This window comes from Pseudomonas brassicacearum (assembly GCF_003732175.1).
Classification (GTDB): domain Bacteria; phylum Pseudomonadota; class Gammaproteobacteria; order Pseudomonadales; family Pseudomonadaceae; genus Aquipseudomonas; species Aquipseudomonas brassicacearum_G.
Genome location: NZ_MOBI01000001.1, coordinates 112,737 through 170,407, shown reverse-complemented (window position 1 = coordinate 170,407; position 57,671 = coordinate 112,737). Strand labels below are relative to the sequence as shown.

Annotated in this window: 46 protein-coding genes, 4 tRNA genes and 1 pseudogene (1 of these 51 only partly in view); 27 read left to right on the top strand and 24 right to left on the bottom strand. The window is 57.3% G+C overall.

All coding sequences use genetic code 11. From position 1 onward, the window contains the following. Window positions 1-326 precede the first annotated feature (326 nt). From BK658_RS00830 to BK658_RS00820, 4 genes are all read right to left on the bottom strand, one after another. A complete protein-coding gene (locus BK658_RS00830) occupies window positions 327-827 on the bottom strand; it encodes a hypothetical protein (protein ID WP_123580291.1) in 501 nt (166 codons plus the stop codon). 172 nt (window positions 828-999) lie between these two features. Further along, window positions 1,000-2,385: a hypothetical protein gene (locus BK658_RS00825; RefSeq protein WP_123580290.1), complete on the bottom strand. Its 1,386-nt coding sequence runs from the start codon at window positions 2,383-2,385 to the stop codon at window positions 1,000-1,002. Between the two features lie 300 nt (window positions 2,386-2,685). Continuing rightward, window positions 2,686-2,892: a hypothetical protein gene (locus BK658_RS29775; protein ID WP_148049694.1), complete on the bottom strand. Its 207-nt coding sequence runs from the start codon at window positions 2,890-2,892 to the stop codon at window positions 2,686-2,688. 1,358 nt (window positions 2,893-4,250) lie between these two features. Beyond that, window positions 4,251-5,843 carry a recombinase family protein gene (locus BK658_RS00820; RefSeq protein WP_185019758.1) on the bottom strand — a complete coding sequence of 531 codons (1,593 nt, stop codon included), beginning with the start codon at window positions 5,841-5,843 and terminating at the stop codon, window positions 4,251-4,253. A 45-nt stretch (window positions 5,844-5,888) separates the two neighbouring features. Here BK658_RS00820 and BK658_RS00815 point away from each other — a divergent pair. Then, window positions 5,889-6,536: pseudogene (locus BK658_RS00815) on the top strand (pirin family protein); the annotation flags it as partial. A gap of 146 nt (window positions 6,537-6,682) precedes the next feature. Here the strand turns inward: BK658_RS00815 and BK658_RS00810 are convergent. Together BK658_RS00810 and BK658_RS00805 are read right to left on the bottom strand one after the other, a co-directional pair. Further along, complete coding sequence (locus BK658_RS00810) at window positions 6,683-7,855, bottom strand: patatin-like phospholipase family protein (protein WP_123580286.1); 1,173 nt, start codon at window positions 7,853-7,855, stop codon at window positions 6,683-6,685. A 48-nt stretch (window positions 7,856-7,903) separates the two neighbouring features. Then, entirely contained in the window at window positions 7,904-8,836 is a 933-nt protein-coding gene (locus tag BK658_RS00805) for a lipid A biosynthesis lauroyl acyltransferase (protein WP_123580284.1), read from the bottom strand. Window positions 8,837-8,957: 121 nt separating this feature from the next. On the opposite strand from BK658_RS00805, the gene minC reads away from it, so the two are divergent. The 8 genes from minC (at window position 8,958) to BK658_RS00770 (ending at window position 16,820) form a co-directional block, all read left to right on the top strand. Then, complete coding sequence (gene minC, locus BK658_RS00800; RefSeq protein ID WP_054598158.1) at window positions 8,958-9,695, top strand: septum site-determining protein MinC; 738 nt, start codon at window positions 8,958-8,960, stop codon at window positions 9,693-9,695. A gap of 200 nt (window positions 9,696-9,895) precedes the next feature. After that, window positions 9,896-10,708, top strand: a complete 813-nt coding sequence (minD, locus tag BK658_RS00795; protein WP_054593514.1) for a septum site-determining protein MinD — start codon at window positions 9,896-9,898, stop codon at window positions 10,706-10,708. Further along, on the top strand, window positions 10,708-10,962 hold the full coding sequence (gene minE, locus BK658_RS00790) for a cell division topological specificity factor MinE (protein ID WP_019693048.1): 255 nt from the start codon (window positions 10,708-10,710) through the stop codon (window positions 10,960-10,962). The genes minD and minE overlap by 1 nt, the downstream gene beginning before the upstream one ends. A gap of 91 nt (window positions 10,963-11,053) precedes the next feature. After that, on the top strand, window positions 11,054-11,689 hold the full coding sequence (locus BK658_RS00785) for an RluA family pseudouridine synthase (protein ID WP_018925180.1): 636 nt from the start codon (window positions 11,054-11,056) through the stop codon (window positions 11,687-11,689). 47 nt (window positions 11,690-11,736) lie between these two features. After that, on the top strand, window positions 11,737-12,846 hold the full coding sequence (locus BK658_RS00780) for a hypothetical protein (protein WP_123580281.1): 1,110 nt from the start codon (window positions 11,737-11,739) through the stop codon (window positions 12,844-12,846). Window positions 12,847-12,943: 97 nt separating this feature from the next. Further along, window positions 12,944-14,233, top strand: a complete 1,290-nt coding sequence (locus BK658_RS00775) for a M18 family aminopeptidase (RefSeq protein ID WP_123580279.1) — start codon at window positions 12,944-12,946, stop codon at window positions 14,231-14,233. Window positions 14,234-14,408: 175 nt separating this feature from the next. Beyond that, window positions 14,409-14,585 carry a hypothetical protein gene (locus BK658_RS29895; RefSeq protein WP_173860023.1) on the top strand — a complete coding sequence of 59 codons (177 nt, stop codon included), beginning with the start codon at window positions 14,409-14,411 and terminating at the stop codon, window positions 14,583-14,585. A gap of 78 nt (window positions 14,586-14,663) precedes the next feature. Further along, a complete protein-coding gene (locus tag BK658_RS00770; protein WP_123580277.1) occupies window positions 14,664-16,820 on the top strand; it encodes a mechanosensitive ion channel family protein in 2,157 nt (718 codons plus the stop codon). Between the two features lie 468 nt (window positions 16,821-17,288). Here BK658_RS00770 and phnR read toward each other — a convergent pair whose 3' ends face one another. After that, the gene (gene phnR / locus BK658_RS00765; protein ID WP_054593517.1) at window positions 17,289-18,002 is read right to left on the bottom strand and encodes a phosphonate utilization transcriptional regulator PhnR; all 714 of its coding nucleotides are present in this window, start codon (window positions 18,000-18,002) and stop codon (window positions 17,289-17,291) included. Between the two features lie 362 nt (window positions 18,003-18,364). On the opposite strand from phnR, the gene BK658_RS00760 reads away from it, so the two are divergent. The 6 genes from BK658_RS00760 to BK658_RS00735 all read left to right on the top strand — a co-directional run bounded on the left by BK658_RS00760 (window position 18,365) and on the right by BK658_RS00735 (window position 23,690). Next, window positions 18,365-19,441: an ABC transporter substrate-binding protein gene (locus tag BK658_RS00760; protein ID WP_054593518.1), complete on the top strand. Its 1,077-nt coding sequence runs from the start codon at window positions 18,365-18,367 to the stop codon at window positions 19,439-19,441. A 115-nt stretch (window positions 19,442-19,556) separates the two neighbouring features. Further along, a complete protein-coding gene (locus BK658_RS00755) occupies window positions 19,557-20,363 on the top strand; it encodes an alkaline phosphatase family protein (protein WP_123580276.1) in 807 nt (268 codons plus the stop codon). Continuing rightward, window positions 20,360-21,205, top strand: a complete 846-nt coding sequence (locus BK658_RS00750; protein ID WP_123580274.1) for an ABC transporter permease — start codon at window positions 20,360-20,362, stop codon at window positions 21,203-21,205. The genes BK658_RS00755 and BK658_RS00750 overlap by 4 nt, the downstream gene beginning before the upstream one ends. Continuing rightward, window positions 21,192-21,992, top strand: coding sequence for an ABC transporter permease (locus BK658_RS00745; RefSeq protein WP_123580272.1), 801 nt, complete (start codon window positions 21,192-21,194; stop codon window positions 21,990-21,992). The genes BK658_RS00750 and BK658_RS00745 overlap by 14 nt, the downstream gene beginning before the upstream one ends. Next, window positions 21,989-22,993, top strand: coding sequence for an ABC transporter ATP-binding protein (locus tag BK658_RS00740; RefSeq protein WP_123580270.1), 1,005 nt, complete (start codon window positions 21,989-21,991; stop codon window positions 22,991-22,993). The genes BK658_RS00745 and BK658_RS00740 overlap by 4 nt, the downstream gene beginning before the upstream one ends. A gap of 43 nt (window positions 22,994-23,036) precedes the next feature. Then, entirely contained in the window at window positions 23,037-23,690 is a 654-nt protein-coding gene (locus tag BK658_RS00735) for an HAD family hydrolase (protein ID WP_123580268.1), read from the top strand. A 115-nt stretch (window positions 23,691-23,805) separates the two neighbouring features. Here BK658_RS00735 and BK658_RS00730 read toward each other — a convergent pair whose 3' ends face one another. Then, a complete protein-coding gene (locus tag BK658_RS00730) occupies window positions 23,806-24,768 on the bottom strand; it encodes a zinc-binding dehydrogenase (RefSeq protein WP_123580266.1) in 963 nt (320 codons plus the stop codon). Between the two features lie 220 nt (window positions 24,769-24,988). Between BK658_RS00730 and BK658_RS00725 the strand changes: the two genes are divergently transcribed. Both BK658_RS00725 and BK658_RS00720 read left to right on the top strand, forming a co-directional pair. Further along, the gene (locus BK658_RS00725) at window positions 24,989-27,076 is read left to right on the top strand and encodes a carboxy terminal-processing peptidase (protein ID WP_185019757.1); all 2,088 of its coding nucleotides are present in this window, start codon (window positions 24,989-24,991) and stop codon (window positions 27,074-27,076) included. A gap of 127 nt (window positions 27,077-27,203) precedes the next feature. Further along, a complete protein-coding gene (locus BK658_RS00720; protein ID WP_123580262.1) occupies window positions 27,204-28,979 on the top strand; it encodes a bifunctional diguanylate cyclase/phosphodiesterase in 1,776 nt (591 codons plus the stop codon). A gap of 23 nt (window positions 28,980-29,002) precedes the next feature. Here the strand turns inward: BK658_RS00720 and BK658_RS00715 are convergent, their stop codons facing one another. The 7 genes from BK658_RS00715 to BK658_RS00685 form a co-directional block, all read right to left on the bottom strand. Then, a complete protein-coding gene (locus BK658_RS00715) occupies window positions 29,003-29,410 on the bottom strand; it encodes a hypothetical protein (protein ID WP_123580260.1) in 408 nt (135 codons plus the stop codon). Between the two features lie 3 nt (window positions 29,411-29,413). Next, a complete protein-coding gene (locus BK658_RS00710) occupies window positions 29,414-34,279 on the bottom strand; it encodes an RHS repeat-associated core domain-containing protein (RefSeq protein ID WP_123580258.1) in 4,866 nt (1,621 codons plus the stop codon). Between the two features lie 229 nt (window positions 34,280-34,508). After that, window positions 34,509-34,910, bottom strand: coding sequence for an SEL1-like repeat protein (locus BK658_RS00705; RefSeq protein WP_123580256.1), 402 nt, complete (start codon window positions 34,908-34,910; stop codon window positions 34,509-34,511). After that, entirely contained in the window at window positions 34,911-35,282 is a 372-nt protein-coding gene (locus BK658_RS00700; RefSeq protein ID WP_019693066.1) for a hypothetical protein, read from the bottom strand. Then, window positions 35,279-35,620, bottom strand: a complete 342-nt coding sequence (locus BK658_RS00695; RefSeq protein WP_071553958.1) for a helix-turn-helix domain-containing protein — start codon at window positions 35,618-35,620, stop codon at window positions 35,279-35,281. Before BK658_RS00695 ends, BK658_RS00700 begins: the two co-directional genes overlap by 4 nt. Before the next feature lie 115 nt (window positions 35,621-35,735). Beyond that, window positions 35,736-36,191 (bottom strand): YkvA family protein, encoded by a 456-nt coding sequence (locus BK658_RS00690; protein WP_123580254.1) that lies wholly within the window; start codon window positions 36,189-36,191, stop codon window positions 35,736-35,738. 293 nt (window positions 36,192-36,484) lie between these two features. Continuing rightward, window positions 36,485-37,198, bottom strand: coding sequence for a BamJ family beta-barrel-assembly machinery protein (locus BK658_RS00685; protein ID WP_019693069.1), 714 nt, complete (start codon window positions 37,196-37,198; stop codon window positions 36,485-36,487). Between the two features lie 270 nt (window positions 37,199-37,468). Between BK658_RS00685 and BK658_RS00680 the strand changes: the two genes are divergently transcribed. After that, window positions 37,469-39,277, top strand: coding sequence for a di-heme-cytochrome C peroxidase (locus BK658_RS00680; RefSeq protein WP_123580377.1), 1,809 nt, complete (start codon window positions 37,469-37,471; stop codon window positions 39,275-39,277). A gap of 28 nt (window positions 39,278-39,305) precedes the next feature. Then, window positions 39,306-40,442, top strand: coding sequence for a catalase family protein (locus tag BK658_RS00675; protein WP_123580252.1), 1,137 nt, complete (start codon window positions 39,306-39,308; stop codon window positions 40,440-40,442). A gap of 137 nt (window positions 40,443-40,579) precedes the next feature. Here the strand turns inward: BK658_RS00675 and BK658_RS00670 are convergent. From BK658_RS00670 to BK658_RS00655, 4 genes are all read right to left on the bottom strand, one after another. Then, window positions 40,580-40,656: transfer RNA gene (locus BK658_RS00670), tRNA-Asp, on the bottom strand. 19 nt (window positions 40,657-40,675) lie between these two features. After that, window positions 40,676-40,751, bottom strand: a tRNA-Val gene (locus BK658_RS00665). 186 nt (window positions 40,752-40,937) lie between these two features. Next, a tRNA-Asp gene (locus tag BK658_RS00660) sits at window positions 40,938-41,014 on the bottom strand. Window positions 41,015-41,033: 19 nt separating this feature from the next. After that, a tRNA-Val gene (locus tag BK658_RS00655) sits at window positions 41,034-41,109 on the bottom strand. A 160-nt stretch (window positions 41,110-41,269) separates the two neighbouring features. On the opposite strand from BK658_RS00655, the gene rdgC reads away from it, so the two are divergent. The 3 genes from rdgC to sugE all read left to right on the top strand — a co-directional run bounded on the left by rdgC (window position 41,270) and on the right by sugE (window position 43,734). After that, window positions 41,270-42,190 carry a recombination-associated protein RdgC gene (gene rdgC / locus BK658_RS00650; RefSeq protein WP_123580250.1) on the top strand — a complete coding sequence of 307 codons (921 nt, stop codon included), beginning with the start codon at window positions 41,270-41,272 and terminating at the stop codon, window positions 42,188-42,190. Between the two features lie 145 nt (window positions 42,191-42,335). Further along, window positions 42,336-43,301, top strand: a complete 966-nt coding sequence (locus tag BK658_RS00645; RefSeq protein WP_123580248.1) for a bile acid:sodium symporter family protein — start codon at window positions 42,336-42,338, stop codon at window positions 43,299-43,301. 118 nt (window positions 43,302-43,419) lie between these two features. Next, window positions 43,420-43,734 carry a quaternary ammonium compound efflux SMR transporter SugE gene (sugE, locus tag BK658_RS00640; protein ID WP_123580246.1) on the top strand — a complete coding sequence of 105 codons (315 nt, stop codon included), beginning with the start codon at window positions 43,420-43,422 and terminating at the stop codon, window positions 43,732-43,734. 107 nt (window positions 43,735-43,841) lie between these two features. Here sugE and BK658_RS00635 read toward each other — a convergent pair whose 3' ends face one another. The 3 genes from BK658_RS00635 to BK658_RS00625 all read right to left on the bottom strand — a co-directional run bounded on the left by BK658_RS00635 (window position 43,842) and on the right by BK658_RS00625 (window position 48,303). After that, window positions 43,842-45,716, bottom strand: coding sequence for an MFS transporter (locus BK658_RS00635; RefSeq protein WP_123580244.1), 1,875 nt, complete (start codon window positions 45,714-45,716; stop codon window positions 43,842-43,844). 84 nt (window positions 45,717-45,800) lie between these two features. Next, the gene (locus tag BK658_RS00630) at window positions 45,801-46,952 is read right to left on the bottom strand and encodes a TDT family transporter (RefSeq protein WP_123580242.1); all 1,152 of its coding nucleotides are present in this window, start codon (window positions 46,950-46,952) and stop codon (window positions 45,801-45,803) included. A gap of 154 nt (window positions 46,953-47,106) precedes the next feature. Beyond that, window positions 47,107-48,303, bottom strand: a complete 1,197-nt coding sequence (locus tag BK658_RS00625; protein WP_123580375.1) for an MFS transporter — start codon at window positions 48,301-48,303, stop codon at window positions 47,107-47,109. 91 nt (window positions 48,304-48,394) lie between these two features. On the opposite strand from BK658_RS00625, the gene BK658_RS00620 reads away from it, so the two are divergent. Both BK658_RS00620 and BK658_RS00615 read left to right on the top strand, forming a co-directional pair. Beyond that, window positions 48,395-48,934 carry a TetR/AcrR family transcriptional regulator gene (locus BK658_RS00620; RefSeq protein WP_123580240.1) on the top strand — a complete coding sequence of 180 codons (540 nt, stop codon included), beginning with the start codon at window positions 48,395-48,397 and terminating at the stop codon, window positions 48,932-48,934. 206 nt (window positions 48,935-49,140) lie between these two features. Continuing rightward, the gene (locus tag BK658_RS00615; protein WP_123580238.1) at window positions 49,141-52,611 is read left to right on the top strand and encodes a hybrid sensor histidine kinase/response regulator; all 3,471 of its coding nucleotides are present in this window, start codon (window positions 49,141-49,143) and stop codon (window positions 52,609-52,611) included. Between the two features lie 66 nt (window positions 52,612-52,677). On the opposite strand, the gene BK658_RS00610 is transcribed toward BK658_RS00615, so the two are convergent. Both BK658_RS00610 and BK658_RS00605 read right to left on the bottom strand, forming a co-directional pair. Further along, on the bottom strand, window positions 52,678-54,042 hold the full coding sequence (locus tag BK658_RS00610; protein ID WP_162491276.1) for a DNA recombination protein RmuC: 1,365 nt from the start codon (window positions 54,040-54,042) through the stop codon (window positions 52,678-52,680). A gap of 175 nt (window positions 54,043-54,217) precedes the next feature. Continuing rightward, entirely contained in the window at window positions 54,218-54,541 is a 324-nt protein-coding gene (locus tag BK658_RS00605) for a sel1 repeat family protein (protein WP_123580236.1), read from the bottom strand. A gap of 1,017 nt (window positions 54,542-55,558) precedes the next feature. On the opposite strand from BK658_RS00605, the gene BK658_RS00595 reads away from it, so the two are divergent. From BK658_RS00595 to BK658_RS00585, 3 genes are all read left to right on the top strand, one after another. Further along, the gene (locus BK658_RS00595) at window positions 55,559-55,783 is read left to right on the top strand and encodes a hypothetical protein (RefSeq protein WP_007898912.1); all 225 of its coding nucleotides are present in this window, start codon (window positions 55,559-55,561) and stop codon (window positions 55,781-55,783) included. Between the two features lie 278 nt (window positions 55,784-56,061). After that, window positions 56,062-56,544: a hypothetical protein gene (locus BK658_RS00590; protein WP_019693082.1), complete on the top strand. Its 483-nt coding sequence runs from the start codon at window positions 56,062-56,064 to the stop codon at window positions 56,542-56,544. 145 nt (window positions 56,545-56,689) lie between these two features. Beyond that, on the top strand, window positions 56,690-57,671 hold the 5' portion of the coding sequence (locus BK658_RS00585) for an OmpP1/FadL family transporter (protein ID WP_123580234.1). It continues 290 nt past the right edge of the window; only the first 982 of its 1,272 coding nucleotides appear in the window; it begins with the start codon at window positions 56,690-56,692; its stop codon lies beyond the right edge, outside the window.

Below are 57,671 nucleotides of genomic sequence, written 5' to 3'. Positions count from 1 at the left end.
ATATTCAAATTTGTAATTCTGTCTTGAATCGCAGCTGAATCTGTTTGCAAGGGACGAAGCTGATTAAGGAGAAAACAAATGACCACAAGAGCGATTGCATTAAACGTCAATAAGGTTGTGTTCAGACGACACTTTTTTGTATCGGCCAGCATAAAAATCCTTGTTAAAAATGTTTGAGGTTGGTTTGTTGTATCTTAGTTGTATATACAAGGGCGAGGCGCAGCAGTGCTTAGTCTGAAGCTGCTAACAGGCCCGTACAATCAGGCCTGTAACAGATTTGTGCATGAGCTATCTATTTAGATCAGTAAAATTGACTTCCTGCTAAATTATTTGTCTTTAAAGAATTCGCAAGCTTCTTGTTCTGCCTTAGCTCGTAGCTTAGCCATACGTTCGTCTTCTTTCTTTTGCTCCTTGTTAAGTTCTGCTTGTAGCAGTTGCTCAGTGAGTGCCTCGATTTGTTTCTGTTTCTCCTCCGCAAGCTCACTAAGATAGTTTTCTTCTGCTTCTTTCATGATTGCGTGAAGATCCTCGTCTTGCTCTGATACGGTCTTATATACGTGCGCAGAATGATAGCCTACACCACTGACAATGTTACTGTATTGGTGGCGTGCCTGACCGTTGAGTGCTAGCTGCACCAATCCATCTACAAACAGCTCTAACGTAGTGGCATGGAATGTGAAACAACTTTCCAGTACAAAGGAAGAGCCGTATTCTGATCGCCGAACATAGCCATTGATGTAATTGTATTTTGCTTTTTCTTTCCGAAGATCCAACTCTTCTTGTGAGAAATAGGCTGGGATGGTTACTTTGGTTTTAGTGATAGTCATAACTTTTATTACCTCTTTTGGTTTTGTTTGGGCGTAGGATGCCCGTTATCTGCTCTTGAATAGAGCGAATACATGTTGAATGGTATGGATTGCTCTACAGCCCTTTATATATACGGCCTAGAGCTAGGTGTGTGCATCAACTGTAAGTACTATGTCTAGCTCTGTTGGTTTTTTAGAAATCTACGAATATTGGTTCGATAAACCTCCTGAGACTAGGGTTGTTTGGGTTAGGTACGTAGTCTTCTTCAACTTCATAATGGATGGTGCTGTAGTCGTGAAGGCCTTCACACTGTTCGTAGCCAAAGCTTTCAAAGATTGCCTCTTCCCGTGCTGCCTCCGCCGCTGACTGGAGATCTTCGGCCACCATAATCTTATCTGCCAAGCCGAGAGAAAGGATTGCAGCTTTGATGACTGGAACCTGCGCGACAAATCGAGAGTGCTGCTCGGCAAAGTATTTACGAATCGAGTCATTAGCCTTGCTGTAGTCAGGTGTGAGCGTTGTCACGACCAGATACTTGCGCAGGGTGTTAAGAACCATTTTTCGATCAAGAGCCTCGCCCTGGAGAGCAGCAAATGCTTGAAAGCTGATGAAATCCCGTAGGACTGAGACATCCATGCCTTCCCGCAGCTTGAGAGGTTCCCATGTGACACCATAAGGCTTCTCAAGGATGTCATGTAGCCCTTGCTGCTCTGGAAGCCTACTAAGCCATGCAGCTGCAACCTGAAGCACTGGCACCATGAAGGCGACATCTGACCTATGCTCACATTCAGGAAGCTGTACCGACAGACGCTGACACTCTTCGAGAGCTACTACTACAGAACGCTTCGCTGCGAAATCCATTTTATAAACTTCTTTATCTTCGACTTTTGCTCGAATATTCCTAAGCTCCTGCATGGAAAGTCGTTCGAGCTGTTGCAGCGGCATAATGTTTTCAGGGTCATTCTGATAAACCCAACGAGCAAGACTAAAACGCTGACTCTTTCGAATAGGATGCTTCTTTGCGTATTCGACCAAAACAGACCCCAAGTACTTAGCAGCTTTATCCAAAATGTTACGGTCCGTACTATTTTCATCTGCGAGCCACTTACGTTTTAGCTGGTAGATTGGAATGCTCAAACCCTTACCTTCGTGCCCCTTGTTTCCATGAGCCTGATTAGGAAGGCTATTGCCGATGAAGAGATTCAGGTGGTTGAGTAGGCCAATACTGTTTTTGTCTTTAACTGGAGATATGTGGCACAGGTGATATTTAGATTGTTTGGTTTCGGGGTTCCAGCCATAGCACTTGAATCGTGCTCGGTATATTGCAAATAAAGCTTCGAGGTCTACTTCTTGCAGGATTTCTACTGTACCGGCCCTCCGGCATTCTCTTGCTATCCAGAGCCACTCATCTGCTTGAGGTAAGGATAATATCCGTTTCTCAGCCAACTTCTGACGGCGATCAATTTGTTTGCTTTTCTTGGCTTTGCCTCTACATTCCGAACAGTACTTAGCTTTGATTTGACTAGTAGTGAAATCAGTTGTGCATAGGGCACAAACCTTTATTCGCTGAATTGCCATTATTATTGTTATCCTCGATAGATTGGGATGGAGTGTTGGTTAGTGAATTTAGCAAACTGGTAATCATAGTTTGAATGCAGTGAGTGGGGTTTTCGTATTTCATCATTTCCATTACCTGCATGAGTTGGTATGTAGACCTAGCATTGAGTGTGATTCTCAAGGTACTTATCCTTCTAAATTGTCTGAAGCCCTAGTGAGCTAAGGCTTTAAGGTATATGCGTGCTTCTACTCTGAATACTACTGAATCTGTGCAAATTCTTTCTTTCGTGTAGCACTTATCGTTGATGTAAATTTCGTTTCTCAAATATAAACCTCTAGCATTTCCTGAAGTGACGCATCAAAGGTTTTGAGAGCATCAGGAGTTTTCAAGGTTTTTAGAGCTGCGTTAATTTGCTCTCTTACCTTTCTACGCAATACATAAATTCGCACCACACAGGTATTTCCACACGCCTTGTGGCGAGGATCAGTTGGGGTGAATTCTTTGTTGCAGACAATGCAGTTTTCCATTAACGGTGATTCCTTCTTTATACGGTAGTTTGATTTTGCTCGGTTTTGGTTGGCGAATTGATTTGTTGCTTGTTCTTACAAAGTTCTTTGTACTCGGTAATTGATAGTTTTAGCGCTTGGCGATCAATATGCCATTGCCTATAGCAAGTTCGTGCTCCACACAGAAACTTCTTCGCAGATAGAGCGTAGTAAGATATTCCGCAGCACAAGCATTGCCTTGTTGTTTGTATAGCCATAATTTTTCCTTCTATTGTTGTAAATACTTTTCAGCAGATAATAAAAAAGGCTGAGTAGTAAGGACTAAACAGCCTTTGATGCCAAGCGAGGTAAGACTTGGACTTTTTAAACACCAATACAGCAGCATATAGCCGAAGACGCTGGTTATGATGTTCTTTTAACGAGGAGATATGCGAGAGGGCGGAGTGCTACTAAATTAGAGGCTAACTCAATTTATAGGTAAATAATATCACAGTAAACTTTCAAATTGCAACTTTATCTGAAATTAATTAAGACTAATTGGTTATTGCTTATATGTTTATTATAACTAATGTCGGATGCAGTTTGATTGATAAGAATTCTAGATAGTACTGCACGTAGTTAAAGTTGATTTTATGCTTTAAAGTCGATCACTACAGATTGAAACGAGTTTGAGACTATACTTATCTGTAATGCTTATAAAATCAAAATGGGTTGCAGGAGAACTTCGGTAAAAAGCTACCCTTACCCATGGCCATACAAAGCAAGCGCTCTGCCTAAGACCGGGTACGAGCCTTTAACCTGAAGTTCTGCCTGATTCCATACCCGTAGAAGCATTAGATGCCATCAAAATTGGGAGCGAGGTAGATCGAATCCAAACATCAGATTCAGTACGGTCTACCACGGGTAGGGGTAGCCGCCTTCGGAACTGGGACACTGATAACGCCCAATCTAGTCAGATAGCATTCACACAGCTTTAACAGAGCTGCTGGGGGGGTGCTGACTTTAAGCTCACCCTTCGACCTGTCCCATCTCACAGTAGGTCGCTGTTTAAGATTGTTGCTGCCAGTTCCGCAGGAAGAGATGTGCAAGCACAAATCCACCGCATCAGCCGACCACTTAGCCTGATTAAGGACAATCCGATCTTATAAATTTTACAAGAGCGTAATATTCTACAGTACAAATCCAATAGCCTCAACTAATACGTTGCACTTTGTTCAAAATAGTAGTAGCGGCTTTAAAGCGCTTGTGAGGGGTTGAAGTCGCCAAAGGCTACATAGTAGCCCTTTTTAGAGATCGTCGTTTAGAGAGGCCATTTTCCCCTAACAACAACCCGTTTTGAAGAGTTTTGAGCCTAAGGTGGCGTCCAATTGGCACCGAGATCAGTAGATACTGTTCTTGCGTCGATTCTGACTGATGAGAAGGGTGAGAACATCAGGGCCGTCGCCATGTTCAATTTTGTGTGGGATAGGCGGAAGCAAACCCTCCTCCCTGAGAGCATCCAATTGTTCGCGGGTAACGATCTTTAAGGAATGCTCTTCGCCTAGGAATAAGATTCTGTACGCCCGGCGCTTGCGACTGACGCCGAGATATTTGTAGGGGTAAGTTTCGCCGCTGACAGTAATCAGCCCGTCACGGTAACAAGTGATCGTGTAGTCAACTGATTGCAGCAAAGCGTTTAGTTTTAGAACGTCATTCGTGATCAAATCATGCTCAAGATTGTGAATATCTGTGAGCGTGTCCGGTGATGCGGTGCGCTCCAGCAATGTACATTCAGACTCCAGACTTTCTCGCTGCTGCTTTAGCTCTTGTAGCTTTTTCTGCACTTCGGGGATTAGTCCGACCTCTGCCAAGGTGTCGACAAGCGTGTTCATGCTCTTGGACAGTTCCTCAAGCTCCCCCTGCACCTCAACCAATCGTTTCTGGCTGGCGGACAGGTGCTGACGTTGTAAGCCCTCTTGCACAAAAGCGATGCTCGTCTCGACCCTCACCCATTCCAACACTTGCTTGGGGATGCTCCTATTATTTTCACAGCCGTCTGATGTCAGACGGGCACGGCTGGTGCATTGCATTACAGCGCCAGTCCCTGCCTGCTTTTTTTGAACGTTAAAGTTGCGTCCGCAAGAGCCGCACTTCACCAAACCAGTGAGAAGGTATTTCGTTGGCGCTGCGGCTTTAGGTGCGTTGCCATTGAGACGAGACTGCACGCGAAACCAAAGCTCCTTATCCACCACGGCGGGATATACGTTTGGAATGTCGTTCCAATAACCTGCGGCGGTGCGATTGCGTAGCCAGCGCTTAACTGTAGTTCCATTGATATTCGATAACTCAGGGTGCCCACCAGCCCGGATACGGTGACAAATTCGGCGTTCACCAAGGCCACTGGCATAGTCTTCAAAGGCAAGCTTAACGAATGGTGCAATTTCCTCCCGTAACTGACCATCGGTGGTAAGCCACATTGGCGTTTGTCGCTTGACACCCTTCCCTTCACTGGCTTCCCTACGGCGCTTTTCATAACTGGCATTGATCCGTCTTGATAGAGTCTCGCTGTACTGGTGGGCCTGTAGAACCTTAGCCACCAGTAGGAACAATAGGTTGTTGTTCAAGGACTGTTCGTCATACTCCTGACCATCGTCCAGGGTGATGACAGACACACCGGCACCAACGATCTCCGTAAAGATAGAAAGCATCTTCGGAGCTGGTAATCGACCCACCCTGTCTACTGCTTCAACCAGAATGCAGTCACCCTTCTGTATCAATCCTTCCTTTATACCTACCAGAAGTTGGCCTAGTTCACCTTGAAGATGTGCACCGTTGTAGCCACTACGGCCGAGGTCTTGGTAAGTCAGAGATGAGAGGAGGTAATCCGGGTGTAGCTGGAGCCACTTGGCGACCATTTCTTGCTGGCGTTCAAGGCTTGAGCCCTTAGATTGCTTACCTGATGAGAATCGAACGTAGCTAATGGCTTGAGGCATGGTGCACCCGAGAGGATCAATAGGTACTGATGATAGCATTGCCCCTACCTACTCGAAGGGCGCATGCGCCATGAGGACCATCTGGGTAACGTAGGTTTGCTGGAAGGCGGCGGCGTGCAATGGATGACTGCCGCCAAAGGCATCATCCACAGCGAGATGCCGGAGCAGGAAGAAGGCGTGATGCGCGGCTTCCAGCTGTGGCTGAACCTGCCCGGCAAGCACAAGCTCGATCCGGCCAGCTATCGGGACATTCAGCCGGCGGACATTCCACGGCTGAAAACCGCGCAAGGCGTCGAGGTGGTAGTGATCGCCGGTCTATTCGATGACGGCACCGTCAAGCAAACCGGTGCGGTACAACGGCCAGACACCGAGCCGTATTACTTTGACTTCCATCTACCGGCCGGCACCCGCATCACGCCGAAACTGCCGGATGGGCATCGGGCACTGCTTTATGTGTATGACGGCAGCGTGGAGTTGCCGGGGCAAACCCAGGGTATCGGCACCAGCAAACTGGTCCGTTTGTCGGATGAAGGCGAGCTGCAACTGAGCAGCGAGTCCGGCGCCCGAGTGCTGTTGATTGCCGGTAAACCGCTGGGTGAGCCGATCGTGCAGTACGGGCCGTTCGTGATGAATACCCGGGAGGAGATCGAACAGGCATTGCGTGATTTTCGCGATGATCGGTTGACTGCGTAGTTCTTTATCGCCTGAAAGTACGCTATCGCGAGCAAGCTCGCTCCCACATTTGATCTGCTGTGCACACAATATTTGTGTCGACGATGATCTCCTGTGGGAGCGGGCTTGTTCCGGGCGGCGTTCCGACGAAGGACGCGCCACAGTTATCAAGCCGGGATTGCAGGCTCTTCCAACCCCAAAAACCGGCACAACTCTTCGCGCTTGGCCAAGGCATCGCGGCGGCCAAGCTCGATCAACTCGCCGCAATACCCCGCCTCGAACAGCAAATAACTCAGCACCCCGGCACCGCTGGTCCTGGTCGCACCCGGCCCGCGCAAGAACAGTCGCAACGCGGCTGGCAGCTCTTGGCGATGCCGTGCGGCGATTTCATCGATCGGCTGACTCGGAGCAATCACCAACACGTCCACCGGTGCTACGCCGAGGCTACGGGCCGCAGTACTTGCCGGTAACAAGTGACTGAACTCGTTCAAGCGTTGCAACAGCTCGATGTCGCTCTCCAGGCTGTCAATGAACGTACTGTTGAGCAGGTGCCCACCAATCTGCGCCAACGAGGGTTGCTGACCGGTGTAGGTGCGCTGCAACGGATTATCGGGATCAACGCCGCGCGGGTTGCCACTGACGCCCACCACCAGCACCCTGCTCGCCCCCAGGTGCAGGGCCGGGCTGATCGGCGCCGACTGACGCACCGCACCGTCGCCGAAGTACTCGCTGCCGATCCTCACGGGCGCAAACAGCAACGGGATCGCCGAACTGGCAAGCAAATGGTCGACCGTCAATTGAGTCGGTACGCCGATACGCCGATGGCGCAGCCAGGCATCGATGCTCCGGCCACCCTGATAGAAGGTCACGGCTTGCCCGGACTCATAACCGAATGCGGTAACGGCGACTGCGTGCAATTGTTTTTGTGCGATGGCTTCATTGATGCCGGACAGCTGCAGCTTGTCGTTCAACAAATTGCGCAGCGGTGAGCTGTTGACCAGCGCCACCGGTACTTTTGCGCCAATCCCCAACAGGCTGTGGCTGACAAACCGAGTCGCCTGGCTGATGACTCCCGGCCAATCGCTACGTAACACCAGGTCGCTGCGAAAGCCCTGCCAGAACGCGGTCAACCGCTGGATGGCCGCGGTAAAGTCCATCGCCCCGCTGGCCAGGCTGACCGCATTGATCGCTCCCGCCGAAGTGCCGACGATCACCGGAAACGGATTGTCGGAACCTGCCGGCAGCAGCTCGGCTATCGCTGCCAGCACCCCGACCTGATACGCCGCCCGAGCCCCGCCGCCGGAAAGAATCAAGCCTGTAACCGGCTCAGCTGAACTCATCGCAACACTCCATGGTGCTTGGGGCTTTTCTAATCTGACGAAACGGATTCAACCACGCTTGGCATACAATTTCGGCTCGCCGGGCGGACGGCTCTTGAAACGCCGATGAGTCCAGAGGTATTGCTCAGGACAATTGCGCACGCAACTTTCAACCCACTGGTTGATCCGGATGCAGTCAGCCTCGTCGCTTTCACCCGGAAAGTCGTTCAGCGGCGCATGGATCACCAGACGGTAACCACTGCCGTCGGCCAGGCGTTCCTGGGTGAACGGCACCACCAGCGCCTTGCCCAGCTTGGCAAACTTGCTGGTAGCGGGAACGGTTGCCGCCAGAATCCCGAACAACGGCACGAAGATACTTTGCTTGGCGCCGTAGTCCTGATCTGGCGCATACCAGATGGCCCGGCCAGCGCGCAGCAACTTGAGCATACCGCGTACGTCATCGCGCTCTACCGCCAGCGAGTCGAGATTATGCCGCTCACGACCGCGCCGTTGAATGTAATCGAACAGCGGGTTTTTATGCTCGCGGTACATGCCGTCGATGGTGTGCTGCTGGCCGAGCAGCGCCGCGCCGATTTCCAGCGTGGTGAAGTGCAACGCCATCAGGATCACACCCTTGCCATCGCGTTGAGCCTGTTTGAGGTGCTCCAGCCCTTCGACATGGGCCAGGCGTGCCAGGCGCGCGCGGGACCACCACCAGCTCATGGCCATCTCGAAGAAGGCAATACCGGTCGAGGCGAAGTTTTCCTTGAGCAGACGCTTGCGCTCGGCAGGTGTTTTTTCCGGGAAACACAGTTCCAGGTTGCGTTTGGCAATGCGCCGACGATCGGTGGCAACCCGATACATCCCGCTACCCAGCAGGCGACCAATGCGCAGCAGCAGCGGATACGGCAACTGAACGACCAGCCACAACAGCCCTAGACCGCACCATAGCAGCCAAAAACGCGGATGAAAAAATGCAGCTCGAAATTGCGGGCGATCCATTAACGATTCCGGACAGACAACAAGGTCGCGCATTCTACATCGGTTCGACCCGGCTTGCGGCTTACGGGCGTTCTCGTTATAAGTCTCGGCACTTTTAGTGACAAGCCGTTTTATGCCGACCATGAGCCAAACCGAACCGCTAGACCAAGATCCCGTGTTCCAGTTGAAGGGCAGCATGCTCGCCATTACGGTGCTGGAACTGGCCCGCAATGACCTCGAAAGCCTCGACCGACAGCTGGCTGCGAAGGTCGCCCTGGCGCCTAATTTTTTCAGCAATGCGCCGCTGGTGCTGGCCCTGGACAAACTCCCGGCCACTGAAGGCGCGGTCGACCTGCCTGCGCTGATGCGTGTTTGCCGACACCATGGCTTGCGCACGCTGGCCATCCGCGCCAGTCGCATCGAAGACATCGCCGCCGCCATTGCCGTCGACCTGCCGGTGCTGCCGCCGTCTGGCGCGCGCGAGCGAGCACTGGACCCGCACGAAGGCGAAGTCAGGAAAAAACCGGAAAAACCGCCTGAACCGACCATCAAACCGACCCGAATAATCACTTCGCCAGTACGTGGTGGCCAGCAGATTTATGCCCAAGGTGGCGATTTGGTAGTGGTTTCCTCGGTCAGCCCGGGGGCGGAACTTCTCGCCGATGGCAACATCCATGTATACGGACCGATGCGCGGTCGTGCGCTGGCCGGTGTAAAGGGTGACTCCAAGGCACGGATTTTCTGTCAGCAATTGAGCGCTGAACTACTCTCTATCGCCGGTCATTACAAGGTTTCCGAAGATCTGCGCCGCGATCCGCTGTGGGGGGCCGGTGTACAAGTCAGCCTGTCGGGTGACGTGTTGAACATCATTCGGCTTTAACGGATACTGCCGCATTTTCCAAGCATCTCTAAAACGTAGCGAAAACGGCTCAAACGAAGTAGGAAAAAGGCACAAGGCAGCGTTTACCCGAGGTAAACCCCGCCGAACACCGGATTCCAGCCAAGGCTGTCCGACTGCAGTAGTTTTCAGGAGATGTTTTTCAGGGGCTAAAAGTCCTTTTTCCTTAGGGGTGAAACACCTTGGCCAAGATTCTCGTGGTTACATCCGGCAAGGGTGGTGTGGGTAAGACCACCACCAGCGCCGCTATCGGTACCGGCCTCGCTCTGCGCGGTCACAAAACAGTCATCGTCGACTTCGACGTCGGCCTGCGTAACCTCGACCTGATCATGGGTTGCGAGCGTCGCGTGGTGTACGACTTCGTTAACGTGGTCAATGGCGAAGCCAACCTGCAACAAGCCCTGATCAAAGACAAGCGCCTGGAAAACCTCTACGTGTTGGCTGCCAGTCAGACCCGCGACAAAGACGCGCTGACCGTAGAAGGCGTGGAAAAAGTGCTCATGGCACTTAAAGAAGACTTCGAATTCGTGGTCTGCGATTCTCCGGCGGGCATCGAGAAAGGCGCCCACCTGGCCATGTATTTCGCTGACGAAGCGATTGTCGTGACCAACCCGGAAGTCTCCTCGGTTCGTGACTCGGACCGCATGCTTGGCCTGCTGGCCAGCAAGTCGCGTCGCGCCGAGAACGGCGAAGACCCGATCAAGGAACACCTGTTGCTGACCCGCTACAACCCAGAGCGCGTAAGCAACGGCGAAATGCTCGGCGTCGAAGACGTCAAAGAGATTCTGGCGGTCACCCTGCTGGGTGTGATTCCGGAATCGCAAGCCGTACTCAAGGCTTCCAACCAAGGCGTGCCAGTGATTCTCGACGACCAGAGCGACGCCGGTCAGGCGTACAGCGATGCCGTCGATCGTCTGCTGGGCAAAACCGTGCAACACCGGTTCCTTGACGTTGAGAAGAAGGGATTCTTCGAGCGCCTGTTTGGAGGTAGATAATGAATCTTTTTGACTTCTTTCGTGCCAACAAAAAAGTAAGCACCGCGTCGGTAGCGAAAGAGCGTCTACAGATCATCGTGGCGCATGAACGCGGCCAGCGCAGTACCCCTGATTACTTGCCGGCCTTGCAGAAGGAACTGGTCGAGGTGATCCGCAAGTACGTCAATATCGGGTCCGATGACGTGCACGTCGCACTGGAAAACCAGGGCAGCTGCTCGATTCTGGAACTCAATATCACCCTGCCTGATCGCTGAGTCGATCCGGCTGGAGCCACGGCGGCTCAGGTCCTTTCCAGCAACGGAGAGGACCTGAGCCGCCGTTGGCGTTTGTTACGAGGCTGTTTTAATGCCGCTGTCGAATATCCGCATCATCTATCAGGACGCCGCCGTACTGGTGGTGGACAAGCCTACCCTGTTGCTCTCCGTGCCCGGTCGCGCCGATGACAACAAGGACTGCCTGATCACCCGCCTGCAAGAAAACGGCTACCCGGAAGCGCGCATCGTCCATCGACTGGACTGGGAAACCTCCGGGATCATCCTGCTGGCCCGCGACCCCGATACCCATCGCGAGCTGTCTCGGCAGTTTCACGACCGCGAAACCGAAAAAGCCTACACCGCACTGTGCTGGGGCCAGCCGGAACTGGACAGCGGCAGCATTGATTTGCCGTTGCGCTACGACCCGCCGACCAAACCCCGCCACGTGGTGGACCATGAATTCGGCAAGCATGCGCTGACCTTCTGGCGCGTGCTGGAACGTTGCGGCGACTGGTGCCGGGTGGAACTGACGCCGATTACCGGCCGCTCGCATCAGTTGCGCGTGCACATGCTCTCCATCGGTCATCCGTTGCTGGGTGATGGGCTTTACGCTCACCCGCAAGCCCTGGCTGCCTGGCCGCGCCTGTGCCTGCACGCCAGCATGCTCAGCTTCACCCACCCGCAAAGTGGCGAACGCTTGCGCTTCGAGTGCCCGGCACCGTTTTGAACACTAATGAGCAGCCCGTCGCAGCAGCCATCGATAATCGTAAGGACATGGAACCGGTGACGCATAAAGCCCCCGACTCAACCGCTCTCGCAAAAGCGCCGCAACAGCTGCTGTACCTGGTGTATGGCGACCAGGACGTTTACCGCAGAGAAGCCAAATTCAGTATTCTGACCGCTTTGTCGCAGCTCAGGAAAGGCGAGTCCCTGTGCATCAGGATCTTTACCGACAGACCTGAAGACTATGCCGGCTGGCCCGTTGAAACCCTGGCCCTGAATCAGCAGACCTTGACCTCATGGCAAGGCGAGAACGGTTACCACCATCGCCGCAAGGCCTGTGCCATTGCTGCCGGGCTGAAGCTGGCCGAAAGAACCCTGTTCGTTGATACCGACACGCTGTTCCTCGAAAACCCCAATCTGATCCTCAAACGAATTCAGCCTCAGCAGTATCTGATGGATCGTTTCGAGTATGACTGGAGCTACGTCTGCAAACGCCCGGACTACGTGAAGCTCGGCACGTGCCTGCAGGCCCATGGCATCAGCTCCGACAACAGTTTCAAGCTTTACAACAGTGGTCTGTGCGGCGTCACGGACAGCGATACGCCGTTACTGGAAGAGACGATCAAGCTGATCGACGAATGGACTCAAGGCTCGTTCGATATCCATACAATCGAACAAATTGCCCTGTCATTCGCCATCCGCGACAAACCCGTGCAGGAGGCGAAGCAGTTCATCTACCACTACTTTGCCGAAAAAAGATTCTTTCATGCCATGCAAAAGCACTTCTTTGCCCGGCATGGCGAACAGTTCCGCCCGCAGTTGCTCGAGCTTTGCCACGAGGTCCCTCGCAGCAAACCGTTCCCTTCAGCCTGGCGGCGCCTGCAAATCAAATGGAAACTGCGCAATAAGCGTGGAAACTTGAGGAAAGTCGCTCGCGATCTTCTGTACGGAAGTGCCGCGCCCAATCACCCGTATTACGCGGTCTGTCGACATGAGTGGTGGGAAAGCGCGTCTCGGGAAATTCTGCGCTGGGACGAGAGCCAAAAGAGAAAGCTCTTGTCACTGAGCCAGGACCACTGGCCGAAACAATTGCCCAAGCCAGCAAAACCGGAAGATGAGCAAGCAATCATTGCGTATCTGCAAACGCGACTATCCGAGTAGAACTAGCGAGCCTGCCTCATAACAGTGCCATCAAAGCACTTGCCCAATGCCCCGAGCCAATACGTTAAACTCGCGGCACTGCTGTCTGGAGCTACTTATGCGCGAAGAGTTGAACCAAGGCCTGATCGACTTCCTCAAGGCCTCCCCTACCCCATTCCATGCCACCGCCAGCCTTGTTCAGCGTCTGGAAGCGGCGGGTTATCAGCGCCTTGACGAGCGCGAGCCCTGGGCCACCGAAGCCAATGGTCGCTACTACGTCACGCGCAACGACTCCTCGATCGTTGCCATCAAGATGGGCCGCAATTCCCCACTGTACGATGGCATCCGCCTGGTCGGCGCTCACACCGACAGCCCATGCCTGCGGGTCAAGCCACAACCTGAACTGCAACGTCAGGGTTTCTGGCAGTTGGGCGTCGAAGTCTATGGCGGCGCATTGCTCGCGCCCTGGTTTGACCGTGACCTGTCGCTGGCCGGTCGCGTGACCTTTCGCCGCGACGGCAAGGTCGAAAGCCAGCTGATCGACTTCAAGGCACCGATCGCCACCATTCCCAACCTGGCCATTCACCTCAACCGTGAAGCCAACATGGGCTGGGCGATCAACGCACAGACCGAACTGCCGCCGATCCTCGCGCAATTTGCCGGTGACGAGCGAGTGGACTTCCGCGCCGTGCTCACCGATCAATTGGCTCGCGAACACGGTCTTAACGCCGACGTGGTACTCGATTACGAGCTGAGCTTCTACGACACCCAAAGTGCTGCCGTCATCGGCCTGCATGGCGACTTCATTGCCGGTGCGCGCCTGGACAACCTGCTGTCGTGCTACGCCGGCCTGCAAGCCTTGCTGACAGCAGAAACCGATGAAACGTGTGTGCTGGTGTGCAACGACCACGAAGAAGTCGGCTCCTGCTCGGCCTGCGGTGCCGACGGCCCGATGCTCGAACAAACCCTGCGTCGTCTGCTGCCTGAGGGTGACGAGTTCGTCCGCACCATTCAGAAATCGCTGCTGGTCTCGGCCGACAACGCCCACGGCGTACACCCCAACTACGCCGACAAGCACGACGCCAACCACGGCCCGAAACTCAATGCCGGTCCGGTGATCAAGGTCAACAGCAACCAGCGCTACGCCACCAATAGCGAAACCGCAGGGTTCTTCCGTCATCTGTGCATGGCCGAAGAAGTTCCGGTGCAAAGCTTCGTGGTGCGCAGCGACATGGGCTGTGGCTCGACCATCGGCCCGATCACCGCCAGCCATTTGGGCGTGCGTACCGTGGACATCGGCCTGCCGACGTTTGCCATGCACTCGATCCGCGAACTGTGTGGCAGCCATGACCTGGCGCACCTGGTCAAGGTGCTGAGCGCTTTCTACGCGTGCCGCGAGTTGCCGTAATCACCTGAAAAGATCGCAGCCTGCGGCAGCTCCTACACTGAATACAAGCGCTGTAGGAGCTGGCGAAGCCTGCGATCTTTTCAAAATCACCACCGAGTCATTTCTGATCCTCATCAACCCACGTCGCACAAAAGCCACCTAGACTTACATCACCATCCCCGACAAGGCTGTCGTCATGATCTCGATGTCTGTGTTCAACTCCATGCTCATTCCGATTCTCTCGGGAATGATCCTGCTGGCCATCGGCTTCAATTTTCGTGACAAGAACGCCGGGGTGCTCTCGATGTGGATCGGCATGCTGCTGATCCTCGCCACCGTGATTTACAAAATCCTCGCCAAGCTCAACGAATAAAAGAACTCACTGCGCTCGCATTGGTTTTGCCTCGCTCGTACACTCGCTCGACCTGTACCCGTTGAGGTTGACCGCCTAGTGTTCGCTCGTCTTTTTGCCCTGCCGTCTACGCTGTTCATCTGCCTGTTGATGCTGCTTCCTATGGCGCCTGCTCAGGCTGTCGGCCTGCCGAGCCTGCTCAACGGCGCACCAAAAGCCCAACCGGAAGCGACCGCACCGCTGGGACAATCGCTGGACGAAGTGATCAAATCGCTGGAAAACGATCAGCAACGAGCCAGATTGCTGGCTGACCTGAAGAAACTGCGCGACGTCAGCAAAAAAGCCCAGACACCCACCGAAGAAGGCGTACTCGGCTTGATCGGAGGCACCCTGGCCAGCCTCGAAAAACAGTTTTCCGGTGCCGACAGCCCGCTCACTCGCTGGTCCGATGAGTTCGACCTGGCCAAGGACGAGCTCAGCGCGCTGATGCTGCCGGCCAGCGAATGGCTGCCGATGCTCTTTGCCTTCGCCCTGATCCTGATGCTCTGGAGCCTGCTCGCCGCTGCACTGATCTGGCTCGGTCATCGCGTCCGAACGCGCTTCGGCCTGACCGAAGAACTGCCACAACACCCCAAGACCTGGGACATGCTGCGCTTTGCCCTGCGTAAACTCGGCCCCTGGCTGATCGCGCTGCTGATTACCGTCTACATGAGCTACGCCTTGCCATCATCGCTGGGTAAATACCTCGCCATGGTGCTGGCCTATGCACTGGTGGTCGGCACCTGCTTCTCGGCGATCTGCGTGATCGCGTTCTCCGTGCTCGACGGCCCGCACCGCCATCGCGCCCTGTACATCCTCCGGCACCAGGCCTTTCGCCCACTCTGGCTGATCGGCAGTTTTGCGGCCTTCGGCGAAGCCTTGAACGACCCGCGGCTGGTCACCAGCCTCGGGATTCACCTGGCCCACATCACCGCGACCATCGCCAATGTGCTGGCAGCGATTTTCACCGGACTGTTCATTCTGCGATTCCGCCGGCCCATTGCCCACCTGATCCGCAACCAGCCGCTGTCGCGGCGACTGACCCGTCGTGCGTTGAGCGACACGATCGAGATTCTTGGGACCTTCTGGTTCTTGCCTGCACTGGTGCTGGTGGGAATCTCGCTGTTCGCCACCTTCGTCTCCGCCGGCGACACCAGCACCGCGCTGCGCCAATCACTGATCTGCACCGTGTTGCTGGTGTTGTGCATGGTCATCAACGGCCTGGTCCGCCGCCACGCTCTCAAGCCGCAACGCGGGGCAAAGCGTCATGCGCTGTATTCTGAGCGCCTGAAGAACTTCTTCTATACCCTCGCGCATCTGGCGGTGTGGCTGGTGTTCATCGAATTGGGCTTGCGGGTCTGGGGCATGTCGCTGATCCGCTTCACCGAAGGTGAAGGCCATGAAGTCAGCGTCAAACTGTTCAGCCTGGGCGGTACGCTGATTTTCGCGTGGCTGATCTGGATCCTCAGCGACACCGCCGTGCACCACGCCCTTACCCGCTCACGCAAAGGCCAAGCCAATGCGCGGGCGCAAACCATGATGCCGCTGATTCGCAACGTGCTGTTCGTGGCGATCTTCATCATCGGGCTGATCGTCGCCCTGGCTAACATGGGCATGAACGTCACGCCGCTGCTGGCAGGTGCCGGTGTGATCGGCCTGGCCATCGGTTTCGGCGCGCAGTCGCTGGTTGCCGACCTGATCACCGGGCTGTTCATCATCATTGAAGACTCGCTGGCCATCGACGACTACGTGGACGTCGGCGGCCACTTGGGAACCGTCGAAGGCCTGACCATCCGTACCGTTCGCCTGCGGGACATCGACGGCATCGTGCACACCATTCCGTTCAGTGAAATCAAAAGCATCAAGAACTACTCGCGGGAATTCGGCTACGCGATCTTCCGCGTGGCAGTGCCGTACAACATGGAAATCGATGACGCAATCAAATTGATGCGCGACGTCGGCCAGAAAATGCGCACCGACCCGATACAACGTCGCAACATCTGGTCGCCGCTGGAAATCCAGGGCGTCGAGAGTTTCGAATCCGGCAGCGCGATTCTGCGCGCACGGTTCAAGACCGCGCCGATCAAACAATGGGAAGTCTCAAGAGCGTTCAACCTGTCACTCAAACGCCATCTGGATGAAGCAGGACTGGATCTGGCGACGCCGCGCATGAGCATTCAAGTAGTGACAGCAGCTGGCGGTCTAGAAAAGGAATAACGCAAAAAGCAGACGCGGAGCATCCAGGGCTGCATTACCACGCAGAGCGTGGGAACGATCTAAAGCCGTTCGCGCTCTTACCACTCAGGCCGGCCGGCAGGCCGCCGTGCTTTGCTTTTGATCCACCCGCCCCTTCGGAAGGCCGAGCGCAGGTGTTCATCAGGGGGTGGGCGCGCAGCGCCGTACGGCGCAGCCGGACACATCGAGAGGAGGTCGTCGCGCAGCAGACCGTAGGCGATGCCCCCTGATGAGCACCGGAGAGAGGGAACGCCGAGCCTAAGCGAGGTGCCGTACGCTTGGGGCGAAGCGTTTTGGTTCCTTTTTGGCGTTTGAAAAAGGGACTCGCCGTCAGGGCGAAACCCTAAGCCGCCGTTACCGCAGGAATGGATATGTACACCTGCAAGAGAAGGGTCGGCTATCAGGCCGCCATCGCGAGCAAGCTCGGCTCCCACAACTGCGGGAGCAGTTTCAGACCACATCCACCCCGACATGAATCGCATCATGCCGCCAAAACTCCAGATCACAATCGATCAACCGCCCATGCTGATCATAATTGACCCGCGCAATCCGCAATCCCGGACTGCCCACGGACACCCGAAGTGCGGCCGCAGCGTCCACCGATAACGCCGTCGGCACAATCTCGAAGCGCACCCGCCCATAGTGCAAATCATAATGCCGCGCATACAATTCGGTAATCGACTGATTAAGATCGAACGCCAGAATCCCCGGAAAAAACTGCGGATTCAAATAGTGCTCAACATACAAAACCAGCCGCCCATCAATGCGCCTTGAACGGCAGATCTGAATCACACTCGACAACGCCGGCAGCTGCAACCAGGCACACACCGCCGCTGACGCCGGTTGCAACCGCGCCGAAATTACCTCGGTCGACGGCACCCGCCCCTGCGCACTGACCATCGCGTGAAAGTGGCTGCGTTGCATCAGGTTGTACGCCAGACGCGGTGGCGAGACGAACCAGCCGCGCCGCTCCTCGCGATAAATCTGCCCTTGGGCTTCGAGCTGCAACAACGCCTCACGCACGGTGATCCGTGTGGTCCCGAACAACTCACTGAGTTTGCGCTCGGCCGGCAGCTTGCTCGCGGGTGCCAGCAGACCGTGGTCGATCTGCTCCTGGAGCACCTGACCGATGGCTGTCACCGCTTTCGTTGCCTCTTCACGCATCAACGTTACCTATCTGGACTAGACCAGCACTGTTTCGGGGCAGGACTGCGCCAAAAAACGCGTCCTGAAACGTATTGCAAGCCTAGGCAATACATATGACTGATCGATGACAAAGCCGCCGAACGGCTGATCCAGACCATTGCAAATAAGCGGCCAAGTCCTTGCAAACCGGCCTTCTGGTCATGGTCTACGCTTACTTCGCAGCCACCACTACCGAGCGAAAAGAATGCGAGCGCGCCTGATACCGACATCAAAGTGTCATCCAGCTCACCTAAATTGGCTCAGGTATTGCTGACCTAGACCAACCCAACCGCAAACGTAGATAAAAAGCGCAGCGTTGAATACGCCCAAAGGAGCTTCGGATGAAACAGCTTTTCCTGGCATCACTGTTAGGCTCGACCATCGCCATGTGCACCGCAGCCATGGCGGCTGATACCGATTTAAAAGCCTTGGAAGCCGCTGCGAAAGCGGAAGGCGCCGTCAACAGCGTCGGCATGCCCGATGACTGGGCCAACTGGAAAGGTACCTGGGAAGACCTGGCCAAAAACTACGGCCTCAAGCACATCGACACCGACATGAGCTCGGCCCAGGAAGTCGCCAAGTTCGCCGCCGAAAAAGACAACGCCAGTGCTGACATCGGCGACGTCGGCGCCGCCTTCGGCCCGATCGCAGTCAAGCAAGGCGTGGTTCAACCGTACAAGCCAAGCACCTGGGCGCAGGTTCCGGACTGGGCCAAGGACAAGGACGGTAACTGGGCACTGGCCTACACCGGCACCATCGCGTTTATCGTCAACAAGAAGCTGCTCCACGGCTCCGAAGCCCCGACAAAGTGGGCTGACCTGAAAACCGGTAAGTACAAGGTGTCCATCGGTGACGTGAGCACCGCTGCACAAGCCGCCAACGGTGTATTGGCCGCCGCCATCGCCAACGGTGGTGATGAAAAGAATATTCAGCCAGCACTGCTGATGTTCGCCGAGATCGCCAAGCAAGGTCGCCTGTCGCTGGCCAACCCGACCATTTCCACCATGGAAAAGGGTGAAGTCGAAGTCGGTGTGGTCTGGGACTTCAACGGCCTGAGCTATAAAGCCAAGATGGTCAACCCGGATGACTACGTCGTGCTGATCCCGTCCGATGGTTCGGTGAAGTCCGGCTACACCACCATCATCAACAAATACGCCAAGCACCCGAACGCCGCAAAACTGGCCCGCGAGTACATCTTCAGCGATGCCGGCCAAATCAATCTGGCGCGCGGTAACGCCCGTCCGATTCGTGCTGAAACGGGCCTGAAACTACCTGCTGATGTCGCGAAAAACCTGATCCCGGCAGCGCAATACGAAGCCGCCAAGCCCAAGCCGATCACCGACGCCGATGCCTGGGAAAAAACCTCCAAGGCCCTGCCGCAGAAGTGGCAGGAAGAAGTCATCATCAATATGCAATAACGCTGTAGCTCCCCACGGGGTGTTCTGATGAGAATCCCTGTGGGAGCGAGCAGACTCGCTCCCACAGTAGATTGAGTTGAATTCAAGATTTCTGTTTTTCGGAGTCCCCTCCCCCATGAAGCACAACGTCATCCTTGTGGTGCTCGACGGCCTGAACTACGAGGTTGCGCGGCATGCCATGGGGCATTTGCAGGCCTACGTAAACGCCAGACGCGCAGCACTCTACAAACTCGAATGCGAACTGCCGTCCCTGTCGCGCCCGCTCTACGAATGCATCCTGACCGGCGTCACACCGATCGATAGCGGTATCGTCCACAACAACGTGTCACGCCTGTCCAACCAGCGCAGCGTGTTCCACTACGCCACCGCCGCCGGGCTTAGCACCGCGGCTGCGGCCTACCATTGGGTCAGCGAACTGTATAACCGTTCGCCATTCATGGCTGCCCGCGACCGCCACACCGACAACATTGAACTGCCGATCCAGCACGCGCATTTCTACTGGTCCGATCACTACCCCGACTCGCACCTGTTCGCCGACGCCGAGAACCTGCGTCTGCGCCATGCACCGAACTTTCTGCTGGTTCACCCCATGAACATCGACGACGCCGGGCACAAGCACGGCCTCGGCACTGCGCAATACCGCAACAGCGCCCGCTCGGCCGACATCATTCTCGCCGACTACCTGCAAGGCTGGCTCGACGCCGGCTATCAGGTGCTGGTGACCGCCGACCACGGCATGAACAACGACCGTTCCCACAACGGCCTGCTGCCCGAAGAACGTGAAGTACCGCTGTTCGTCATCGGTGATGCCTTCAGCTTCAATCCCGACGCAGCCCCGAAACAAACTGAACTGTGTGGCACTGTCTGCGAATTGCTGGGTGTTGCCCACGACAAACCTGTGTGTCGGGAGCTGCTCAAGTGAATTCAATCACCCGTGGCAAGTGGCTGGCGGCGTTATGCCTGGTGCCCTTCGCTATTTTCTTTATCGTGTTCCAGATCGCCCCGCTGTGCTGGGTGCTGATCAACAGTGTGCAATCGGAAGAGTTCGGTTGGGGCCTGGCCAACTTCAACAAGATCTTCAGCTCGAAGTTCTACATGCAGGCGATCCAGTACAGCCTCGAGATCAGCTTCTGGTCCAGCGTGTTCGGCATCGTCATCGCAATCCTCGGCAGTTACTCGCTGCGCCGGGTCGATTCGAAGCTGCGCAACTTCGTCAACGCCTTCGCCAACATGACGAGTAACTTCGCCGGTGTCCCGCTGGCCTTTGCGTTCATCATCCTGCTGGGGTTCAACGGCAGTTTCACCATCATGCTCAAGCAGGCCGGGATTATTCAGGACTTCAACCTGTACTCGAAAACCGGGTTGATCATCCTCTACACCTACTTCCAGATTCCCCTCGGAGTGTTGCTGCTATACCCGGCATTCGACGCCCTGCGTGAAGACTGGCGCGAATCGGCGTCCCTGCTCGGCGCCAATGGCTGGCAGTTCTGGCGACACATCGGCTTGCCAGTACTGACCCCGGCCTTGCTCGGCACCTTCGTGATCCTGCTGGCCAACGCCCTCGGCGCCTATGCCACGGTCTATGCCCTGACCACCGGTAACTTCAACGTGCTGCCAATCCGCATCGCGGCGATGGTTTCGGGCGACATTTCCCTGGACCCGAACATGGCCAGTGCCCTGGCCGTTGTGCTGGTGACGTTGATGACCCTGGTGACCGTGGTCCATCAGTTGCTGTTGAAGAGGAGCTACCATGTCTCGCGCTGAACTGGGCCCCGTCGGTGTCTATCACCGGGTCGTGGTTTATCTGTTGTTCGCCATTCTGTTGCTGCCGCTGGCCGGGACGCTGATCTACTCGATTGCCAGCAGTTGGTCTGCCACCGTCCTGCCCAGCGGCTTTACTTTCAAGTGGTACATCCAGCTGTGGAGCGACCCGCGTTTTCTCAACGCCTTTGGCCAGTCACTGCTGGTCTGCGTGGGTGCGCTGATTCTGTCGGTGGTGCTGATTCTGCCACTGCTGTTCGTGGTGCATTACCACTTCCCGAAACTCGACGCGCTGATGAACATCCTGATCCTGCTGCCGTTCGCAGTGCCACCCGTAGTGTCTTCGGTGGGGTTGTTGCAGCTCTACGGTTCGGGACCGTTCGCGATGGTCGGTACGCCGTGGATTCTGGTCGGTTGCTACTTCACCGTGGCGCTGCCGTTCATGTACCGGGCGATCACCAACAACCTGCAAGCGATCAACCTGAGCGACCTGATGGACTCCGCCCAACTGCTCGGTGCCAGCACCTGGCAAGCAGCGTTCCTGGTGGTGCTGCCGAACCTGCGCAAAGGTTTGATGGTCGCGTTGCTGCTGTCGTTCTCGTTCCTTTTCGGTGAGTTCGTATTCGCCAACATCCTCGTCGGCACGCGTTATGAAACCCTGCAGGTCTACCTCAATAACATGCGTAACAGCAGCGGTCACTTCACCAGCGCGCTGGTGATTTCCTACTTTTTCTTTGTGCTGGTTCTGACCTGGGCTGCCAATATCTTGAACAAGGACAAAAGCCAATGAGCTATGTCAGCGTCCAACACCTGCAAAAAAGCTACTCGCAAACAGGCTCCGCCGGCACTCCGGTGTTCAGCGACATCAACTGCGAAATCCAGAAAGGCGAGTTCGTCACCCTGCTCGGCCCGTCCGGTTGCGGCAAGTCGACCCTGCTGCGCTGCATCGCCGGGCTGACCGCCGTGGATGGCGGCAAGATCCTGCTCGACGGCCATGACCTGGTGCCGCTGAGCCCGCAGAAACGCGGAATCGGCATGGTATTCCAAAGTTATGCACTGTTCCCCAACATGACCGTGGAGCAGAACGTCGCCTTCGGTTTGCGCATGCAGAAGGTCAACGCCGACGACAGCCGCAAGCGCGTGCTCGAAGTGTTGCAATTGGTGGAACTGACCGACTTTGCCAGCCGCTATCCGCATCAACTGTCTGGCGGCCAATGCCAGCGCGTGGCCCTCGCCCGCTCGCTGGTGACCCGACCGCGCCTGCTGCTGCTCGATGAACCGCTGTCGGCGCTGGACGCACGGATCCGCAAACACCTGCGTGAGCAGATCCGGCAGATCCAGCGCGAGCTGGGGCTGACCACGATTTTCGTGACGCACGATCAGGAAGAAGCCCTGACCATGTCCGACCGGATCTTCCTGATGAACCAGGGCAAGATCGTCCAGAGCGGCGACGCTGAAACCCTCTACACCGCACCGGTCGATGTGTTTGCCGCCGGCTTCATCGGCAACTACAACCTGCTCGACGCCGCCAGCGCCAGCAGGCTGCTGCAACGCCCGATCAATGGCCGCATCGCGATTCGCCCGGAAGCCATCGAGCTGAGTCGCAATGGCGAGCCGGACGCGCTTATCCGCAGCCACAGCCTGCTGGGCAACGTGATCCGCTATCGGGTCGAGGCTCGCGGCGTTGAACTGGTGGTGGACGTACTGAACCGTTCGGCGGCTGACCTGCATGCCGATGGTCAACGTCTGGCACTTTCCATCGATCCGACAGCCCTGTGTGAGGTAGCCTGATGTTTTCGCTGTGCACACTGATGTTAAAGAGAGAGCTGCGCTGATGGCCTTGGCAATTTTTGATCTGGATGAAACCCTGATCCACGGCGACTGCGCCTCGCTGTGGAGCGAGCAGATGGTCCGCCTCGGTTGGGTCGACGGCGAATCGTTCCTGCGCCGCGACAAGGAATTGATGGATTCCTACGGCAGGGGCCACCTGGCCATGGAGGACTACATGGCCTTCAGCCTGGAACCGATGGCCGGACGCACCCCGGAAGAAGTCGAGCACCTTGTGGCGCCGTGGGTCGAGGACGTGATCGAACCGATCATCTTCAGTGACGCCTGCAAAGCCATCGCCGAGCATCGCAAGGCTGGCGACCGGATTCTGGTGATCTCCGCCTCCGGCACGCACCTGGTCAAACCCATCGCCGAACGCCTGGGCATCGATGAGATTCTTGGCATCGAGCTGGAAGTGAAGCATGGGGTTTATAGCGGCAATACGGTTGGCACCCTGACCTATCGCGAAGGCAAGATCACTCGCTTACTGGAATGGCTGGACGCCGAAGAGGAGAACCTTGAAGGCGCAAGTTTCTATTCGGACTCACGCAACGATCTGCCGTTGCTGATCAAAGTCGACTATCCGCATGTGGTCAATCCGGATCCGGTGCTGCTCGAACATGCCGAAAAGGCCGGTTGGCCGATCCACATCTGGAAGTAACCGAGAACCATTGTGGGAGCGAGCCTGCTCGCGATGAACGATAACGCGGTCTCACAGGTAGACCGCGTCGCCTGAATCGCGAGCAGGCTCGCTCCCACAGGTTCAGTGAAGCCCTTTAGTTCAGGCTTTCGTCAATCACCAGCACCAACTTGCCCGACACCCGATTAGTCGCAAGCTCGGCGAATGCCGCTTCAGCGTCCTTGATCGGGAAGGTCCTGGCCAGTTGCGGGCTCAGGCGCCCTTCGGCGAACAGCGACCAGACATGCAGGCGTAGGTCACTCAACAGATCGGCCTTGAACTGATCGTCGCGGCTGCGCAGGGTCGAACCCAACAGTTGAATCCGTTTGGCCAGCACCTGCGCCAGATCCAGCGGCGCTTCACGGCCGCCCATCAAGCCGATCAACACCCAACGACCGTCGAGCGCCAGTAACTTCAGGTTCAGCGCGGCATAGTTGGCGCCGACCGGGTCGAGGATCACATCGAACGGTCCCAGGTCACGCAAACCGTCCAGCCCATCAGTGCGCACCACCCCGCCTTGCGCACCCAGCGCTTCGCAGTAGGCCAGCCGATCCGCCGAACCGACGCTGACCCAACACGGGTTGCCGAACGCCTTGCATAGCTGAATGGCAGCTGAACCAACCCCACTTGCCCCGGCGTGCAGGAGAACTTTCTCACCCGGTTTGAGCGCAGCCAATTGGAATAAATTCAGCCAGGCGGTGCTGTAGACCTCGGGCAACGCTGCCGCTTCGACCAGCGACAAACCTTCAGGCGCAGGCAATACATGACGGCCATCGACCACCACTTCTTCGGCCATCCCGCCGCCCGCCAGCAGTGCGCAGACCCGGTCTCCGACCTGCCAGGACGACCCTGCGCCGACCTCGCTGATCACGCCTGAACACTCAAGGCCCAGCACCTGACTGGCTCCCGGTGGTGGCGGATAGAGCCCTGCCTTCTGCAATAAATCAGCTCGATTGAGGCCCGCTGCCGCCACTCGAATGCGAACTTGTCCTACGTCACACGTCGGACTGGGCTCTTCAACCCACTCCACTCGACCTTCAACGCCTTGCAATGCTTTCACAGTGCCTCCATAGTGAGTCTGGACTGAGCCCGATGCTGTAGCGCCGGGTTTTTTGCATTATGCGACCGGCCCAAGGTCGTACGAAAACTCACCGAGTGATGATCAGGCTGTTTCAACCCAGCATGATCGATGCGAGAGCAGTTTGCGTAGAGCCTTGTGGAACCGGCGACTTTAAAGACGGCCTAATATGCGTTATCAATTGCCCCCGCGTCGAATCAGCATGAAGCATTTGTTCCCCAGCACCGCACTCGCGCTTTTCATTGGCCTGGGCAGCTTGTCGCTGTCGCCCACTACGTTCGCAGCCAATAGCTGGGACAACCTTCAGCCCGATCGTGACGAGGTGATTGCCAGCCTTAACGTCGTCGAGTTGCTCAAGCGCCACCATTACAGCAAGCCGCCGCTCGATAACGCGCGTTCCGCGATCATCTACGACAGCTACCTGAAGCTGCTCGATCCGTCGCGCAGTTATTTCATGGCCAGCGACATTGCCGAATTCGACAAATGGAAAAACCAGTTTGACGAGTTCCTCAAAAGCGGTGACCTGAACGCCGGGTTCACGATTTACAAGCGCTATCTGGACCGCGTCAAAGCGCGTCTGGACTTCGCCTTGGTCGAGCTGAACAAAGGCGTCGACAAGATGGACTTCACCACCAGGGAAACCTTGCTGATCGATCGCAAGGACGCCCCGTGGCTCAAGACCACTGCCGAGCTCGACGACCTGTGGCGCAAACGCGTCAAGGACGAAGTGCTGCGGATGAAGATCGCCGGCAAAGACCCCAAACAGATTCAGGAAACCCTGACCAAGCGCTACAAAAATCAGTTGTCGCGCCTGGACCAGACCCGTCCGGAAGACATCTTCCAGGCGTACATCAATAACTTCGCCATGTCCTATGACCCGCACACCAACTATCTGTCACCGGATAACGCGGAGAACTTCGACATCAACATGAGCCTGTCGCTGGAAGGCATCGGCGCCGTATTGCAGAGCGATAACGACCAGGTGAAAGTCGTGCGCCTGGTACCAGCAGGCCCGGCGGACAAGACCAAACAGGTTGCACCGGCCGACAAGATCATCGGCGTTGCCCAAGGCAGTAAAGAAATGGTCGACGTCGTCGGTTGGCGCCTGGACGAAGTGGTCAAGCTGATCCGTGGACCGAAAGGCACTGTGGTACGCCTGGAAGTGATCCCGGCCAGCAATGCGCCAAACGACCAGACCACCAAGATCGTCTCGATCACCCGCGAAGCGGTAAAGCTTGAAGATCAGGCGGTGAAGAAGTCGGTCCTCAACCTCAAACAGGACGGCAAGGACTACAAGCTCGGCGTCATCGAGATCCCGGCCTTCTACCTGGACTTCAAGGCGTTCCGCGCCGGTGATCCGGATTACAAGAGCACCACCCGCGACGTCAAGAAGCTGCTGACCGAACTGCAAAAAGACAAGGTCGACGGTGTGGTCATCGATTTGCGCAATAACGGCGGCGGTTCCTTGCAGGAGGCCACCGAGCTGACCAGCCTGTTCATCGACAAAGGTCCGACCGTGCTGGTGCGTAACGCCGACGGCCGGGTCGATGTACTGGAAGACGAAAGCCCGGGCGCCTTCTACAAAGGCCCGATGGCGTTGCTGGTCAACCGTCTGTCTGCTTCGGCTTCGGAGATTTTTGCCGGCGCCATGCAGGACTACCACCGTGCGCTGATCATCGGCGGCCAGACCTTCGGCAAAGGCACCGTGCAAACCATCCAGCCGCTGAACCATGGCGAGCTGAAACTGACACTGGCCAAGTTCTACCGGGTTTCCGGGCAGAGCACCCAGCATCAGGGCGTGCTGCCGGATGTCGACTTCCCGTCGATCATCGACACCAAGGAAATCGGCGAGAGCGCCCTGCCGGAGTCCATGCCGTGGGACACCATTCGCGCGGCCATCAAGCCGGCTGTCGACCCGTTCAAACCGTACCTGGCACAGCTCAAGTCCGAGCATGACACCCGTTCGGCCAAGGACGCGGAGTTTGTGTTCATTCGCGACAAACTGGCACTGGCCCAGAAGCTGATGGCGGAAAAAACCGTCAGCCTCAATGAAGCCGAGCGTCGCGCGCAACACGCCGATATCGAAGCCAAGCAGCTGGTGATGGAAAACATCCGCCGCAAGGCCAAAGGCGAAGAGCCGCTCAAGGAACTGAAGAAAGAAGACGAAGACGCCATCGCGGCCGAACCGGACAAGACCAAACCAGAAGATGATGCCTACCTGAGCGAAACCGGGCGGATCCTCCTGGATTACTTGAAGCTGAACACCGCGGTCGCCAGCAACAAAAAGTGATGGCAATTTAATGCTGACGATCCCCGGATCGTCATCAAACAGTCATCATTCTGTCGTGAAATAAAGGACTGGGCACGCTCTCTGAAAAAGAGCGGGCCCAGTCCTTTTTTTATCGCCAGAGATCGCCATGACCACGACCGAACAGCTGAGTGCCTTGAGTTCAATCCTGGCTCAAAGTGGTTTGCACAGTCTGTTCCAGCCGATCGTTTCACTGTCCGAACGACGCATCCTCGGCTATGAAGCCCTCAGTCGCGGTCCCTCCAACAGCCCTCTGCATTCGCCCATCGCGTTATTCGCCGTGGCTCGCCAGGCTGGCCGTCTCAGCGAACTGGAAATGGCCTGCCGACACAGCGCCTGCCGCCGCTTCAATGAACAGCAGTTACCGGGCAAGCTCTTTCTCAACGTCTCTCCCGAATCGTTGCTCGAAGCCGGCCATCAACCGGGTAGAACCTTGCAAATGCTCCAGGATTTCGGCATTCCGCCAAGCCAGGTGGTGATCGAGCTGACCGAGCAAACCCCGACCGACGACTTTCAGTTGCTGCAAAATGCATTGCATCACTACCGTGCCATGGGTTTTTCGATTGCACTGGATGACCTGGGCGCCGGGTATTCGAGCCTGCGGCTCTGGTCAGAACTGCGTCCGGACTATGTGAAGATCGACCGGCATTTTATCGATGGCATTCATCAGGACGCGCTCAAGCGCGAATTCGTCGGCTCGATCCTGCAGATCGCCAAAGCTTCGCGGGCACAAGTCATTGCCGAAGGTATCGAACTACCGGAAGAACTCGCGGTGTTGACCGAGATGGGGGTCGACCTGGTGCAGGGCTATCTGTTGTGCCGTCCGCAGGAGCACCCGCCAAGGGACGCCCGGACGATGATGCCCAAACACGACAGCAGCGCAGTGGCGCTCAACGATGAAGGCAGTGACCTCAGCGCCCTGCTCAACGAGCATCCGGCGGTGGACCGCGATACCCCGACCGCTGACGTGCTGGAAGCCTTCCGTCGTCAGGCCAACCTGAACTCGCTGGCAGTGCTCGACGAACTCGGTCAGCCCTGTGGCATCGTCCACCGTCATTCGCTGTCCGATGCGCTGCTCAAGCCGTTTGCCACCGATCTGTTCGCGCGCAAGCCGATCAGCCGGCTGATGAGCGATGACTTCCTCGCCGTCGAGCTCAGCCAGTCGCTGCAACAGGTCAGCCGGCTGATCACCAGCCGTGCCCGGCAGCGCATCGAAGAGGATTTCATCATCACCCTCAACGGCGGCTATCTGGGCCTGGGGCGGGTGATCGACGTGCTCAAACTGATTACCGAACTGAAAATCCAGCAAGCCCGCTACGCCAACCCGCTGACCCTGTTGCCGGGAAACGTGCCGATCCAGCAGTGCCTGACCCGGCTATTGCAACAAAGCCGCGAGTCAGTGATCTGCTATGTCGACATCGACAGTTTCAAGCCTTTCAACGATATCTACGGCTACGGCCGCGGCGACGAAGTCCTGCTGTGCCTGGCGCAATGCCTGAACGACCGCGTCGACCCCAGCCGCGACTTCGTCGGCCATATCGGCGGCGATGATTTCCTGCTGGTCCTCGGCCCGGAAGACTGGCGCAAGCGCCTGAACCAGTTGCTCGAGGACTTCCACAGCCAATGCCGACGTTTCTACCGCAGCGAACACCTGGAAGCCGGCTGCTTCATCGCGCCTAATCGTCAGGGCGTCCGCCAGGAATTTGCACTGCTGTCGCTGTCGATTGGCGTGGTGCATCTACACCCGCAGGCCTGCGGACAACTCGACGCCAACCAACTCGCAGAAATGGCCTCACAGGCCAAGCATCATGCGAAGAATGTGCAGGGGGGGAGCATTTATGTGATTGATAGTTTGGGGTTGGCGCCTCAACTGCATAGTTTGTAGGACCTGTAGCGCTCGCAAACAAATTACTCGTCTATTTTACTTGCACCTAACGAACTCATCCAGCGCCGATAATAATCATGCTGCTCTTCGATATTGCTCGCCAGATCATTTTCTTCGTAGTCGAATATTCTCACCATATCTTCATCCTCGGTTGATATTCCCCAACGAAGCTCATACGCCACTAGCCCGCACGACATTTGTGAAGACATCGAAGAAGGATGGACGTTGAGTTTCGCTCCCTTACATAAAAACTTTTTGTTTGGAAAGTCCTTTCTTACTAATCCAAGACAAGCGTACAAATCGTACGCTGCGTAGGTTTTTTTGAACCCGTTCGACATGGCAAACGTCAGTTCTGATTTTTTTCTATCAAAATCTACCGTAGCAGACTCAACGACTCCATCATCACTTATAAAAATTTCTTTGACGGTCATATCTCACTCTCTATTCGGATTCAACACTGAATAACCAACATGGCTTCCATCCGCATTTATAGGTGTAACCCCAACAATGTCTTTAGCATTTATCCCGCCTGGAATAGCCACTTCGGACTCCTTTCTATGAGGAGACATCAGGCCTAATTTCTTATTAACATCAATTCCCGGAACTTTTTTCAATACATAGATGAAACCTGGCTCAAGCCCATAACCCGTAGCGAATTTGACCGCCTCCTTTGGTATCTTTGTGGTACTTACAAAAAAACTCGGAGGGCTTCTGTTATCCATTGCATGCAAGTAAAGATCAATGCTGTCACCTAAAGGTTGGAAGCCGTCATCAAAAATTTCCCAAGGCTCTCTACTATCACCTCGAAACAAGTAACCATTTTTTGGTTTGTGACTTGGGAACGCCGGATCACCCTCGTCAACCCGCGCCTTCCCCGCCGGATCCTCACCACCACCCGTCGGCTTGCATCCATCCCCACCCGGACAAGTGTTCAAGCCCAACGGATCCACCCACCCCGTCGGATTCGGAGTGTACTGATACCCGTTAATCCCACCCGCCAGCTTGCTCGGGTCCGGCGTCAGGTAGCGGCCGATGTCCGGATTGTAGTAGCGATGCCGGTTGTAGTGCAGTCCTGATTCAGTATCGAAATACTGCCCCTGAAAGCGCAACGGCTGCTCAAGCTGTTCTTCGCCAAAGTGCTGCAGGCTGGCGAGTTTTCCATAGGCCTTGTAGGTCGCCGACCAGACGATTTCGCCGCTGTAGTCGGTAAGCTCTTGCGGGGTGCCGAGATGATCGAGTTGGTAGTAGAACGGGCAGGTTTTGCGTGGGCCGAAGCCGTCAAGCAGGGCCAGCGGGCGGAAGCTGCCGGGTTCATAGACGTAGCTGCGGTGATGCTCGCGGCTGTGTTCGGCGATCAGTTGCTCGCCTTGCCAGAAAAACCCGGTGGTGTGGCCATCAACGGTTTTGCCGATGCGCCGACCGAAAGCGTCATAGCGGTAGCTGGCGGTTCTGCCATCCGGCAGCGTGACGCCGATCAACCGGTGCTGGCAGTCGTAGCGGTATTCAGTGACGAGTTTCTGCGCGGTGCCACGGCGTTCGCGGATGAGGTTGCCGAAGGCGTCGTAGTCGTAATGGCGGTCGCCTTGCAACAGCAGGCGGTTGCCCTTGATCGTCGCCAGCCCCGGACGATCCTGCATCTGCAGGTTGCCGGCAGGGTCATGGGCGAAGCTCTCCTGCTGTGGATCGCGAGAGTGGCGGACGCGAACCAGGCGGTTCAGCAGATCGTAGTGATAGTTGCGCTGGCCGTGACGACTGTCGGCAATGAAGTCGAGGTTGCCATTGGCGCTGTAGGCGTAATCGCGGCGATAGCGTGGCTGCTCAGCATGAGAAACCGCGTGGGCGTGCAATCGACCCTGTTCATCGTAGTGATACCGACTGAGCAGTTGGCCCTGCTGGCGTTGCCGCTCGCGTCCCGCGTCAAAGACGTGCGTGGTCAGCCGCGTGCCGTTGAGGTCGATAGCGCTGAGCGCGCCGCCCTTGGCGTGGTGGTAGTCGAGTGTGCTGTTATCCGGCAGGCGCAGGTGATCGAGTTGACCGCAAGCGTTGTAGCGATAACGCAGTGTGCCCCAGCCCTGATGCTCAGTGATCAGTCGGTCTTGCTGGTCGTACTCGAACTCCAGCGGGTGGTCGCGACCGTCATCGACGCTGACCAGACGACCAAGGCTGTCGTAGCGATAGTCGACCTTCTGGCCATCGGGTAAGGTCTTGACCAGCAAGCGCCCCGCCGCATCGCGCTGGTAAGCGGTAATCAGCGTTGAGCCGTCATCGCCAAATTCGGTTTTCTCCAGCAGATGGCCGTTGAGGTCATAGCGGTACGCGGTACGCCGACCATCGAAACCGGTTTCTTGCTCGATCAGTCCGTTGGCGCCGTACGCCAGCTGATACTTCTCGCCCACTTCGTTTTCGATTTCGCTGAGCAATAGCCGTGCGTTGTCGTAGCGATAGAGCAACTGGCTGCCGTCGGCGTTGATCCGACGGCTGACCAGGTGCAGGTCATCGGCGTATTCGTAGCGCGTGACCTGGCCCGACTCATCGCGTTCGGCGATGAGTTTTCCGTAAGCGTTGTAGCTGAAGGCGCGGGTGACACCTCCAGGCAAAGTGGTCTGGATCAGCCGGCCGAGAACGTCCCATTGATACCGGGTGACCGCACCCTGTGCGTCCTGACGACGGCTTAGCCGGCCCAATGCGTCGTAAGCGAAACACCGCCGACCACCGTCCGGCAGTTGCTCTTCGGTCAGTTGCCCGAGGTTGTTCCAGACAAGGAGGTGACAACTGTTATCCGGATAGCGGATCGACAGCAATCGGCCGCGATCATCGTATTGGTGATGGGTGATATGCCCATCAGGGTCGACTTGTTCGGTGATATCACCCTGGATGTTTCGCTGGTACTTCCAACGCGCCTTGCCCCGACGCATCACCCGAACGAAACCGTTGTGATACTCGTAGTAAATCGGTTCGTCTTCTGGCGGAATGACCGCCAGCAACCGCCCAGCGTCGTTATAGGTGTATTGGGTGACGCCGCCGAGGGGATCTTTCTCGGCCACCAACTGACCGTTGTCGTCGTAAGCCTTGAGGTGTTCGGCACCGTCCGGCTCGACCTTGCGCACCAGCCGGGCCTGATGGTCGTGGACGTAAACCTCTTCGCTGCCATCGGCGTTGTGCAGCGTGACGCTGCCGTTATCGTCCCAGGCATAACGTGCATCCATCTGCGCAAAACTCGCCCAGTGCCGCACGCATCGGGCGGCTTTGCCTTCGCGCTCCCACTCCCAGAAAAAACTCGCGCCGCCGGCCAGTTGCCGCTGGAGAATCACCGCCTGATTGTCGTAGTCGTAACGCTCGCTTTCGCCTGCGGCGTTGATGGCTTCGATCAGCCGATGGCAGTCGTCATAGCGATAGGCGACTAGCGTTTGCTCGGTCTGCCAGGCTTCATCGACACTCGCAGCCGCACGATAGACTTGATAGTCGACGGCGATCAGATGTCGCCGGTCGTAACACAACAGCAAGGCACGACCCGCGCCGTTGTCCAGACGTTTGATCCGCGCCTGGCGATCGCGGGTGATACGTAGGCGGTTGTTGTAAGGGTCGCTGATGGCCGTGAGGTTACCGTCACGAAAATGGTAGAACCGTGTCACTTCACCGGCTTGGGCGAGGATCAGTTCATCGGCATCGTCGCCCAGATAAATCGCTGCACGGGACAAACTGTTATGGATCGCCGGACGCTCGGCGTTGGGTCTCGGGAAGCGCGTGTGGCGGTTTTCGTGGTCGATCCAAACGACGTTGTCGCCATCGATTTCCAGGCGGTGCGCCAGCGAATGGCTCCAGCCAAAGCCCAATCCGCTGTCGATCTCCACTGCACTGGTGCGGTACAACCGGGTGAAGGCAAACGGCAGCACACCGTCGAGTTCGCCATCGGTGAGGGTCAGCAGCTCTTCACCAGTGACCATCGACACCGGACAGCCGTTGGTGCAAGTCAGTGCGGCGCAGTCGGCACTGTCACCCTTGGGGTTTTTCGCCTGATCCGGGGCGTTGTCGTGATGCTCCTGCTTGCTCAGGCGGGTCTTGGGCCCAGACTTGTCGCGGGCGATGGCCGCTGGATTTTTCACGTAAAGGGTCAACGCTTCGCCGGGGGCAATCTTCAGCGGCCCTCGGGGTGTGGGCGCCAGCGACGCCTTCCGGGCATTCACCATCAGCGGCTTGAGCGAATCGGCGTGACTGTTGAAACGCTGATTGCTCGACACTTGCGCCAGTCGGATGCTCAAGGCTGCCAGCCACTGTCGAGCACGCTGCGACTTGATCTTCCCCAGCACTTTGGCGCCCACACCCGCCCCAAAGCCCATCGGTCCGGTCACGCAAGCCAGGAGCAATCCGATCAGCACGCCTGTGCGAATCTCCGCCATCACTTCGGCTTCATACTGCGGCGGCAGCATCCGCAACCAACTGGTGATGGCCGCCAGATAGATGAACAGCAACGGTTCATCACTGAGCACCAGCAAGCCATTGGCAATCGCTTCTGTGGAAGCGTTGAGCAAGGTCTCGAGCTCGGCCTGGGTCAGGTACTCAAGGAGCTTTTCACTATTGGCTTGCAGGTCGGCCAGCAACTGATAGAGCTGCTGAATGTCATCCCAGACGTCGAGCAAGGCGCTTTCAACACCCCGTTGATCAGCCTGCTGCAACGCGTTGTAGCGCTCGATAAACCCGCTTTGTGAAAAGCTTGCCCACAATGGTTGAAACTCGTTCGTCCACTCGCTTCGCAGCCAGTCTTCAAGCTCTGTAATGGTGGTTTGATAAGAGGCGTAGAGCGCCTTGACGTGGTCTTGAGAGACGTTGGGGTAAAAGGTTATTCGGTGACGCTGGCCACGCCAGCATTCGGGGACTTCGAGGATGCCGCTGGGGCCGATCATTGCGTGGACCGGCTCGCCGACGACCTCATCCCCGCCCGGCCCGTCGATCAATACTTCGAGCATCACCGGGGTATTGCCGATCGGCACGAAACGCGCAGCCTCGAACATATGCACAAGGGTCAACGATCCGCCGGCCGGACAGGACGCAACGGTGGCGCTGATCGGAGTGGTCGAGTTTTTCGGTGTGCTGAGGCTGACGTCGTTGCCGACCTTGAACACCTGCTCGACATCCAGCGCTGCGCCCGTCCAGAAACTTTCGGCCCAGGAATCGTAGTCACCGAGGCAGTGCCGAAAGTCATTGAAGACGGCTTCAATGTCCGGGCTTTTCGGGTTCAGCGCAGCAATGACCAGATGGCCAATGGCAGTGTTCAAGGCCTGCAGTTTTTTTGGATCGAGCATTCTCAATCTTCGCGCGGTCGCTGTGGGACGCGAGACTGTGCGGGGATTGCGCGGGGAATGAAGTCAGGACAAACGGAGGATGATGTAGGGTATTTCGTTAAAGCGAAGGGAATGGCTCAATCAAGCAGAACGGGCACTGCTTGATGGGCGAATAATTTACAAACGTCTGTAGGAAAGTGGCTTATCCGCGATCGCGGGCAAACCGGATCAGCCGGTGCGAGTGTGGTCGTCAAGCATTACGTGCCGCCAGTTCCTTGAGCTTGATCTCGGCCAGCGGATGTCCGGCTTTGGCCGCTATCTGCCACCAACGCGCCGCCTCGGCAGCGTCAGGGGCCTTGCTCGGTGTTCCGGCAAGGCTGATCACCCCGACCTGATACGCTGCTTTACCGTCCCCCGCCAATGCGGCAAGGCGCAACAAACGTACGCCTTCTTCACGGGCACCGAGACCTTGGCCACGGAACGTCAGGATGTGGCCATAGAAGCTTTGCGCACCGACATCACCAAGGTTCGCCATGCGCGCGAACTGGCCTTCAAGCCAGCTCCAGCCGCGTGGCTGGCGGACAAACCATGACCAATGAAACAGCCTGCGTGCCAGCCAGTAACTGGCACGGGCCTTGAGTCGCCAGAGCATTCAGGCCTCCGCAGATTCGGGGTATTCGTACTCAAACACCCGTACCACTTCCGACGCATGCCAGGACGCGGCAGCCACGCCATCGGAAGGCCCGGAGAAACGCCCCAGTCGTTCGACGCATTCGAAGAACCCGGTGCGCGGCAGACGGCTAGCGCCCTGGCTGATGACCAGCGAGCTGCGCAGCGGCTGCTCGGCCCGCGCATCCAGAGCTGCCAGGTGCTCAAGCGCGGCAGTCAGGGTTTGCATGGCCGGGCTTGGCAACTGCAAACGCTCAAGCAAAGCACGATAAGTCAAAAGATGACGCTGGCGACGGGCCTGATCCAGCTCGCCGATTAAACCGTCCCAATGCTGACGACTGATGCGTACGCTCACGATTCATCCCTCCATCCCGGCACCGTCAATTCCCAAGCCAGGCTGCGGCGAATCGCTGCGTCAGGCTGACGCTCGCCACTTTCGATCAAGGCCAGGTAAGACGGACTGATGCCTACCGTGCGGGCCAGCGCCTCAATGGCGATGCCCTTCCCTTCGCGCAAACTGCGTAGTTGATCCAGACCCGGAAGAACCTGGTCTGCTGTGGCCGCGTGACGGACTGTCGCTTCACGCGGTGGTTGTTCAGTGACGCCTGCTGCTTTCAATAACGCTTGATACTGAGCCCACGGCAGAACCGCATATTCGGGTTCGCCATCACGTGCAATTATCTGAATATCCATGACTACCCCGTAGGACAACAACACTTAGCGAGTCAGCACTTTTCCTTAGAAGTGTAATCCTAACAGCCGATAAGGTCGCGAGGGGCGATCAATCTGTGGGTGAACCTGATTCAACTCAGTTTTTTTTCGGGCCTTGCAGTTGTAATTGCTCCGGCGTATCGGGCAAGCGCTCCACGACCGCAAGCTTTTCTGGACTCTGACGGTCGCGCCAGGCACGGAAAGCGTTCAGTTCGTCATCGAGGGTTTTCATGACCCAGGCCAGCACGGCGATGTCATCGAGCATGCCAAATACCGGGATGAAATCCGGGATCGCGTCGAGCGGGCTGAGGAAGTACATCAGCCCCGCCACCACTATCAGCATCGATTTGCGACTGATGTCCCGATACTCACCGCGCCAGTACGCCAGGCACAATGCCTGCAGCAATCGCAGGTCATCTTTAAGCTTGCCCAAACGGTTACCCTGGCTCGCCCCTTTTCTGGCTACGGCAAACAACAGGGCCGGTAATCGCCCACGACTGAGCAACCTTCCCGCCAAGGGTAGAAATCGAGCGAAGTTCCAAGGTGCTTTCATCATTTCTCCCGCTGAAATGTTATCCACACAAATTGTGGATAACCTTGTGAACAGAGCCGCTTTTCACGCCTGAAGGCCACGTCCTACAAGGGCTAAGCTCAGATCGGGCGTTTTTTACTCACATAAAAAAACCCAATATTTCATTGACTTGGCAACCTACAGCGTTTAGCTGCGACACCTTCAATGCTGTGACTCTACTCTACCGCGTCCGTTCGCTTGAATTGTCGACCACCGGACGCCAGATGCAACAACGCCCCGCATGAACGGGGCGTTGTTTTTATGGCAGACGCTGATTACTTGGCGGCGTCTTGTTTTGCCGGATCTTTGATCGCCAGCAGTTCCAGGTCGAATACCAGCACCGAGTTGGCCGGGATTGCCGGGCTAGGGCTTTGTGCGCCGTAGGCCAGATCGCTAGGGATGTACAGTTTGTACTTCTCGCCGACGTGCATCAGTTGCAGACCTTCAACCCAACCCGGGATCACGCCGCTAACCGGCAGATCAATCGGGCTGCCGCGCTCGACGGAGCTGTCGAATACGGTGCCGTTGGTCAGCTTGCCAGTGTAGTGGACAGTCACCACGTCAGTCGGCTTAGGCTGTGGGCCATCGGCTTTCTTGACCACTTCGTACTGCAGGCCCGAAGCCGTGGTAACGACACCCGGCTTCTTCGCGTTGTCTTCGAGGAATTTCTTGCCGGCAGCTGCCGACTCTTCGCTCATTTTGGCCAGACGCTCTTCAGCGCGCTTTTGCAGCGCAGCGAAAGCTTCGACCAGTTCGTCATCCTTCAGTTTCTGTTCTTTCTTGCCAACGGCATCTTCGATGCCTTGGGCTACCGCTTTGGAATCCAGGTCATCCATGCCTTCCTGAGCCAGGCTCTTGCCCATGTTCAGGCCAATACCGTAGGAAGCTTTTTGCGCCGGGGTTTTCAGCTCGACGCTGGTCTGCGAGTCACAACCCGCAAGTACCAGGCTAACCAGGGCCACCGCCGCCGCCAACCGATGCTGTTTCATGCTATTTCCTTGTTCATGCGCCTAAAGGGCAATCGAATAAAGCCGCGAGCTTATCAGGCCGCCACGACCAATGGCTACCGGCATGAGAGCAGGAAAGCTCCGATAAGTTCAGGTCTTTTAACGCATTTTGCGAGCACTGGTCATGAAGCTTCTGTCAGCTTCTTCTCAGCGCAATAAGCGCCGGTTCCTACAGCGTCTGGCGTAATGGCCACTTGCCGCGTACCCGGAGCTAAGGCATAACAAGGCTATAAATCGACAAGGATGTTTAACTTGCGCCTCTTGATCCGTGTGCTGTTGCTGATAATCACCCTGCTGGCAGTCGCTCTGGCGGTGGTCCTGTATTACGTCGCCAACCCAAAGCTACCGGCCTATACGCCAGTCGAGCAGGTGAACTACCTCGAGCAATGGGACGCCGCCGACCGCCAGACCTACTACTTCACACCACAGGGCACACAGGTCAAAGGCCTGCGCTACAACTGGTTCACAGCACTTGAACTACCGTTCTCGGAGCAACGTTTTGCCGCGCCCGAATACCTGGCACGGTTTGGTTTTCTGGTAGATCCGGCCCAAAAAGCCACGCCAAACAACCCAGGCAACCTGCCCGTCGGTTTCGCCCGTCATCAGAATCCAGGCAGTAAAGAAGAGTTTCTGGATGTTACCTGCGCTGCCTGCCACACCGGCGAGCTGCGCTTTAAAGGCCAGGCAATACGCATCGACGGTGGCTCGGCACAGCACGTATTGCCTTCCAGTGTCCCCACTCTGCGCGGCGGCAGTTTCGGTCAGGCATTGGTCGCAAGTCTCGCCTCGACCTACTACACCCCCTGGAAATTCGAACGCTTCGCACGCAACGTGCTGGGCCAGGACTATGACGCCCAGCACTCACAACTGCGCGAGGACTTCAAAACGTCGCTGGATACCTTCCTGCGCGCGGCCTGGAATGACACCCACCGCGGACTTTATCCCACCGAAGAAGGCCCCGGCCGTACCGACGCTTTCGGCCGTATCGCCAATGCCAGCTTCGGCGACGCTATTTCGCCGAACAACTACCGAGTGGCCAATGCCCCGGTGGACTATCCGCAGTTGTGGGATATCTGGAGCTTCGACTGGGTGCAATGGAACGGCTCAGCCCAGCAACCCATGGCGCGCAACATCGGTGAAGCCCTGGGCGTCGGTGCGACGCTGAACTTCTTCGACGCCGCCGGCCAGCCGCTCAAGGGCGATGATCGCTACCCTTCCAGCGTGCGAGTACGCGACCTGCATCTGATCGAAGAAACCCTGAAGCGACTCAAACCTCCGACCTGGCCCGAAGCATTGCTCGGCAGCATCGACAAACCACTGGCCGCCAAGGGCCGCACGCTGTTCGCCGAAAACTGCGCCAGTTGCCATGTGCCGAACGTGACAGTGACCAATGCTCGAGCTGAGCAGAAATTGAAAATGTTGCCGGTGGACATTATTGGCACCGACCCGGGGGCCGCCAACAACATCGCCGACCACCGTTTCGACCTGAGCCCGCTCAAATGGGACATGGCCGAACTGGCGAAACTGGACGTCAAACTGCACCCTTCACCTACCGGGCCACTGGACCTGAGCAAACTCTCGGTTGCCAAAGGACTGGCCTACGTTACGGCCTTCGTCGAGAACCGCGCTTACCGTGATGCCAACGTCACGCCTGAAGAGCGCCCCGGCATGGATGGATTCGGCCTTCCGATTGGCGTTCGTGAACTACGCGCCTACAAGGCCCGACCGCTGGCAGGTGCCTGGGCGACCGCACCGTTCCTGCATAACGGTTCGGTACCGAACATCTACCAACTGCTCTCCCCGCAGGATGAGCGCGCAATCACTTTCTATAAAGGAACGCTCGAATACGACCCGCAGCACCTGGGTTATCGCACTGAAGCCTTCTGCAACGGTTTTGAGTTCGACACGCGAATCACCGGCAACCACAACAGTGGTCACGAATTTCGTGCAGGCGAACGAGGCAACGGGGTCATCGGCCGCCTGCTGCAACCACAAGAGCGCTGGGCACTACTGGAATACCTGAAGGTGCTCGGCGGCCCCTTGGAATCGCAACTACCATGACCATCACCTCTGCCCAAAGGACTCGTGCATGTTGATCACGCTTTGGCTGCGCGTCGGCGTATTGCTCGGCAAGACCCTGCTGCTCCTGTTGGCTCTCGGCTTGCTGGGCTGGGCGGTGGCGACGGCCTGGTTCGCCTGGCATCACAGCGGCCCGGTCTCTGCCAAAGAACAGATTCCGACGGGTGAAGCGGCAATGACCCGGGACATCATCCAGACCGCCGTGCGCATCGTCGACCAGCACCGCGAAAACACTCGCTTCCTGCGCGATGCCCACGCCAAGGCGCATGGCTGCGTAAAGGCCGAGGTGCAAGTGCTGGCCGACCTGGCGCCTGAACTGCGTCAAGGTGTCTTTAGTGAAGCCGGCAAGACCTGGCAAGCCATCTTGCGACTGTCCAACGGTAACGCCTATCCGCAATTCGACAGCGTTCGCGATGCCCGAGGCATGGCGATCAAATTGCTTGATGTACCAGGAACACAGCTACTCAAGGATCAGCAGAACCGTAGTGAGCAGGACTTCGTGATGTTCAGCCATCCGAATTTCTTCGTCAGCAATGTCGCCGAGTACCGTCAGAACGTCGCAGCCCAGGCCGATGGCAAGCAGGTCATGGCGTTCTTTCCGAGTTGGGATCCGCGTAGCTGGCAGGTTCGCCACCTGTTCATTGCCTTGGCGACCCTGGCGCCAGCCCCGGCCAGCCCGATCCAGAGCACTTATTTTTCCGTCTCGCCGTATAAATTCGGTACGGCCAATGCCAAGTTCCGCGTTGCGCCAGACCCTGGCAGCTGCCCCGACTACACCCTCCCTGAACAGAATCAAGCGCTGCCAAACTTTTTGCGCAGTGCACTGAATCAACAGCTGTCGACGGACCGGGTACCCGCGTGTTTTGTCTTACAGATCCAGCGCCAGGACCCGACCAGGTACATGCCGATTGAAGACACCAGCATCGAATGGCGTGAAAGCGATGCGCCGTTCGAAACCGTGGCGCGGATCCAGATCCCCGCTCAGGACTTCGACACACCAGCACTGAACCTGCAATGTGATAACCAGTCCTTCAACCCCTGGTTTGGCCTGGAAGCTCATCGCCCTATCGGCGGTATCAATCGGCTACGCAAAGCGGTGTACGAAGCGGTCAGTGATTACCGGCACACGCGCAATGCCGAGCAGTAACCCATAAACGAAAAAAGCGACCCGAGGTCGCTTTTCTATCGGGGACCATGACTTGATAAAACCCCAGACAGCAAAAAGCCCGCATTAAGCGGGCTTTCTGTGGCGACCTGGCGTTCAGCGTTCCAGGTTACCGAATATGGCGCAGCGGACGGGACTCGAACCCGCGACCCCCGGCGTGACAGGCCGGTATTCTAACCGACTGAACTACCGCTGCGCGTAGCGTTGAAAGTAAGTGGTGGGTGATGACGGGATCGAACCGCCGACATTCTGCTTGTAAGGCAGACGCTCTCCCAGCTGAGCTAATCACCCTTTACCTTCGTTGCGGGGCGCATTGTGCCACAAAAATTCATAACGTGCTGATTTAATTAAGAAAAATATTAAAAAAGCTGAATTTCAATGAAACAGTGCACATCGCATGGAACTCTTACAGCAAAAAGCCCGCGTTAGCGGGCTTTCTGTGGTGACCTGGCGTCCAGTGTTCCAGGTTACCGAATATGGCGCAGCGGACGGGACTCGAACCCGCGACCCCCGGCGTGACAGGCCGGTATTCTAACCGACTGAACTACCGCTGCGCGTAACACTGAATGCGAATGGTGGGTGATGACGGGATCGAACCGCCGACATTCTGCTTGTAAGGCAGACGCTCTCCCAGCTGAGCTAATCACCCTTCACGTTCGGTGTGGCGCGCATTCTACGGAGCAGCCCCACCTCTGGCAAGCACTTTTTAAAATAATTTTTTCAGGCCTTCCAAAGGCTTAGCTGAGGGTTGGCCTATGACGCTGCGCGGAGAATAATGCCCCCCTTTGTATAAAGGAGAGACTCACCCCATGTGGTTCAAAAACCTGCTTATCTATCGCCTGACCCAAGATCTGCCTTTTGATGCTGAGGCGCTGGAAACTGCACTGGCCACCAAACTGGCGCGTCCATGTGCAAGCCAGGAGTTGACCACCTACGGTTTCGTCGCGCCGTTTGGCAAAGGCGAAGATGCACCCCTGGTACATGTCAGCGGAGACTTCCTGCTGATCGCCGCACGCAAGGAAGAACGCATTCTGCCAGGCAGCGTCGTACGCGACGCAGTCAAGGAAAAGGTCGAAGAGATCGAAGCCGAGCAAATGCGCAAGGTCTATAAGAAGGAACGTGATCAGATCAAGGATGAAATCATCCAGGCGTTCCTGCCGCGCGCCTTTATCCGTCGCTCGTCGACCTTTGCCGCCATCGCACCGAAACAGGGGCTGATCCTGGTCAACTCCGCCAGTCCGAAACGCGCCGAAGACCTGCTTTCCACTCTGCGTGAAGTGATCGGCACGCTGCCGGTACGTCCGCTGACTGTAAAAATGTCCCCGACCGCTACCATGACTGAGTGGGTCACCACCCAGAAAGCCGCCGACGACTTCTTCGTACTGGATGAATGCGAACTGCGCGATACCCACGAAGACGGCGGCATCGTCCGTTGCAAGCGTCAGGACCTGACCAGCGAAGAAATCCAGTTGCACCTGAGCACCGGTAAAGTGGTCACTCAGCTGTCCCTGGCCTGGCAAGACAAACTGTCGTTCGTCCTCGACGACAAGATGGTGGTCAAGCGCCTGAAGTTCGAAGACCTGCTGCAGGATCAGGCAGAACAGGACGGTGGCGATGAAGCCCTCGGCCAGCTCGACGCCAGCTTCACGCTGATGATGATGACCTTCGGCGAATTCCTCCCGGCGCTGGTTGAGGCGTTGGGCGGCGAAGAGACTCCGCAAGGGATCTAAAGGCTTGTGATATCTACTGTGGGAGCGAGCTTGCTCGCGATAGCGGAGTGTCAGTCAACATCATTGTTGAATGTCAGTCCCTCATCGCGAGCAAGCTCGCTCCCACAGTGGCTTTGTGGTGCTACTTAATAACAAGGAACAGGTCATGCGTGCACTGGCAGCACTGAGTCGCTTTGTCGGCAACACTTTCGCTTACTGGGTCTTGATCTTCGCCGTGGTGGCCTTCCTGCAACCGGCGTGGTTCATCGGCTTGAAAGGTGCGATCGTGCCGTTGCTGGGGCTGGTGATGTTCGGCATGGGCCTGACCCTCAAACTTGAAGATTTCGCTGAAGTGGCCCGTCATCCGTGGCGCGTGGCACTGGGCGTGGTCGCACATTTCGTGATCATGCCCGGCGTGGCATGGTTGCTCTGCCAGGCGTTTCACCTGCCACCGGAAATCGCTGTCGGGGTGATTCTGGTCGGTTGCTGCCCAAGCGGCACCTCGTCGAACGTGATGACCTGGCTGGCCCGCGGTGACTTGGCGCTGTCGGTAGCGATTGCCGCCGTCACCACCCTGCTCGCTCCGGTGCTGACGCCCGCTCTGATCTGGTTACTGGCCTCGGCCTGGTTGCCGGTATCGTTCATGGAACTGTTCTGGTCGATCCTGCAAGTGGTGTTACTGCCAATCGTGCTCGGCGTGGTCGCCCAACGCTTGCTGGGGGATCGGGTGTGCCACGCGGTAGAGGTCCTGCCGCTGGTTTCGGTGGTGAGCATCGTGATCATCGTCGCCGCCGTTGTCGCGGCGAGTCAGGCAAAGATTGCCGAGTCCGGCCTGCTGATCATGGCTGTGGTGATGCTGCATAACAGCTTTGGCTTCCTGCTGGGCTACTTCACCGGACGCGTGTTCAAACTGCCGCTGGCGCAACGCAAATCCCTGGCCCTGGAAGTCGGCATGCAGAACTCCGGTCTCGGCGCGGCGCTGGCCAGTGCCCACTTCTCGCCACTGGCGGCGGTGCCGAGCGCGCTGTTCAGCGTTTGGCACAACATTTCCGGGGCCTTGCTCTCGACGTATTTCCGTCGGATGAGCGAGAAACAGGACCGCGAACTGGCCGCCCAACAAGCAACCGACTGACCCTGTAACTTGATCCTCAGGTTAATAGTGGGCACTATACTGCGCATCGCGAGGACGACCTCGCGGCTCGATCGAGTTATTAATCTGGGGACGACCCCGTCAATCGATGGAGGTCTTCATGCCTTGGATCATTCTGTTTTTCGCTGGCCTGTTTGAAGTCGGCTGGGCCGTTGGCCTGAAATACACCGACGGTTTCAGCCGCCCTCTTCCCACCGTCCTGACTGTCGGCGCCATGGTAATCAGCCTGGGTCTGCTGGGTCTGGCCATGAAGGATCTGCCGTTGGGCACTGCCTACGCGATCTGGACTGGCGTTGGCGCGGTGGGTACGGTCATCGCCGGGATCATCCTGTTTGGTGAATCCATGGCGCTGTTCCGCCTGGCCAGTGTCGCGCTGATCATCGCCGGGTTGGTTGGGCTCAAAGTCAGCACTTAGGCCTCTACCGCCATCGCGAGCAGGCTCGCTCCCACATTGGTTCTGTGTCGTTCACAGATCAAGTGTGGGAGCGAGCCTGCTCGCGATGAGGCCGGCCAAAACATCAACTATCTAACGGTGCCACGCAACTCGCCGACCAGCGCTTGAAGCTGCTCCGGCTGTGCGACCTCTACCGCCACCGCCGGTCCGGCCACCACAGTCACTCGCGACCAGAGGCGGTGGAAGAAGCCCTTGTCCGGATCGCGACTGAAGAAGCTGCCCCACAACCCCTGCAAGGCCAATGGAATCACCGGCACCGGCGTTTCTTCCAATATCCGCGTCAGCCCGCCCTTGAACTCATTGATCTCGCCATCGGCGGTCAACTTGCCTTCGGGGAAGATGCACACCAGCTCACCATCCTTCAGGTACCGGGCGATTCGCTTGAAGGCCTTTTCGTAAATCTCGATATCTTCCTGGCGCCCGGCAATCGGAATGGTCCCCGCCGTGCGGAAGATGAAGTTCAGCACCGGCAAGTTGTAGATCTTGTAATACATCACAAAGCGAATCGGCCGACGCACTGCACCACCAATCAGCAAGGCATCGACGAACGACACGTGGTTGCAGACCAGCAACGCTGCGCCTTCATCAGGAATCAGCTCAAGGTTGCGGTGCTGCACGCGGTACATGGAATGGCTGAGCAGCCAGATCATGAAACGCATGCTGAACTCGGGCACGATGCTGAAAATGTAGGCATTTACCCCGATGTTCAGCAGCGACACCACCAGAAACAGCTGGGGAATCGACAGCTTGGCGAAGCTCAGCAGCACAATCGAGACAATCGCCGAAACCACCATGAACAGTGCGTTGAGGATGTTGTTGGCCGCGATCACCCGCGCCCGCTCGTTTTCGGCAGTGCGCGACTGAATCAACGCGTACAACGGCACAATGTAGAAACCACCGAAAACCCCCAGCCCGAGAATATCGAATAGCACCCACCACGTATGGGCGAAGCCGAGCACTTCGATCCAGCCGTGACCTTGAACGCTTTGCGGAATACCCCCGGAGCTCCACCAGAGCAGTAAGCCAAACACTGTCAGCCCAAAGGAGCCAAACGGCACCAGACCGATCTCGACTTTGCGTCCGGAGAGTTTCTCGCAGAGCATCGAACCCAACGCGATACCGACTGAGAACACCGTCAGAATCAGCGTCACCACGGTCTCGTCGCCGTGCATCCACTCTTTGGCGTAAGCCGGAATCTGCGTCAGGTAAATCGCCCCGACAAACCAGAACCACGAGTTGCCGACAATCGAGCGCGATACTGCAGGTGTTTGCCCCAGCCCCAGACGCAGAGTCGCCCAGGACTGGCTGAAGATGTTCCAGTTCAGCCGTAGCTCAGGGGTCGACGCCGCAGCGCGCGGAATACCGCGGCTGGCCAGATAACCCAGCACCGCGACACCGATGATCGCCGTGGAGACGATCGGTGCGTAGTGACTGGACGACATCATGATCCCGGCGCCAATGGTCCCGGCCAGAATCGCCAGGAAGGTGCCCATTTCCACCAGACCGTTACCGCCCACCAGCTCTTCTTCATGCAGGGCCTGCGGCAGGATCGAGTACTTCACCGGACCGAACAGCGCCGAGTGAGTGCCCATGGCGAATAGCGCCACCAGCATCAGCGACAAGTGATCGAACAGGAACCCGACTGCGCCGACCGCCATGATCGCGATTTCACCGAGCTTGATCAGACGAATCAACGCGTCCTTGGCGAACTTTTCACCGAACTGCCCGGCCAGCGCCGAGAACAGAAAGAACGGCAGGATGAACAGCAACGCACACAGGTTGACCCAGATCGAACGGTCACCCTCGATGGTCAGCTTGTACAAAATGGCGAGGATCAACGACTGCTTGAAGATGTTGTCGTTGAACGCCCCGAGTGACTGCGTAACAAAAAACGGCAGAAACCGCCGCTTGCGAAGCAAGGTGAACTGCGAAGGGTGGCTCATCTTCCATGTCCCTGTGTGGCTTGGATGCTCTTATTGGAGTGTCGTACAGCGATCCAGGCCACAACCTTACCTAAACTTTGCGAATTATTTCGCTAATCCGGCAATACACGGCGAAACAAACAACTCACCGCGCCAGGCGCCTTGAACGGTGCGCTTGGAGACGATCAGCCACATGATCGCCAATGCGACCACCAATACGCTGCCGAAGAGGCTGAAAAAAGTCAGGTTCAAGGTGCTTGCCAGCTTCAGCGTGGCCAGCGAGTAGACGCCCAGCGGGAAGGTAAAACCCCACCAGCCGAGGTTGAAGGGAATCCCGCCACGCAGGTAACGCAGGGTGATCAGCACCGCCATCAACATCCACCACAAGCCGAAGCCCCACAATGTGATGCCTGCGACCAGGCCCAGCCCGGCGGCAATTTCACCGATACCCGGCAAGCCGTTGGCGGCGAAAATCGCCGGTGCGTCGCTACCCAACAACAACATGCCCAGCGCCCCGGTGCCGATCGGCCCCAGCGCCAGCCAGCTCGATGCGGCCATGTTTTCGTGGGGCAGTTTATGCAGGGCCATGCGCAGCAACAGGATGGTCAGGATGCTGAACGCCACCGGCAGCGAGAACGCCCACAACACATAGCTGGTCACCAGCACCACCAGTTGCGAGTGGGCGTCTGCCAGGTGCGGCGCAAGCAAACCACCGCTGGCCGCCGCGACTTCCGCGGCCACCACCGGCAGTAGCCAGACAGCGGTCATCTGGTCGATGCTGTGTTCCTGGCGGGTGAACATCATGTACGGGATCAATATGCCGCAGGCCAGCGACATGGCGACATCCAGCCACCACAACACCTCGGCCAGGTGCACAACGCCCTCCCCCCAACGCGGCAGGCCGAACAGCAGGAAGCCATTGATGATGGTCGCCAGGCCCATGGGAATGGTGCCGAAAAACATCGAAACCGTGGAGTGGCCGAATATCCTCCGCGCTTCATCGAAGAAAAACGCCCAGCGTGCGGCGTACAATCCGCTGAACAGCAGAAACAGGAAAATATTGAACATCCACAAGCCTTCGGCGAAGGCATGCAGGCCAGGAATCGACACCGGCAATTGGGCAAGCGCCAGGGCCAGGACCCCGGTGCCCATGGTCGCGGCGAACCAGTTCGGGGTGAACTGACGAATCGCTTCGCGAGGGTGCTGTAAATGGCTCAAAGGCCGGTTAGCGGTTTTGTTGCTGTTGGGGCATTGCATCGTGAACTCCTGTCCTCGGGTGAGGTAGAGCTCATGGTAGAACCGAATCGAATATCTATATAACGGGTAATTTCTCTAACTGTTATCTGCTTTATAGATATACGTATTAAACACTGCTGCTCGTATCACTCCGCCAGGGAACGCCTCTGTCGCGTTAAGAATTATCCGCTACCCCACAGAGCTTGGCCGGCCGCTGACGCATCAACCCCAGCAACGCCCCCAACGACAGCACGATCAATACCGCGCCATAGCCATCGGTGGTGGCGATCAGGCCGAAGGTCCGGGTCAGGTTGCCTGCCAATAGCGACGGCAGGCAAAACGCCAGGTAACTCAGTACGTAGAACGCCGACATCAACCCCGCGCGCTCATGGGGCAAGGCCAGCGGCACCACGCTGCGCAAGGCACCGAGAAAGCCGGCACCAAAACCACTGCCGGCCACCAGAGTGGCGAAGAAAAACAGCGGCAGGCTGGCGCTGTGCACCGCAGTCAGAATCAGCGCAATGCCGATCGCCAACAAGCTCGCGCCCAAACGCAGGACTTTGTCTGCCGGGCGATGGCGCAACGAGAAGATCATCAACGCGCCACTGACCGTCAACACGGCCACCAAGCCCCCGCCGATCAGGTTCGAAGTCGAGCCGGTCGCCGTACGAACCAGCGATGGCGCCAGTGACAGGAAGAAGCCGCCCACCGCCCAGACCGCCACATTCACCGGCAGCGCCAGCCACAGCGCCCGTCGTGCCTGTGGCGGCACATGCAAGGTCGGGCGCAGCGACGCCCAGGCACCGGGTAGTCGACTGACACTTTCTGGCAGACGCCAGACGTACAGGGCTTGCAGCAGGAACAGCCCAAACAGAATCCAGTAGGCCAACTGCAACGGTTGCGGCGCGTACTCCGCCAGCAATCCACTGCCCAATGCGCCACACGCCATACCCAGAAGCGGCGCAACGCTGTTCACCAGCGGGCCTTGCTGCCGGTCAGTATCGAGCAACGCCGCACCGAGTACGCTGGTGGCCATGCCGGTGGCAAACCCCTGAAGCACCCGCGCAGCAATCAGCCAGGCCACACTGTCGGCATTGATAAACAGCAACATCGCCAGCATATCCAGCAGCAATGCAGCGAAAATTACCGGCTTGCGTCCCAGATGATCCGACAACGAGCCGACCGTCAGCAGCGCCGCCAGCAGGCTCAAGGCATACACCCCGAAAATCAGCGTCAGAGTCGCCGGAGAAAATTGCAGCGCTTGCTGGTACAGGTGATAAAGCGGTGTTGGCGCGCTGGAAGCGGCGAGAAAACTCAGTAAGGTGATCGCCAGGAACACCAGGCTGGAACGGTTTGAGACAGAACTGGACATGAGCACACCCCACAAAAGCTAACTTTTTGCTTTTGTGGAGTGTGCTCCTGGCTTCGGCTTAAAGCAAACTCTTTGTGTTAAGGTTCGGCGCATGGCTATTAAAGAAGGTTTACGCCCGGGCGGTCGTAGTGCTCGGGTGCAAGAGTCGATTCATTCGGCAGTCCGCGAACTCCTCGAAGAGCAGGAGCGTTCAAGCGTGACCGTGCCGCAAATCGCTGCCCGCGCAGGCGTTACGCCGTCGACGATCTACCGACGTTGGGGTGACTTGTCGGCACTGCTGGCCGACGTCGCACTGGTACGCATGCGCCCTGACAGCGAACCGGCCAACACCGGCAGCCTGCGTGGCGATCTGCGCGCCTGGGCCGAGCAGTATCTGGACGAGATGAGCTCGGAGCCCGGCCGCAACATGATGCGCGACGTGCAATCGAGCGCCACACCGGGGTATTGCGTGAGCATTATCAGCGGGCAGTTGCAGACGATACTGGACCGTTATCCGAATGAGCCGAAGCCTGGTGTCGACCGATTGATCAACATGGTGGTGGCGCCGACGGTGTTCCGCATTCTGTTCGCGTCAGCGGCGCTTGAGGTTGAAGAGTTGCATCGGTTGATCGACATCGCGTTAGCCCCGTAGGAGCTGCCGCAGGCTGCGATCTTTTCGCTTTTTAAAATCAAAAGATCGCAGCCTGCGGCAGCTCCTACGGGGGATTACGATCCACCGCAGCTACCCTGCGACACCCCGCCGCGCCACGACCTTGGTCGACACTGACTAACCGAAGTGGTCGTGCGAAACTGTCAGACCGGGTTTGCGTCCCGGGTGTCTTTATGCCTGGAGTTACCATGTCGCTGTCCAGCGGGCTGATTGCCGCCGTCGCCCTGGCCTATATGGCCGTCATGTTCGCCATCGCCTTTTATGGTGACCGGCGCAGCGCACCGCTGCCGCCGCGTATGCGTGCCTGGGTGTACAGCCTGTCGCTGGCGGTCTACTGCACCAGTTGGACGTTCTTTGGCGCCGTCGGTCAAGCCGCCGAACAACTCTGGTCGTTTTTGCCAATTTATCTGGGGCCGATACTGCTGCTGGTGTTCGCGCCGTGGGTCCTGCAAAAAATGGTGATGATCAGCAAACAGGAAAACATCACCTCGATTGCCGACTTCATCGCCGCCCGCTACGGCAAGTCGCAATCGCTGGCGGTGGTGGTGGCGCTGATCTGCCTGGTGGGCGTATTGCCCTACATCGCCTTGCAGCTTAAAGGCATCGTCCTGGGGGTCAACCTGTTGATCGGTGCAGGCCCGGATGCCATGGGCACCCGAGCCCTGGACACAGCGCTGATTGTGTCGCTGGTTCTGGCGCTGTTCACCATCGTCTTCGGCACCCGCAACCTCGATGCCACTGAGCACCACCGTGGCATGGTGCTGGCGATTGCCTTCGAAGCGCTGGTAAAGCTGCTCGCCTTCCTCGCCGTCGGCGCCTTCGTCACGTATGGTTTGTACGATGGCTTCAACGACCTGTTCGATCAGGCCATGCTCGCACCACGCCTGGAGGAATACTGGAAAGAAACCGTCAATTGGCCATCGATGGTGGTGCAGACCGGCGTGGCGATGATGGCGATCATCTGCCTGCCCCGACAGTTCCATGTGACCGTGGTGGAGAACATCGAACCGCAGGATTTGCGCCTGGCGAAATGGGTATTCCCGGCTTATCTGGGATTGGCCGCACTGTTCGTGGTGCCGATCGCACTGGCCGGGCAAATGATGCTGCCAAGCTCGGTACTGCCCGACTCCTTCGTGATCAGCCTGCCACTGGCCCAGGCCCATCCGGCACTGGCTCTCCTGGCGTTTATCGGTGGCGCATCGGCCGCCACCGGCATGGTGATCGTTGCCAGCGTGGCGCTGTCGACCATGGTCTCCAACGACATGTTGCTGCCATGGCTGCTACGCCGGAAAAATGCCGAACGGCCGTTCGAGGTGTTCCGCTACTGGATGCTATCGGTGCGTCGGGTGAGCATCGTCGCGATTCTGCTGCTGGCCTATGTTTCCTATCGCCTGCTCGGTTCGACCGCTAGCCTGGCCACCATCGGGCAGATCGCATTTGCCGCCGTGACCCAACTGGCGCCCGCGATGCTCGGCGCACTGTACTGGAAACAGGCCAACCGCCGCGGGGTATTCGCCGGTCTCGCCGCCGGGACTTTTCTCTGGTTCTACACGTTGATTCTGCCGATCGCCGCCAACAGCCTGGGCTGGTCGCTGCACAGCTTCCCAGGGCTGGGCTGGCTGCACGGCAATCCGCTGAACCTGCCGATTTCCCCACTGACTCAAGGCGTGGTGTTATCGCTGGCCGGTAACTTCACCTTGTTCGCCTGGGTGTCGGTGTTGTCCCGTACACGGGTCTCGGAACACTGGCAGGCCGGGCGCTTCATTGGCCAGGAGATCAGCACTCGGCCGAGCGCGCGCTCGATGCTGGCGGTGCAAATCGACGATCTGCTGCAACTCGCAGCGCGTTTTGTCGGCGAAGAACGGGCACGCCAGAGCTTCATTCGCTTCGCCTACCGCCAAGGCAAAGGCTTCAACCCGAATCAGAATGCCGACGGTGAATGGATCGCTCACACCGAACGCTTGCTCGCCGGTGTACTGGGGGCGTCATCGACCCGTGCCGTCGTAAAAGCTGCTATTGAAGGTCGGGAAATGCAGCTCGAGGACGTGGTGCGAATCGCCGACGAAGCCTCGGAAGTGCTGCAATTCAACCGCGCCTTGCTGCAAGGCGCGATCGAGAACATCACCCAAGGCATCAGCGTGGTCGACCAGTCGCTGAAGCTGGTGGCCTGGAACCGTCGCTATCTTGAACTGTTCAACTACCCGGACGGGCTGATCAGCGTCGGCCGGCCGATTGCCGACATCATTCGTTATAACGCCGAACGCGGCCTGTGCGGCCCCGGCGAGGCGGAAGTCCACGTTGCCCGGCGCCTGCACTGGATGCGCCAGGGGCGCGCCCATACCTCGGAGCGCTTGTTCCCCAACGGTCGGGTGATCGAGCTGATCGGCAATCCAATGCCAGGTGGCGGGTTTGTCATGAGTTTCACCGACATCACCGCGTTTCGCGAAGCCGAGCAGGCGCTGACCGAGGCCAACGAGGGCCTGGAGCGACGCGTCGCCGAGCGCACCCATGAACTGTCGCAGTTGAACATCGCGCTGACCGAAGCCAAAGGTACCGCCGAGGCGGCCAACCAGTCGAAAACCCGTTTCCTTGCAGCCGTCAGCCACGACCTGATGCAGCCATTGAACGCCGCGCGGCTGTTCTCGGCCGCCCTCTCCCACCAGAACGACGATCTCTCCCACGAGACCCGGCAACTGGTGCAGCATCTGGACAGTTCGCTACGCTCGGCCGAGGACTTGATCAGCGACCTGCTCGACATCTCGCGCTTGGAAAACGGCAAGATCAACCCGGATCGCAAGCCATTTGTACTGAATGATTTGTTCGACACCCTCGGTGCCGAATTCAAGGCGCTGGCGCAGGAGCAAGGGCTGAAATTTCGCCTGCGCGGCAGTCGCCTACGGGTCGACAGCGATATCAAATTGCTGCGGCGGATTCTGCAAAACTTCCTGACCAACGCCTTCCGCTACGCCAAAGGTCCCGTGCTGCTGGGCGTACGACACAAGGGCGATCAGCTGTGCCTGGAGGTCTGGGACCGTGGCCCGGGGATTCCCGAAGACAAACGCCAAGTGATCTTCGAGGAGTTCAAGCGCCTCGACAGCCACCAGACCCGCGCCGAAAAAGGTCTGGGCCTGGGCCTGGCGATTGCCGACGGCTTGTGCCGGGTGCTGGGTCATCAACTGCAAGTCCGCTCCTGGCCAGGTAAAGGCAGTGTGTTCAGCGTCAGCGTGCCACTGGCCCACGCTCAAACCGGTGCGCCCGGTACATCTGCCAAACTCAATGGCCGGCTGCCAACAGGCGCGCAGGTGCTGTGTATCGATAACGAAGACAGCATTCTGATCGGCATGAACAGCCTGCTCTCGCGCTGGGGTTGCCAGGTGTATACCGCGCGCAATCGCGATGAGTGCGTCGCCCTGCTCAGCGATGGTATGCGCCCGCAACTGGCATTGGTGGATTACCACCTTGACCATGGCGAAACCGGTACCGAACTCATGGCCTGGCTACGCTCCCAACTCGGCGAGCCGGTACCTGGCGTGGTGATCAGTGCTGACGGACGACCGGAGATGGTCGCCCAAGTGCATGCAGCAGGCCTGGAATACCTGCCGAAACCGGTGAAACCGGCGGCATTGCGGGCATTGTTGAGTCGGCATTTGCCGTTGTGATGGTGGATACGGGAAAGATTGCAGCCTGCAGCAGCTCACATCTGAATCAGGCTGCAATCTTTTGATTCATTCCGGCAGCTCGGCCAACCCATCGACATCGGTCATCGCCCGCTCCAGCAGATCGGCCGGCAAGCTCTTGCTGGCCCGCGCGCCGAGCAACTTGAGCTGCTCGCTGCGACTGACCAGATTGCCGCGGCCTTCCGTCAGTTTGTTGCGTGCGGCGCTGTAGGCTTTATCCAATTGCTGCAAGCGATTGCCCACCTCGTCCAGATCCTGAATAAACAGCACGAACTTGTCGTACAGCCAGCCTGCACGCTCGGCGATTTCCCGGGCGTTCTGGCTCTGGCGCTCTTGCTTCCACAGACTGTCGATGACCCGCAACGTGGCCAGCAAGGTGGTCGGGCTGACGATAACGATATGGCGATCGAACGCTTCCTGAAACAGATTCGGCTCGGCCTGCAATGCCGCGGAAAAAGCCGCCTCGATGGGCACGAAAAGCAATACGAAATCCAGGCTGTGCAGACCGTCCAGGCGCTTATAGTCTTTGTCGGACAAGCCCTTGACGTGATTACGCAACGACAGCACATGCTGTTTCAGCGCCGCCTGGCCAATCGCGTCGTCGTCAGCCGCCACGTATTGCTGATAGGCCGTCAGGCTGACCTTGGAGTCGACCACCACTTGCTTGTCGCCCGGCAGATAAATCAGCACGTCAGGCTGGAAGCGCTCGCCATCCGGCCCCTTTAGGCTGACTTGAGTCTGGTACTCGCGGCCCTTCTCCAGGCCCGCGTGCTCCAGCACTCGCTCGAGAATCAACTCGCCCCAGTTGCCTTGGGTTTTCTGTCCCTTGAGTGCTCGCGTGAGGTTGGTCGCCTCGTCGCTCAAGCGCAGGTTCAGCTGTTGCAGACGCTCCAGTTCCTTGGCTAGCGAGAAGCGCTCGCGGGCTTCCGCCTGATAACTTTCCTCGACGCGTTTTTCGAAGGATTGAATGCGCTCTTTCAGTGGGTCGAGCAATTGACCCAAACGCTGCTGGCTGGTTTCGGCAAAGCGCTGCTCACGCTCATCGAAGATTTTCCCGGCGAGCTCGGCGAACTGCGCCCGCAACTCATCCCGCGAGCCTTGCAGGTCGCTCAGGCGTTGCTGATGGCTTTCCTGCTGCTCACGCAGTTCGGCATTCAACGAAGCGGCCTGAGCGTCCAGCCGCCGCAGCTCGGCCTCTTTACTGCTGCGCTCCAGGTTCCAGGCATGGGCCGCATCACGAGCGTTGTCGCGCTCGATCTGTAACAGCTCGACTTCACGGCGTACCGCAGCCAGATCGGCTTGCTTGGCGGCATTGGCCTGGCTCAGGTCGCTGATTTCATCACGGCAGGCATCGAGTTGCGCATTAAGACCGTCCTGCGCCAGTTGTGCAGTACCCAAGCGCTCTTCAAGCAGCGACAGCTCGGACTGCGCGGTGCTCAGGCGCCGCTGTAGCTGCCACGCCAGCATCAATAACGGTAGCGCAGCACCCGCCAGACCGAGCAACACACTGGTCACGTCCATAGCCATGACGACTCCTGCCGATGAATTAAAGCGCGAAGGTTAACCAAGCCGTCGGGGCTTGGACAGCTCAGTCTTCGATCTGACCGAGTTCCTGCCGGGCACGCCGGTCGCCGGCACGCGCCGCCTGGCGCAGCAGCTCCTGGCCAATGCGCCGATCCCGGGCATTGTCGCATTCGCGGCACATCAATAGCCCCAGACGACTTTGCGCAGCCACCACCCCTTCACGGGCTGGAGCCTTGAGCAAACGCCCGGCGAAATGTTTGATGTTGGGGTTATTGCCCAGGCGTGGGCTGTCGAGCAACCATTCGGCGACTCGAATCGAAAAGCGCTTGGGTGGAGTGACACCTGAGGTGATGGAGGTAACAGAGGTTGGTACTGAGCGAAACTTCATAAAGCACTGCGGGACGAATCGGAAGGCGCGCCACTCTACTCTTTTTTTCGTACGGGTAAAGTCGAAAAAAGCCTGCACGCCCGTCCTAGAGCAAGCGCTTGGGACAATCCACAGAAGCTGTGGATAACTCAGTGGACAACCCACCCTGAACTCGCCAGAAGCCCTGTGGAATGGGGCTCGCAGTCAAACTGACGATTTTTTCACCAGTAAAAAAAAGCGATGTTTTTCATTGACTTAAATTCCCATTACAGGCACCCACTGCACTTGAAGGTGAAATGACAACCGGGTGACAGCCCACGCAACTAATGTGCACAAGTCCCTTCAAGGTGGTTATATCACCGCCCTTTTTTCGTGCGTTTTGCAGTCAATCAGTCACTACGAGCCTCACTGTACCTGCGTTTCAAGCGAGGTGATGGCTCATGCCACTGGACACCCGGCGACCCAATTGTGTGCTTTACTGTTGCCGCGACGTTTTACCCGCGACGGCAGATGCTCCAGGCATGGAGCATTCCCGCCAGGAACCGAGCGACGCAATCATGAGTAAAAGTTTTTTGCCTAACACACTTCCTTTCTCGAATTCAATCCGTTACTATCCGCGGCGTTAGTACCAAGCTGAAAGTCAATTCTGGTCGAACAACTCCTGCGGTATACCTTCCCTAAAGAGAAGCCTCTACCGACATCACGGGACCGACCACCTCGATGGTTTCCAGGTAATGCTTGCGACAACACTGCCTTTGAATCAAAAGCAAAGGGTGTTGCGAAGCTCACTTACTCTGACCGAACCAACCTGCAAATTGATCAGGATCTTCACCCCGGGCCCAGAACCTTTGCCCTTGATGTGTTGCCTGCCCTCCTAAGTACCTACCTGCCGGCCCAAGCGCGCAAAAATCATAGCGCTTCAACTGGCTGCTTTGTTCCAGTCGGGTTCTTCGTTCGATCAATGGTGATCGTCGTTACTGGAACGTTTTAACGTTGCACGGTTCTTATCCGTGTCATTTGTAGGAACACCCAATAACCATGTCTACTCAAATCCACACTCAGGATGCCATCCGCACCCTAACCAACGCTTTTGCTCCAATGAACTGCCTGATCATGGCTGCTCGCAAAGGCTGCTTCAGCTTCACTCTGGTCAATGAACACGGCATCGCTCGTCACAGCGAACGCCTGTACCCCGATCAATACTCCAGCGCCGAGCCGCTGCAGGCCGTGATCGAGCGTACCCGTCAGGCACTGGTTGCCTGAAACACCAGAAAGGCTGAAAACTACAAAAGCCCTGCCTAAAAAGCAGGGCTTTTTATTGCCTGATATTTCTCCACTCGCAGTACCGGCTTAAGCACCAAGCGATATAACGGTTATAACTCGGTGCCGGAAATATTTTAAAAACAGGCCTTTACGGCACGAATATGACACTACACTTCAACTCAAGCGGCTTGATCCGCTTCCGGCGATCCTGAGTCGATCCACCGCTGCCAAGCCCCATCAGTCAGGAATCGCCGCCCACTTCACGTTTCGAGGGCTTTATGGGTATCGCCGCCAGCGAACTGTGCCGTTATGTGATCCGTCCGACATTGATTTACCTCGGACGCCACAGCACGATTGCCGAATCCCTGCTACTGGGTGTTGCAGCCAGTCAGTCCGCTCTTGGCTCCGCCCTGCATGACCGCCGCGGGCATGGCCTGTACCGGATTGCCGAACCTCGTCACCAGGCGCTTTGGGATCACTACCTGGCGCTGGACCCGGAACGCGCCAGCCTGGTTCGCGGCCTCGCCAGCCAGCATGCATTTCTCAGCGGCCCGCACCTCGAACTGACCGTCAACCTGCGTTACGCCACCGCCATCGCCTGGCTATTAATAGAAGAACAGAATACCCCGCTCCCCGAAGCCGATGATCTGCTGGGCATGGCCCGAATCTGGCGCCAGACTTTCCAGCCGCAGGGTCGCCTGCGTGACTTCACCTGCGCCTGGCAAACCTGTGTATCACCGCTGAATCAGATCGCCTGTTAACCGGGCAATTTGCAAGATCGTGCATATAGACACGAATTTGGTCTGATTGTCCTACAAAAGCGCTCTATCTCAAGCCATACAGCCTATAGCGCTGAAACGAAAATGTTGGTAATTTTCGCTCCGGTGATCACCAGGAGTTCTAATAATGAAAAAAGTAATGCTCAAAACCACCCTTAGCCTCGCCGTTGCCTTGGCATCCACCCAGATTTTCGCAAGTGGCTTTGCCCTCAACGAACAGAGCATCAGCGGGATGGGGACTGGTTATGCGGGACGCTCTTCGTCCGCCGAGGATGCAAGTACTGTATTTGGCAACCCTGCCGGCATGTCGCGGATCAAGCGCCAGGAAGTCACTGGCGGACTGGCAGCTATCGATGCTTCGAGCGATATCAAAGACGCCCATGGCGCCCATCCGGGTACCAACAAGGGCGACATGGTGCCATTCACAGCCGTTCCGATGGGCTATTACGTCAAGCCGATCGATGATCACTGGGCATTCGGCCTCGGTGTCTATGCACCTTTTGGTCTGATTACCAACTATGAAAGTGGCTTCCAGGGTGGCGGCTTCGGCAGCAAGAGTGAAGTCAAGGTTGTGACCTTCCAACCTACCGTCAGCTATGCCTTTAACGACAGAGTATCGATCGGCTTCGGCCCGACCATTAACCGTATTGGCGGCACTCTCGAGTCGGATGTACCTCTTTTTGGCGATACCCACGTCAAGATCAAAGGGGACGATACCGCTCTGGGCTACAACTTCGGTGTTCTGGTACAAGCCACCGACACGACTCGCGTCGGCCTGACCTATCACTCGAAAGTGAAATACAAGCTCGAAGGTCATACCGATATCACCGCAGGCGCCAATGCTCCTTCCGCCTTCCTGCAAAGCAATCGGTACGACGCTTCGCTGAAAATCGAAACGCCTGAATCGGTCGACTTCTCCGTAACGCAGCAGCTGACGGATGCGTGGACCGTGTATGCAGGTTCCACCTGGACCCGCTGGAGCCGCCTGAAAGACATCACCGTCAATAACGAAGGCGTCACTGCGGCACAGGGCGGTGTATTGTCCCCAGCCCTGTTCGGCACCATTACGGAAGAGCAGAACTGGCACAATACCTGGGCCTATGCCATCG

Bases quoted from the DNA above. Each gene is read 5' to 3' on its own strand.
- BK658_RS00830 (WP_123580291.1), bottom strand. From the start codon at position 827: ATGACTATCACTAAAACCAAAGTAACCATCCCAGCCTATTTCTCACAA.
- BK658_RS00825 (WP_123580290.1), bottom strand. From the start codon at position 2,385: ATGGCAATTCAGCGAATAAAGGTTTGTGCCCTATGCACAACTGATTTC.
- BK658_RS29775 (WP_148049694.1), bottom strand. From the start codon at position 2,892: ATGGAAAACTGCATTGTCTGCAACAAAGAATTCACCCCAACTGATCCT.
- BK658_RS00820 (WP_185019758.1), bottom strand. From the start codon at position 5,843: ATGCCTCAAGCCATTAGCTACGTTCGATTCTCATCAGGTAAGCAATCT.
- BK658_RS00810 (WP_123580286.1), bottom strand. From the start codon at position 7,855: ATGAGTTCAGCTGAGCCGGTTACAGGCTTGATTCTTTCCGGCGGCGGG.
- BK658_RS00805 (WP_123580284.1), bottom strand. From the start codon at position 8,836: ATGGATCGCCCGCAATTTCGAGCTGCATTTTTTCATCCGCGTTTTTGG.
- minC (WP_054598158.1), top strand. From the start codon at position 8,958: ATGAGCCAAACCGAACCGCTAGACCAAGATCCCGTGTTCCAGTTGAAG.
- minE (WP_019693048.1), top strand. From the start codon at position 10,708: ATGAATCTTTTTGACTTCTTTCGTGCCAACAAAAAAGTAAGCACCGCG.
- BK658_RS00785 (WP_018925180.1), top strand. From the start codon at position 11,054: ATGCCGCTGTCGAATATCCGCATCATCTATCAGGACGCCGCCGTACTG.
- BK658_RS00780 (WP_123580281.1), top strand. From the start codon at position 11,737: ATGGAACCGGTGACGCATAAAGCCCCCGACTCAACCGCTCTCGCAAAA.
- BK658_RS00775 (WP_123580279.1), top strand. From the start codon at position 12,944: ATGCGCGAAGAGTTGAACCAAGGCCTGATCGACTTCCTCAAGGCCTCC.
- BK658_RS29895 (WP_173860023.1), top strand. From the start codon at position 14,409: ATGATCTCGATGTCTGTGTTCAACTCCATGCTCATTCCGATTCTCTCG.
- phnR (WP_054593517.1), bottom strand. From the start codon at position 18,002: ATGCGTGAAGAGGCAACGAAAGCGGTGACAGCCATCGGTCAGGTGCTC.
- BK658_RS00760 (WP_054593518.1), top strand. From the start codon at position 18,365: ATGAAACAGCTTTTCCTGGCATCACTGTTAGGCTCGACCATCGCCATG.
- BK658_RS00755 (WP_123580276.1), top strand. From the start codon at position 19,557: ATGAAGCACAACGTCATCCTTGTGGTGCTCGACGGCCTGAACTACGAG.
- BK658_RS00745 (WP_123580272.1), top strand. From the start codon at position 21,192: ATGTCTCGCGCTGAACTGGGCCCCGTCGGTGTCTATCACCGGGTCGTG.
- BK658_RS00740 (WP_123580270.1), top strand. From the start codon at position 21,989: ATGAGCTATGTCAGCGTCCAACACCTGCAAAAAAGCTACTCGCAAACA.
- BK658_RS00735 (WP_123580268.1), top strand. From the start codon at position 23,037: ATGGCCTTGGCAATTTTTGATCTGGATGAAACCCTGATCCACGGCGAC.
- BK658_RS00725 (WP_185019757.1), top strand. From the start codon at position 24,989: ATGAAGCATTTGTTCCCCAGCACCGCACTCGCGCTTTTCATTGGCCTG.
- BK658_RS00720 (WP_123580262.1), top strand. From the start codon at position 27,204: ATGACCACGACCGAACAGCTGAGTGCCTTGAGTTCAATCCTGGCTCAA.
- BK658_RS00715 (WP_123580260.1), bottom strand. From the start codon at position 29,410: ATGACCGTCAAAGAAATTTTTATAAGTGATGATGGAGTCGTTGAGTCT.
- BK658_RS00710 (WP_123580258.1), bottom strand. From the start codon at position 34,279: ATGCTCGATCCAAAAAAACTGCAGGCCTTGAACACTGCCATTGGCCAT.
- BK658_RS00705 (WP_123580256.1), bottom strand. From the start codon at position 34,910: ATGCTCTGGCGACTCAAGGCCCGTGCCAGTTACTGGCTGGCACGCAGG.
- BK658_RS00695 (WP_071553958.1), bottom strand. From the start codon at position 35,620: ATGGATATTCAGATAATTGCACGTGATGGCGAACCCGAATATGCGGTT.
- BK658_RS00690 (WP_123580254.1), bottom strand. From the start codon at position 36,191: ATGAAAGCACCTTGGAACTTCGCTCGATTTCTACCCTTGGCGGGAAGG.
- BK658_RS00685 (WP_019693069.1), bottom strand. From the start codon at position 37,198: ATGAAACAGCATCGGTTGGCGGCGGCGGTGGCCCTGGTTAGCCTGGTA.
- BK658_RS00675 (WP_123580252.1), top strand. From the start codon at position 39,306: ATGTTGATCACGCTTTGGCTGCGCGTCGGCGTATTGCTCGGCAAGACC.
- rdgC (WP_123580250.1), top strand. From the start codon at position 41,270: ATGTGGTTCAAAAACCTGCTTATCTATCGCCTGACCCAAGATCTGCCT.
- BK658_RS00645 (WP_123580248.1), top strand. From the start codon at position 42,336: ATGCGTGCACTGGCAGCACTGAGTCGCTTTGTCGGCAACACTTTCGCT.
- sugE (WP_123580246.1), top strand. From the start codon at position 43,420: ATGCCTTGGATCATTCTGTTTTTCGCTGGCCTGTTTGAAGTCGGCTGG.
- BK658_RS00635 (WP_123580244.1), bottom strand. From the start codon at position 45,716: ATGAGCCACCCTTCGCAGTTCACCTTGCTTCGCAAGCGGCGGTTTCTG.
- BK658_RS00630 (WP_123580242.1), bottom strand. From the start codon at position 46,952: ATGCAATGCCCCAACAGCAACAAAACCGCTAACCGGCCTTTGAGCCAT.
- BK658_RS00625 (WP_123580375.1), bottom strand. From the start codon at position 48,303: ATGTCCAGTTCTGTCTCAAACCGTTCCAGCCTGGTGTTCCTGGCGATC.
- BK658_RS00620 (WP_123580240.1), top strand. From the start codon at position 48,395: ATGGCTATTAAAGAAGGTTTACGCCCGGGCGGTCGTAGTGCTCGGGTG.
- BK658_RS00615 (WP_123580238.1), top strand. From the start codon at position 49,141: ATGTCGCTGTCCAGCGGGCTGATTGCCGCCGTCGCCCTGGCCTATATG.
- BK658_RS00605 (WP_123580236.1), bottom strand. From the start codon at position 54,541: ATGAAGTTTCGCTCAGTACCAACCTCTGTTACCTCCATCACCTCAGGT.
- BK658_RS00595 (WP_007898912.1), top strand. From the start codon at position 55,559: ATGTCTACTCAAATCCACACTCAGGATGCCATCCGCACCCTAACCAAC.
- BK658_RS00590 (WP_019693082.1), top strand. From the start codon at position 56,062: ATGGGTATCGCCGCCAGCGAACTGTGCCGTTATGTGATCCGTCCGACA.